The organism is Coprococcus sp. AF51-11b1, from assembly GCF_027682785.1.
Taxonomy (GTDB): domain Bacteria; phylum Bacillota; class Clostridia; order Lachnospirales; family Lachnospiraceae; genus Allocoprococcus; species Allocoprococcus comes.
The window spans coordinates 1-42,340 of record NZ_JAQCZB010000018.1; the positions used below are offsets into that span (position 1 = coordinate 1).

A 42,340-nucleotide genomic window follows, 5' to 3' on the forward strand; every position below is an offset into this window, starting at 1 on the left:
TTACCATTTCTTTTATCATTCGCATAATATAGTCTTTTTCGTCTGTGAAATACATTTTTTACCTCCATAACTCCCGATTTTAATGTCTCTATTATACCATAATGATACTATTATAAAAAAGGAAAAAGAGCTCCTTCGAGCTTTTTGGGGTCAGTTCTGCAAACTGGAATTTGACTTTGTAACTATGACTTTTCCTTCAGAATCCAGAAGAGGTGTAATACCAGCCCCGTATCCAGATTTCCAACAAAGATAATTAACACCAGTCTCCTTATCTACAAGAATTTGGCGAACCCCATCATCCTTAAGCGAACTTCCATCTCTAAATATAACTTCAAATCTTTCTTCTTTCTTTGCCATGTTTATTTCTCCTCGTTAAGTGTTAATTTTCGATTTGAACGAGTCCAGCAAGGGGCTAATGCCCCTTATGCTTTTCTCTTTTCTTTTGCTGTTTCATTTCAAACATTCGCAGTTCTTCCGCTTCTTTTTTCTCTCTGCTTCTGATCTTACATTCCTGTTTATTCTGTTCCTGTTGTAATTTCAATGCTCGCTGCGATTTTGTTCCAATACCGGTTTCCTGCATTTGCCTTCTCGCTTCACGCTGCATCCTTTTTGGATTTCTCTTTATATTCTTTACAACAGCATCAACAGCCGGACTGAATTTCAAACTGGCATAATGTTTTTGGATATATTCCTGCACCTCATAATCTTTTGGCTCTGCACCAAAGGTTACTTTTGCTACAGACAACTTACCGTCCTCGATACGCTCAAATACGCCTATCCAGAATGGTTCTTCAAAATACACCGTCAGTTTTCCATTTACTTTGTCCATAAGAATCCCTCCCAAAATAATTGTTGAACAAAGAATGGACAACCCGGAGGGGCAGGTTACTTACCCTATTTACATAGGACGGCTGGGCTACCTACCAGCTCTAGTACATTGCTGAATGTACATTGCGTTTTTATCTTTGTATTTATAATCAAGCCATATGGCGCGATTAACTTAGAATGTCAAACAACGATTTATCCAATTAAGACAACTGAAATTTTATTCTTTGTCGTTCAAAAGATTATTTACTCTTTCAACTGGAAATCTGTCTTCAATGTCAATTATTTCAAACAAATTTAGGGGTAATTCTTTCTCTCCAATCAGAGTAAGATATTCATTAACAGCTCTGCGGTCAATCATAATTTTCCCATGACCGGCCCAATGACGATTGCTCTCTCTCTTTTTCAAGCCAGAAATCCAATATTCATCGCCGTTTTCAATATCTACATAGTTAGAATAACCACCATTATATTTTTGAAAAGCATGGTCATTAAAGTAAATGGTTTTCTTGGTTTTTGAAGTTTTCACATATCCAATCCATGCTGGACCATCATCAGAATATCCTGTTTTTAGTTCAATATACATTAAATCTTTAATCATTTATATCACTCCTAAATCACGATTTATCATCCCACTTTATTTCTTCTATTCGACTGTCCATTTCTTGTTTCTCTGTCATTTTTCCTGTTCATCAACGATATCGTAGCCCATATCAAGCATATCTAAAACTTTCGAATCTCTGACAGTTCCATCCATTGGAACTGCCAGCCAGTGTTTCTGATTCATGTACTTTGCCGGAGCAAGGTGATACATTTCGATATAATTGCTTATCATATCTGACTCTGCCTGAACTTCCATGATTGACATTACAGATTCGTCTGATTGATAAAAAATAGCATAGGGAATGTTATTTCTCTGGTTTTTAAAGATTGTGATCTGCTTTCCATTTTGTGTGATTCTCTCCGGGGTGGCTGGATATTGCTTTTTGATGTATTCAAATATTTCTTGTTGATTCATGAGAGGATTCCTTCTTTTTCACTAGTTCTTCTCTTTATTTTGTCGCAATTTTCCCCAGATTACAAGTATAATTTTTTATCTCTCCAATTCCATCAATTTATCACCCCATATCCCATGATGGAGGCATAATCCATCGCATAGTTTCTCTGCCGTACCTGATCACTGGAGTTTCCTTCCACTGTGTAGACTCTTCCACCTTCACATTTCTCTACGATTCCTACATGGTCCGAGTTTCCATCATGATCCCAGTCAAAAAAAATGATCATTCCGGCTGTCGGGGTTGTTCCGCCACTCTGCCACTTATTCTTTCCCTGAAACCAGGACACTCCATCACGGCACAATGAGAACTTTGGAACATTCCCACTTGTTATCAGACCGCTTTGATCTGCACACCAGCTCACAAAACAGGCACACCATTCTACCCGGCTGTCAAATCCATACCAGCTCCAGAACTTCTGACCGCCACTGTTTCCAAGCTGCCCCATCGCAACCGATACGATCTGCTGATTTCCAAACAAACCAGCAAACAGGCTGCCACCGGAATAATACCGCATCACATGGGGAACGTATTCGGGATCTCCGTAACTGCTCCATCCATGTGAAGCTGCCTGCTCCTGTGAAAATTGTAAAGCATTAGCTTCTGTGTATCCGCCTCTTTGCAGCGCCCATCCTATGTATCCGTTTCCATAGTTATATCCCTGCCATGCAAGTTTTAACTTATCCATATCCTGTGGGCTGCTGCATCCTGCCTGACTGATACAATCTGCAAAGGTCTGCACTCCCACCTCTATCGAATAATCCGGATCGGTAATAGAACCGGGACTGTGTGAGAATCTTGTATTATACGGACTTTCCGAACACTGCATCGGGTCTGTTCCCCTGCCTCCAGATTCCTGCATCATGATGGCCTGAATCGCAGATACATATTCTGGGATACCATATTGGGATGCATACTGCTGTATCACCGAAGTATAAGCCAGCACCTCATCACTTAGAGATTCGGAACTTTCCGAACTACTGCTGAAGGCTGCTCCTGCAATGATTCCCACAATCAAAATGAATACCAGAAGAAATGCACCGCCTCCGGCAGCAATCCATTTCCCCATTTTTTCAAGAGCTACTACCCCTTTTTGAATCGCTGCTGTAATTCCCTGTACGGATAACTTTGAACCCTTTCCAGTTACCTGAAAGACTGCTTTTCCACTTTCTGCCGATGCCTGTGCTGATTTTCTTGCCATCTGGACTACTCTTGCTTTCTGCATCGCCTGAATGCTCTTTTCCACCTGCTGTTTCTGCATGGATGCCTGTGTCTTTATTTTCTCCTGAGACAGACCGGATACTTTTACCACTCTCGGTGCTGCTTTCACCTGCCGTTTACCATTCTCCTTGGCAAGTGCCGCCTGCTCCGGTTTCAGCTTGATTAATTTTTTTCCACTTTCTGCCCCCTGCTCCATTGCTTCTTCAGCGGCTTTCGCTTCTTCCTGTCTGCTTTTTCTTTCCTTTATCTTCCTGTAGGTCACTCCGGCAAGTTTTTTTCCACCTTGATATGTGGTTTTTCCTATAGTTCTTCCCGCCACACTCGCCGCCCTGTACTGTACGGATTCTATTTTTTCAGTTCCATATTGTGTTGGGGAGTCTGACTGCCCACTGCTTTTCTCATGTAGTTCCCTTGGCTTTTCTTTTGCTTCCAGAACCGCTGAGCGAACCAGTTCTTTCGGAAGCCGGGTAGCCGGATTTCGAATCTTCGGATTCTTATCCATTACCCGTTCCTTGATATCTCTCATCCGGTCACCCTCTTTCCGTATCTCTTATCTCATCGGGCAACATCCCGATGTTTCTTTTTTTCCTGCTGTTTCTGCAACTGCTCCAACTGTCTGATTGCTTCATTTACCAGTGGATGCTCGTTGTAATATGGCACAAGCTCCAAATCACCCCTGTCTTTTGATGACAACGGTAATGGATATTCCATGTCTGAATAAATTGATTCTGGATCATGGATAGAAAACTCAATAGCCGGACACATATTGGCAGATGTTCTACAATACTTCTGGTACTTTTTATATGCCTCTTCCAGCGTTCTGCATTTTGTATATTCTCCTAAATCATGGAACTCACCGCACTCTGCAGCATAAAAAGTTATCGTTACTTCTTCTTTTTTCTTCATTATGATTCTCCCGGTTTTGTTGTCATTAGTTTATAAAGGTCTGTATTCTTTGGGAACGTATTCTCAAATGGTACGATATTTCCAGAGCAACGGATCAGACCACTGCCAACCGATACATTTGTAATATAGGACAGTTGGTTTTCGGAAATATTCAAAAGAGCTGCCAATTCTTCCCTGTCTGTACTTGCCTGATTCAAAAGAATCAAAAACTCACTGTTTGCCAACATCAGTCTTGCAGTGTCCGATTTCAGAAGTTCCTCAACATTTTGGGTTAAACCTGTCACGAATCCATTGTATTTTCTGATTCTCTTGTACAGTCGGTAGAAGAAATTTGCACTGTATTCATAGCGGAATAACAGATAGAACTCATCGGCAAATATCCATGTCGTTTTTCCTTCTTTCCAGTTCTGAATTACCCTGTTGAAAATACTGTCTAAGGTAACCAGCATTCCCAGTGGCATAAGCTGTTCCCCCAGTTCCCGGATATCATAATCCATGATCCTGTTCTTCTTATTCACATTGGTCGGCTGTGCAAAGGTGTTCAGGCTTCCATTGATAAAAAGTTCAGATGATAATGCCAGTCCTCTTGCCTCTTCTTCCGGCTGCAACATCAACTGTCGGTACATATCTTTCAGTGTCGGAACTTCCCCTGTATAACCACTTCGGATATAATCCCGGTACACATCTGCAGCACAGCGGTCCAGAATCGACTTTTCTTTTGCCGACAGGTTTCCTGCTCCAACCAACTGTTCAAATACAGACAGAATAAACTCCGATTTTTCAATCAGTGGATTCTTTTCATTTCCGTAGGCTGCGTCCATATCCATTGCATTCAAGTGATTGTCTGATGTCGCAGATACTTTTACAACCTGTCCACCCAAGGCCTCTACTAATTTTGTGAATTCGGACTCCGGATCAAGAATCAGGATATCGTCATCGGTACTCAATGCCAGATGCACAATCTCTTCTTTTGCTGAAAAGCTCTTTCCTGATCCACTGACACCCAACCGGAAACTGTTTCCATTCATCAGTTTCTTCCGGTCGGCTACCAGAAGGTTCTTGCTGACTGCATTCTGCCCATAATAGATACCTCCCGGCTGCAGGATTTCCTGTGTATGGAACGGGATTAAAACAGCCGTTGATTCCGTTGTCAGTGTACGCAGGGCATTGATCTTTCGCAGTCCATAAGGAAGCACTGTATTGAGTCCGTCCACTTGCTGCCACTTTAATGTTGCCATCTGACACAGATGCTTTCTTGCGATTGACAGAATCAGTTCCGTATCGGAATCCAGTTGCTTTTTGCTGTCTGCCAGATGTACCATTGTCAAAATCCCGAACATCATACGCTGGTCTCTGGTTGTCAGATCATCGAGCATTTCCTTGGTTTCTTTTCTCTGAAGTTCCATATCGTATGGTACGATTGCCGAGAAGTTATTATTAGCGTTCTGCCTTCTCTGCCAGTTGGTCACGTTAGTTTCCACACCAAGCAGTCGGTTCTGGATTTCCCTTACCGCTTCATCCGTAGGGACTGGCAGGATATCAATCGACAACATCAGATTCCGGCTGAAGTCACACAGTTCTGAAATCATGTCATCTTTGACATAACTTGCATAATCCTGCATATACAGGACTCTTCCGTACCTGTCACCGATTTTAAAATGGTCACGTTCAAATTCCATAGAATCCGGACACATCCAGTCCTTGAAACTTGTTCCCTTCTTGGCAAATTGTTTCAGATCAAATGGGAATGCCTGTGGGACATCTCCCTTGAAGAAATCCCTGAAAATCTGGAGCCGGCTCTCTGCGTCCAGTCCTTCTGCTGTGGACGATAACTTTGCCAGATGTGTTACGATGTCTGTTCCGATACGTGCAAAATAGGTTCTTGCATCATCAATCGATCTTTTATGTACACTGACGGTCAGATACCGTTCCTGATAGATGCTGTTGTTTGTTCCTGTAATCTTAGACAGGAGCATTTCGTTGTATTCTTCCCGATAGTGGTCCAGTCCATCTTCCTTCATTGGAAGCAGAATAGACTTTTCGAATTCTTCTTTATTGATTCTCCGGTTATTGATGGTAATTTTGGCAGAAATGCCGGAATCCAGTGAATTTAAGAGTTCGGAATAATCCAGAAACATTTCTGTCTTATTGTCCTTACTCGCAATATAATAGTTGATATCTGTAAAACGATATGTTTTTGAGAATTTCGTTCCCTGTTGAAAAATTCCATCCGGCCAGATTCGCTGGATGGGAATTGCCTGTTGGACGGATTTCGGAACTTTGAAGCGTTCCTTATCCATCCGAAGTGCCTGACTTAAGGTTTTAATCAAAGGCATCACTCCTTCCCTTGCGTTTCTTTCTCTGTTTTGCTTCTGCTTTTTGCTCCCGCTCTTTTATGATTTCTGCTCCATCCTTTTGATTCTTTTCTCCCAGCGAGATGGTCTCCTGCATGCAGGAGTAGTAGATATCTTCCGACTGAAACACCAGTTTCTTCGGATACAGCAATTCGGATTTGATCACTGCCCATAAAAACTGTTCGGCTGTCATACCATGATATTTGAAAAAGCCACAGGCAGCAAATGGAGCAGCACCAAGCACACACAGCCATCCGGTTATTTCCTGTCCGGTAATATCACGCATTCCAAAGTAAATTCCGACTGCTGTAAGAATCGCAAGAACAGAACACACACATTGTCTCAGGTCCAGTCCCATAAACATGGATTCCTGATAGTCCCTGATTTCTTTGTTCATCTTTACTTCCATAAATTATCGTTCCTCTCCCCTGTTTTGTTTCTTCGTTTTCTGTGGTTTTTCTTTCGGTACTTCTATCCCGGCAAATCTACAATGTTCTGCAACGCCTTCCGGATCAAATTCCGCAAGTCTTGCTAGATCAAACGCTACCTTCTGATAGGTTGCATATCCTGATCTTCCTGTTTCATTCAACACTTTTCCAAGTTTATGTTCCTTGATAAAATGAAGCATATCCTTGGTAAAATCTCCTGTTATAAAAGCCTCATTTGGCTCTAAGAACTGATAGGGCAGATTAATGGTTACATCTCCAAAATCTTCCCATTCTCTCCCTTCCTTATGGCAGAGTCCTACATATAAATTTCCATTGTTCCGATAAGAGCTCACTCGTATCGCTACTGTCTCACATCCGAATTCCCAGTTATATCTTAATGTTTTCTTTGTATCCATATTTTTAACCTCCAAGTCCCATCATTTCTCTGACAATACGGTCAGATGCCTTAATTGCTCCAACCAACACCAGTAAATTAAATACCAGTTCTCCCACATAGTTCCACACGATTGTAACTGCACTCAGCTCTGTATCTCCGACAGCCGGAGGGCTTGCCGCATAAGCAGAAAAGATAATACACGCCAGTGCAATAATTGCCCCTTCCAGACATACGCCTATATATGAACGGATAAAATTCTTTCCGATGGACTGCGTGGGTTCTCCTGCAAACGAGGAAATCGGAATCGGGGCAATTGCCGTATACATATAGATTTTGAACATTCTGCCATACACTGTCAGAATCATCACAAATGACAATACAGTAATCAGCAGACTGCCAAGCAGTGTGACAATCCACAACGGAATGGATTCCAGCATTCCCACGCTCTCAATCTTATCTACAATCTCCGTTGGCAGTTCCGTCACGCTTCCTGCCATACTGGAGCCGCTCATTACGGCTGTCACGATTCCCTGCACGATGGAAAACAGTGCCTGCATAAGTTCCATTCCGTATGTGATTGCTCCCTGAGCAAGAGCAAACCGGATAAATGCTTTTAGCACATGTTCCGGCTTTTTCAGATCTGTAAAACTGCCACACGTTTTTATGATTCCGGCTGCAAAAAATAACACCAGTAATCCATAGGCAATGGCTGTCAGTGCATCATTGATATTTGTCATAATCCGCCAGATGCCGCCACCCTTAAAAGTTGCCGGATTTTCAGTCAGCAGCGTCCACAGTTCTGCCATCTTTTCACTCCATGTGGATAGTGCTGAGTTTAGATTCTGTACAATCCAGTTGTCACTCAAATATTCTCACCTCCCTGAACATATTTTTGAATACAGGAGTACCTTCCGGCACTCCTGCTGTTTCCTGATATATTTTTTCAAAGAGGCTTACGCCATAATCAAATCGAGGATTTCTTTGGCAAACGTAATAATTACTCCTCCGGCCAGTGTCAGAAATCCATTTGCCCTCTGGCTTGGATCATGGCTTTTTAAAGACAGACCAACCTGCACAACACCAAATCCAAGCAAAATCAAACCGATCGCACGAATCAGAGAAAAAATAAATGTAGACAAGTTATTGATAACGGACAACGGATCTCCGGCTGCGAATGCGGTCGTTGCTCCAACCGTTACGGTCAGTACCAGCGCCATGTAAAGGCTCATCCACTTTTTCTGTTTTCTCCCCATCGGCATCGGGGTTGTCATTTTTTCAGTTGTATTCTTTTTTGTTCTATTTTTTTCTCCTGTGAGAAGTTTCTTCAATACACATCACTCCAATCCATCAAAAAACTGCTATTCACCAAGGATGTCCTCGGTAGACAGCAGTTCGTAGTCGTCTAATCTGTTAATGTCAATCTTTAGGTCGTCGTGAGCCAGTGGTGTTTTCGCATAATCATAAGGCGATGCACCACCGTCCTCTGTGTATCTGAAATTCACATGCTTTTTTAAATCATATTTATCGTCCATGATTGGACGCTCCCCACGAATAAACAAAATCGCTTTGCGGTTATCTAAAAGCCGTATTTCATCCGGTGTTAAAAGTTCCCTTCCAGTCTGCTGATAATTCACCGAATAGCTACCGCTACGCCCTTTTGTCTGTCCGTAGGTATTGGTATCCAATGTCTCTTTTCCCAATAATTCCGAGACATACTTATGTCCTTCTTTTTCATTTCCACCCAAATATAAAAATTCATCGCAGTTACCGATCAGGCTCTCATACGAGTCTTTAAACAAGGCTTTCATCTGTGCAATGTTCTGGATGATGATACTGCAGGAAATCCCTCTGGAACGCATGGTTGCCAGAATCTTGTCAAAGTCATCCGGCAATGCTACGTTTGGCCATTCATCCATAATGCAGTGTACCGGAATCGGAAGCCTTCCTCCGTACTTCCGGTCTGCCACATAATACAGTGTCTGAAACAGATTGCTGTAAATCATGCCGACCAGATAATTCATACTGGTGTCCGCATCTGGAATACAGCAAAACAGTGCCACTTTTTTCTCCCCGATACTGTATAAGTCCAGTTCGTCTGTACAGGTCAGATTGGCGATCTGTTTCAGATTGAACGCTGCCAGACGGACACCAACAGAAATCAAAATAGATTTCGCAGTCTTGCCGGCCGCCTGCTTATAAATGGCATACTGCTTGACCGCAATACTCTCTGGGTCCCGCATTTCCAGTCTTTCAAACAAAATGTCCAATGGTGACTGGTAATCCTCATCATCTTCTTTGACCTGTGCACTGCCAAGCATTTCCATGATCATCGGGAAGTTCTGTTCTTCTGGTGGAGCTTCATGCAGCAAATACAGCATAAGTGCCTGTAAAAGTGCAGTCTCGGACTTCTCCCAAAACGGGTCTGAGCTCTGCGCTCCCTTCGGTGTTGTGTTGCGGATCAGGTTATTGATCAGCTTCAGTACATCCTTATCATCCCGGACATACGCAAACGGGTTATAACACCAGGAAGTCTCCGGATTGATCAAATCAAAAACCCGGACTTCATATCCATTCCGTTCCAGAACACCTCCTGTTTTGCGCAGAAGTTCCGCTTTCGGATCTGTGATCACCATCGAGCAGTTGCACTGCATGATGTTCGGAATCGCATAGGTCCGGCTCTTTCCTGCCCCGGAACCTCCGACTACCAGCACATTTAAATTTCGTTTATGCTTATATCCATCCAGTCCCATGCGGAAATGCTGTGTCAGAAGCAGATTATTCGTGTACTGCTTTTCGCAGTAACGTCTGCAGATTTCGGACACGTTGCCCCATTTTGCGGAACCATGTTCCACGCCTCTTCTATAATTTCTTTTTTGGGATTCATAAATACCAATGCCTAAGAAATAGGCTGCTGTGAATATCAGAATACATTTGAACGTATACGGTGTATACGTGATAAAAAACGGCTGTTCGAGTTTTTCGCTCAGCGTTTCTAAGATTTGAATAAAATTCTTATCCGGTGTAATGGCACAAGCGGTAATCGCTGCCGCCCACCAGACAAATGGCAGAAAGACAAGATACAGAACCCAGTCCTGCTTTTTTGTACTTATCTCTGCAAGTCAGATTCTCTTTTCTTGCGTGGCTTTTCTTCTGGATGTCCCTGTCCTTCTTTCTTATGAAAGGAATCCACCCCCGGTATCAGTGAGAGACTTCTGCCGTTGTCCCACTTAACACCGAGCTGGCCTGCATCATCCACATACTGCACAGTTCCTTCCAGTCCCTGCGGCATACCCGCTTCTCCGTCCATCGAATTCAGACAGATTCTTGTTCCTGCCGGATACTGTTCTCTAAGTCTTGCCACTTTTTCTCTTGAATAAATGACCAATCAACCACTCCTTTCTCTACCAGAACATGTGTCTGGTGGTATTCGGTTTTGCAACCTGAATAATGATTTTATCTATTCCATCACTATATCTTCCGGCTGCAAGATATTTACTTCTAAGCCTGTTCAGTGCCTTACGGATCTGCCTTTGTTCCCCGGCTGTAATCTGCAGCCGTTTCTGGGCGAGGTCGTATTCACTTACTTTTTTCAGAAGAGCTTTCGTTTCTTCCAAACATTCATCCTGCTCACTCTGTGCCTGCAGCTCATCATTCAGTGCCACCACGAACATATTTTTCATAATGTTATCCATCTTCAAATAGTATTTTGTCATCTGGCTGACCTCCTTTTTTTGTTACACCAACCATATCACAAGACCTCCGTAATAGCTACTCCAACCGTCCAACTTTTTCACTTTTATCGTTCCGGCTGGCTCTTTGCTTTTTTCTCTTTTCCGGATGCTTTTTCAGATGGTTTTTCATCCTTGGTTTCCGGTATTTTTACAGGGTCTCCGATTGCGAACTCATCGGTTATATACTCCTGTTCCTTTGCACCAAAATTGCGTTCGATATGGTTTCGTATACTGTAGGAAGCCTGACGGACATCATTTAAAAAGTCTCTCAGTTCCTGCGGATCTTTCTTTCCGCATTCATTCCTCTGTGCAATATACTCCAGATTGAATCCGGTAACATCCACACCATAACGTTTCGCAATCACATAGGCTGCACAATAAGCCTGTGCACTGACTTTCTGTCGGCTGTAGGTTCCGGTATGCTGGTCCAGTGCTGCACACGCCAGTTCTCTGTTCAGTGCATGGAATGTCGTTACTTCACTCATTCCGTTGCGGATATAAATGGTACGGTATCTCGGATTGTACTGGGCCTGCACTTTGTCTGGCAGATCATCCTCAATCTGCACACGTACCGACTGGTCTTTTAAGACAGTTCCTATCAGTTCTGTCAGACTTCGCTGAGGGCGTTCTTCCAATGGCTTTCCTGACATCTGACTGATGTCAAATCCTTTTCCGATCGTATACCCTCTCCGCATTTCACCGTCTTTTTCGTATTCAGTGGAAATCATATAAGTAATGCCATGCTCCCCTGCTTTTACTGAACGGTGTTCTTCTCTCCAGCGTTCATAAGACCTTACTACCTTAAAATCTGGATGCTGTCCGTAAATCAAAAGCAGATTCGGAGTTCTCTGTGTATTACACTCTGCCATAAAATCCAGAAAGCCTTTCAGTTTTTCTCCATCCTGAAAAACTCCCTGTGCCTGTGAATCTACTTCAGCCCATACCTCTTCTCTTTCCTGCTGCTTCTTGGCTGCATATTCTTCCTTGGTCAATTTCTGTTCAGGAATCTGCTGTTCTTCCGTTCCACCTGAAATCATATCTGTTAAATCCATATACATTACCTGCCTTTCATTTTCATATTCTTACGTTTCTTCCTGCTCTCTCTGGCATTTTTCCGTCTGTCCGGCCTCTTACGTTTCTCTTCCTGTTCCTTACGGATATCTCCGAGTTCTTTCCGCACAGATGGTTTTTCATTCTTTTCTTCCCAGCTAGTTTCCCGACCGGAAGAAATATTTTTGTTGCGCGAGAAAGGTTCGGACGGATTCTTTGCTTTCCCCTCCTGCGCATGTGTAAAATTTCCTTCCGGGAAAGCCTCATCCCCGATCTGGAACATTTCTTCCGCATCATCCAGTTCAAATTCTATCTTGCCTTCCGGCAGGACAACGGTCTCTGTCCGTACATTCTCCCCGGTTTCTTTTTCCATCTGGTTCTCTGCCTTTTCCGGTGCATTCTCTTTTTCCACTGCTTCTGTAACCATAGAGCCTGATTCTGCTTTTACAAAATCCAGATTCATCCGGTCTAATACCCGGTTCATCTTTGCTGCATCATCTGCAAATACCATGACCTCTGTCTGATCCGGATTCACCTTATCTTTGATGACAACATATAAGATACCTCTCGCTTTGGCTTCTTTCGCAAATTCTTTTAAGCGGTCACCCGGAACGGTAAAAAATTTCATCGGGCGCTGTTCCTTTAACATTCTGGTAAGCCTTGTTTTCCCTCTTGTCTTTTTCTGATCTTTCAGGGCGGCCACAATAAAGATTGCCACATGCTTTGCCACATTTCCGGTAATCTTCAAAGAGTATTCCATTCCTTCCAGACTGTACCGCACCACCTGATCTGCCGGTTCTGCTCCGTAATTCATACTTATCTCACCTCCTGACTCTCTTTTTCTTTGTGTTCCACACGTTTCTCATTCTGGTTTTGTTCTTCTGCCTTTCGAAGTCTTTCTTCGATTTCCAATGAATGCTTTTCAATCCGGATGGTCATACGGACTTCTTTTCGGAGATTTTTTAATTCCTCATTGATTTCGGACAGCCGTACTTTTCCACTGTCTTCACTGTCATTCCGATAGAGCTTTCTGCGTTCCTTCATCAGTTCTGAAATCTGCTTTTGTAACGGCTCACGGTATGTGGCAAGCTGTTCTCTGGTCGTAATGTCATGTTTCATTAAAAACTCAATCTGTTCGATCCTCTGATCCAGTTTCCGGATATCCTCTCTGACGGCATACGGACTTCTTCTCGGTCTTTTTGGCAGTACTCCCATCTGATATAAATAGGAATAATATAATGCCTGTATCCCGGTCAGTTTCCTCTTTGGATGAATCTGCACCGGCTTTTGATAGATGCGTTTTACTTTTGGCTGTAAGATCTGTCCACGGATCTCCTCTTCGGAATAATTTTTTCCAAGAGATCGTAGCCGGATGTACCGTTCCATTCCCGGAGCCTTTAAAGCGATATATTTCCGGTTCAGTTTCCATGTGTATCCACGCTTTTCCATTTCTTTTAAGAATTGTGACCAGGAGTAGCTTTCCTGTACAGACTCCCTGATATCCAGACGGATCGCACTTCTCCATGTCGGTTTCCCTTCCTGCTCTGCTTTCCACTGTACATAAGGGATTGATTTTTTCTGGTCGGATTCAATGATAGACAGACCATATTTTCTGCACAGCTCATCGGAAATCTTCCGGATCTCCGTATAATAACTCTTTGCGTTGCTGTGGTACTTACGCCCGTCTGCCATGCTCACAGAGTTCCAGACAATGTGGTTATGATAATGTCTGGTATTCAGATGCGTTGTGATAACAACTTCATACTGTCCCTTTAAGAGCCGGTCTGCCAGTTCCTGTCCGATGAGATGTGCCAGTTCCGGTGTCACCTCACCTTCTGCAAAACTCTGTACCAAATGGTATCCTTCCACACCGCCCGTCTTATGGAATCTCTTTTTTGTTGCCACCATATCTGCATACGCATTTTCATTGGTACATCCGATGGTATCTTCGAAGACCGCCTGTTCCGTCTTTGTCCGGTTCATGGCATAATCAATGGCAGCCTCCAAAGAGTCTGCTTTCTGTGTGGTTTTTTCTTTGTCTTTCACATATTCGATAGAACGGTCCAGGCGGTGGACGGGGATAACACTTGTATAAGCCATCTGTCATTACCACTCTTCCTTTACCAGATGCCATATCTCTTTGGTAAGCCGGAGCATTTCCTGCACACTCTGCTCACTTGCCATTCCCGAAGCGTTCGCAACATGGGCAAGCTGGTTCGCATTATTGCACAGACCCGCTATCTTCCTAAGCAGTTCCGGGTGATGCTCACAGGGTTTTGCGTGTACCTGTGCTCCTAAGATCAGCGAACGCATAAACTCTTCCCGGCTCAGTCCGCTTTTTTCCACCTGTTCCTCCAATTCCCTGAGCTCCCTTGCATTTAACCGCACCGGGATCACATGGTTTCGTTTTCGCATTGCATCACCGTCCCTTCTCTTTTCTCTTTCATCATATCGCCAAGCTCCTGATCCGACCGTTTCGCAGTCACCATGCAACAGGTCACCACGACTCCGAAACAACCTCCAAACATCAATGCGATCATAATCATGACTCCGTCTCTTAACATAGCTTATCCTTCCTTTCCATGTTCATTTTGTATTCGGGGGATTGGGGTTCTCCCCAAAGTGCGTTTGGATATCCAAACGCTATGCTTGCAAAACGAGTACCACCAGTTTCTGTAGCACCGGATTAACTCGATTCTGATTTATTTTGATTCTTTTATCTGTACCAGTCCATCAAGTGTCGTACAAATGATATGGAGTCTGTCTGCCATACTGATTTCGGTATTCATTGTTCCTGTCACTTCTTTCCCACATACAACTACCATCCGGCATCTCCGCAAAAGAATATGGGACATTCTTCCATATCCCTGCATATCTTCTGCATCGGACTCTTCCAAGAATGGTGAGAATACAAATCTCGGACAGATTGGTACATACCCAAGTTCATAGATTTTTCTGCAATATTTCTGCACTTTTACCCGGCTTTCTTCTGCTGAACAGCACACATAAGCCAGCGCCTGTTCCATACGCTCCATCTCCTTCCTGCATCCAGTTGGATGCCACTGCTTTTTCTCTATAAAAACAAGATGTCCTATTGGACATCCCGACTACTTTTCATCCTCTTTCTGCTCTGCTTCTAATGCAATTCTCACTCTGTCACTTCCCAGTTTGTAGTAGGCATCTGTTACCTCAATTCCCACTGCACGATAACCTGTCACAACCGCTGCAAGGACAGTCGTTCCTGCTCCGGCAAACGGGTCCAGGATCAGACCTCCCGGTTCGCAAATCTGAATGACATCTTTCATAAGCTGCAATGGTTTCTCTGTCACATGAATCCGGTTTTGCGGATTTCCATATCGGAAAACACCCGGCAGACAAGATACCGGACGGTTGATCGGCATCGGTCCGTTACTACCCCACACAATGTATTCAGCCTGCTGGCGGAAACGGCCTTTCTGTGGACGGGAGTTTCCCTTATCCCACACCGCTGTTCCTCTCCAGATCCATCCTGCCCACTGCAATGCATCGGTAATCGATGGATACTGACGCCAGTCAATGAACAGGCAGATCGGAGCACCTTTCTTACAGGCTTTCCGCACATCATAAAGCCACTCAGCCATCCAGTGTGTCCAAGATCTCTGGTCTTTATTATCTCCATCGAAATCCGGAAGTGCATTCGCAGCACTCATACTGCTGTATTTCTGGTTTGTAGTACGATTTCTTTCATTCTGCTTTGTTCCACCGGACGCATACGGTGGATCGGTAATGACTGCATCAAAGATTCCTGGCTGGAATGCTTTGACCAGTTTTAATGTATCTCCATGTAATATTCTCCAGTTTTCCCCTTCGGCATATTCCTCTGGGTATGTTCCCTCTTTCATAAGTTCTTCCAAACTCAGGTCATTTGTCATAGGCATCATCCTTTCTTTTCTCAGCGTTCCGGCTGATTTTTCTTCTTTGTCTTTTTATTTTTTTGGGACGGCGGACTCAACTCAGTTTCTACATATTCGCTGATAATCAAAAGTGCTTTGTAATAGTCCCCACTTTCCGATACCCTTTTACACATTTCTTTTGCTTCTGCTGTCTGTTTATTCTTTTTCAAAAGAGTTGAGGCATCGCCCATAATGGAAAAAATATTCCCATTATGTCCAAGGAGCTGTAACTTGGGACGTTGTTTCTCAGGCTTTGTCGGAATCTGCTCTGTTTTCTTTTCATACATTTTCGGCTGTTCCATATCCGGATGCCAAAAATGCACATTCAGCGTTCCTCCATCTACCTTTATATCCCTCTGCTCAAATCCTTCACCCCAACCGTCACTGTACTGTCCTGTAATGTATTCGGTGAATTCCTGTAGTTCTTCCTGACTTAAAAATTCATTTAATTCCAGTTTGGTACATCCGTACAGGATTCCGTCTTTGTTTTCTATCGTAACAACTGCACTTTGTATCTTTCCCTGAATGGACTCACTTCCGTCAAAATACTGCATGAGATCATCTTCCCCATAGCGTTTCAGTTCTTCTCGGATGACTTCTTCATAATCGGCAAGTTCTGTTCCATCTAACGGCATTCCATATTCATCACTCTCCGACCAATCTTCTTCCCATTCGGATTCTTCTGAATAAAGATTTCCAGTCAGCTCTGTCAACAGATGTATGTGTATCGTTCCTTTTTCTTCCATTCTCTATCACCTTCTTTCTAATGGTCTGTCCCTGCATTTATTTGCCTGCTTTTTTTCTTTCGCAAGGTCTGCATAATCTGCCCCTTCTTTTTCCGGCAGATTGCAAATAATCTGATACGTTCCCTCGTAATGCTTTTTCATCTGTTCTTTCGCCCATCTCCCTGCAAAGTCATTATCGGTACAGATTTCAATTTCTTTGATTTCCGGATGATTCTTCAGAAATTCTTCCAGTGCGTCCGGCGGCTTTTTAAAACGTTCACTCTGTATCTGTGCGTTTTCTTTCGGAGCAGCGATTCCCCCAAGGGAAAGACGATATTTATCCCTATTTCCCTCTTCCAGTGTCATGTGTGCCAATGCATCAATACACGCTTCATATACGGCAACTCGCTTTGTTTCTCTTTCAGGTGGAATGCAAAAGCTGTACTTTTTTTCACTCCCGGTCTGCTCCATCTTGAATCCCTTCCCGTTTTTTTCATAGATTCCTCGCAGGAATGCATATCTTGCTTTTCTGGATTCATCTTTCCCAACAAAAACAGCGTTATGGTACGGGACACTTTCATAAAGGATTTCATGTGAAATACAATATGTGATCACTTCATCGCTGATTCCTCTGTGGTTTAAATAAGCCCTGATTCGTCTGCAATTACAATACCTCTCCGGCAACTTAAATGGCAGTTTTTCCCTTTCCACAGCCTGTGTCGGAATAAAAGACGGACTCTCTTCGCACAACAGTTTTACGGCATCTGTAAATTTCATTCCATCTACTTCAATCAGGAACCGCAGTGCGGACACGCCACCGATATCTCTGGATTTCCAATGCCATTTGCTGGACAGTTCATTGATTTTAAAACTGTCATGATCCGTCAACTGCCATTCATTTCTGGTCCTTGTCTTTTGCAGTCGCTGTGCCTGATGCGTTCGCAAATACTCATACGCAGTCATATTTTTTGCTGCCTGAATCTCTTCTTCCGTTACCCAGGGCATTACAGAATTGCATCCTGAAGAGCCAGTACCTTATCCGTCCGCTCCCAAGGAAACTCCTTTCTTCCAAAATGACCAAAAACTGCCGTCTGACGGAAAATCGGACGATTCAGTCGAAGGGATTCCATGATCTGAACGGGTGTCACTCCAAACACCAGTGGGATTGCTGCCGCCAGACAATCATCCGCACACACTTTTCCTGTACCAAAGGTGTCTACCTCAATCATAACCGGCTCTGCTACTCCGATTGCATAAGCCAAAGACACCTGACACTTGCTTGCAAACTCAGCAGCTACTATATTTTTGGCGATATACCTTGCCATATAAGCTGCCGAACGGTCTACTTTCGAACAGTCTTTTCCCGAAAATGCACCGCCGCCATGCGGAACCATACTGCCATAAGTATCCACCATCAGCTTTCTTCCGGTCAGTCCGGTATCTGCATCAAATCCTCCGCACACAAATTTTCCTGACGGATTGATCAGAATCTTCGTATCCTCATCCGGCGGCAGTAATCTGAGTGCTGAGCGAAGCACTTTCTCTCTGATCTCGGCATCTAACTTCTTCAGGTTCTTTTCTGCACCATGCTGGCAGGAAACAACAACACTTTCCAGTCTCACTGGTTTTCCATCTTCATATTCTACGGTTACCTGTGCTTTTCCATCAGAAAAGATATCTTTGATATATCCGCTTCTTCTGCAAGCCGAAAGTTCACGTGTGATCCGGTGTGCCAGAACAGTCGGCATTGGCATAAGCTGCGGAGTATCATCACACGCATATCCGACCATAACACCCTGATCTCCAGCTCCCCTGCTTCTGTCTCTTATCTTTGCGCCGATATTATCCCGAAATTCTTTTGACACACTTACTGCTTTCGCAATATCTGGACTCTGCTGGTGTACAAACGTATCCATCTCTATCCCATCTGTACAATATCCACACTCTTCTAAAACTTTTCGGATCACATCAAACACTGGCGGCTCATATCCGCTGGTGATTTCTCCTGCTACAAACACATTTCCTCTTGTAGCAAGGACTTCACACGCCACTCTCGAAGATGAATCGTAACGCAGACATTCATCTAAGATTGCATCTGCTATCTGATCGCATACTTTGTCTGGGTGTCCTTCTGTTACTGATTCTGCTGTATAAAAACGTCTCATCATTCTTCTCCTTATATACAGACAGGGCAGAAGCTGCTTTATGCACATCTCCTGCCCTGTCAGATTGGTTTATCCTGTAATTCTTATTTTATTTTTCTTCTGTTTCTTCTTTGTTGTCTGTCATTTTTGACTTCTTTCTGCGGTATACAGTCACTCCTGTAGCTGTTCCGGCAGATGCCAGTACAAGCAGAACAAACGGCCATACTTTCTGGTTATCACCTGTTTTTGGTGCATTTGTTTTTTCTGTTGTTTTCTCCGGTGTTCTGGCATCTTTCATTTCTACTTTCTGCACTTCCATCGTATCTTTCAATGTAAATGTAACATCTTCGGCAATCTCATACCCATCCGGTGCTGTGATCTCACGCAGAGTAAGTTCTTCATTGACCGGGAGCTTTGCAACGGAATGTGGCTTTCCATCCGTAATCCACTCTTCCAGAACAGTTCCGTCTTTGTCGATCACCTGAAGCTTTGCCCCTTCCAGTTCTTTCCCTGTGCTAATGTCTGTTTTGGAAATTTCCACTTTGGAATATTCGTCTTTCATTTCAACCTTTGTCACACTTCCATCTTCTTTGACTTCAAAGGTCACATCGCTGGCAGACACATAGCCGTCTTCATAAGGAGCCAGTTCTTCATGCAAAGTATAAGTTCCTTCCGGCAGACCATAAATCACATGATCTTCTTTGGTACTGGTCCATTCTTCCACGACATTTCCGTCTTTGTCGATCACCTGCAGTTTTGCTCCTTCCAGCTCATTTCCGGTTGTTGCATCTGTTTTGGTAATACGTGTTTCTGTCGGCTGATTCTCAACTTCTTTGTTCAGTTCAATCTTTGCAAGATTCTGATTTTCATAGGTTGCGTCTACATTCCATACTTCCTCATTTGGAAGATATCCGGCTTTTCTGACTTCCTCTTTGACATAGTATTTTCCATGTGGAAGATTGCTGTCGAAAGTAAGTGTTCCCTTTGCATCCGTTGCTTTCTTTTCCAGCAGGGTATCTTTCTCTACAAGAACCTCTCCCTGATTAGAAAGAATATCTTCCGCAGCATACAGTCCAAAAATAACACCTTCCAGCTTTTCGCCTGTGACAGAATCTTTCTTTTCTACTGATACAGAAACTTTCTGTCTTTCATTTTTATAGGTAACGCCTTCATAAACGACTGCCTGTGTATCATCCTCTGCTGTCAGGGTAAATTCTTTCTGTTCTGTATTCAGGACAAAATTCTCTCCTGCTACAACCTCTTTCAGATAATACGTTCCCAGTGGCAGATTGTAGATAACTGCTGTTCCATTTTCATCTGTAGTCAGTTTGGCTACCAGGTCATCTTTCTCATAACGGACAACTGGATTTCCTTCTTCGTCCTTTGCTCCGTCCGGTGAATAAATGGTATCTTTGGCATATACTTCAAACTGGGCACCTTCTACTCCGGTTTCTTCATATTTAAAATCTTTATAGATACCTGTTTCTTCTTTCCCGGATACCGCATTTTTTACCTTTGACACAAGCGTCTTTACTTTTTCCAGAACAGAATCTCCGGTTACTTCGGTAAGCTGTTCTCCTTTTTTCGTCAGGAGCAGGCTTCCCACCTGTTCATCGTTTTTCTGTTCTACCTCTACAATCGCTGCTCCTGTATCTGGATCAATCTGATGTGCAGTGTTTGAGGATACTGTAATTACAATACCGCTCTGTGGATTTTCTTTATATGTTCCTTTTGTAGTCTGCTCTAATGGTGAAATAATCGTTGTTCCATCATACAGGGACTCTTCGCTTCCCTGTCTTACAAATCCTTCCGGTGCTTTCACTTCTTCGATTCGGTAGGTAGAGCACTTCAGTTCCTGCGGTGTGATCAGATATCCTTCCTCGTTTGTTTCGAATACACTGATCTTTTCTTTCTTCGGATACTGAACAACCTGTTCCACATATTTCTTATTTGTCACATCGTAAATCTTATAAGATGTCCCTGCCTTTAAAACCGTATTTCCAGTCTGTGCATCTTTCTTCACGATTTTTAACAGGAACTCAAACGGACGGTCATCAAACACTCGCCACTGCATAGGTTCTCTGTTGTCATCTTCCACATTTACCACAAATGGATCGATGGTCTTCAGATTCTCCGGTGTCGTGCTTTCTACTACGACATAACTTCCATAAGGCAGTTCCGGGCTGACTGCATATCCTTTTGTATCCGTGATCAGTTCCGGCACTGGTACAGCTGTTCCATTCTCATAGGTGACTGCCACCTGCTCGTTACTGAAATCATAATTTTTAAAATCACTTGCCGTGTAGCTTTCTCCATTGGCCGGTTTCAGCTTTCCATTTTTCACCTGTGACAGGCTGCTGATCAGATATACCTGAAATCCTGCGCCTGCGACCAGGTCTGTTTCTGTCTGCTCTCCATCTTCACTGATCTTGATCAACTGGAATGCCTGTTTTTTCACCTGTTCTTTTACCGTAAGGTCTCTTGTCACTTCTGCAACATCTTGTCCCTCATAGGTTACGGATACCTCATATCTTGTAGTATCCAGTGTATATCCTTCCGGCGGAGTGATCTCTTTTACATACATTTCTCCAAGATATAATTCTGAGAACTCCAGTGTTCCATCATCACCGATGACTCCCTGCGCGATCAGGCTGTCCTGTTTATACAGAACTCCTGTTGTTCCATCCGGATGCACGATGTCCTCTTTGGCATACAGACCATACACCGCACCACGAAGAACACTGTCCCCCTGTGCCTTAAATGCAAGTGTTTCTTTATCGATCTTTGCGATTTTTACCCTTCCGGTGACTCTCTCATCGGTTGCTGTTACAGTCAATGTCTTTCCGGCTGCAACATCTACTTTATATACTTCTGTATTCAGTTTGTACCCTGTCGGAGCAGTAACCTCTTTTACATACACAGTTTTAAGTGCGGCATCAAAATAATCACTGACTGCTTTTCCGTCTGTTCCGGTTGCAGTCATCGTCATCAGCAGATTTTCGCACTTCTTATCGGTGTAAATACCGTAAACTGCTCCAGATAGTGGGTTCTGTGTATTGATATCTTTCTTCGTCAACTCAATACGTGTCATGTTCAGCCACTGTACGCTGAAGCTTACCGGAGCTGCTGTTTCGCTTTCGAATACACCGATATCCTGTTTGGAATCTCCGGTCGTCAGTACCAGCGTTCTCCATGTCTTTCCGACAGAACCGTATAAGTTGCCGGAAGCATAACTGCCTGTCAGCAACAGATCTGTCGACAGATAAAAGGTATCGCCGCCATAAATCTGGATCTTTCCATTTGTCACACTTGTTCCTTTAGAAAGATTATGTGCAGTCACATTTTCCGGCATACTGAGTGTCACATAGTTTCTGTGATCTCCAGACAGTGTGATATTCGGTGTTTTCTGAAGATTTCCATCTCTTACTGCATTCAGTTTCGTACTGGAAAGGCTCAGTTCCCCTTTTGGCGGTTCTTCCTGTCCGAACAGGTAATTGATATATGCGATCACCCCTGCATTTACAAGGTCATTATAATTACATCCGGTAAATCCGGCTTCTCCTGCATAAGCGTAGCTGGCTGCAATGTGTGTATACACATACTTTTCATCTTCCGTTTTTCCAGCCAGATAACTTCCTGTCAGATCTCCTGCCCCGCCATAACCATAATAAAGAACTTTCTGCAAATTTTTATTGCTGTCCAGTACCTGTGCCACATAACTTCCACTCGGTGGGGATGCTTTCTGGGACTGGAGACAGTATGCGATCTTTCCATTGACTGTGAACAGGCAAGTAAGATAATTTCCAAGATAGCTTGGATAATAAATGGTTCGCCCCTTTGTCAATGTAACTGTGGAACCGCTGCTTGTGGCTCTTTCAGCCGCAGACAGTACCATGACATTCCCTTCTTCAATATCTTCTTTGAGTTCTTCGATTGCCTGTGCAGATGCCTCTTCCCCGGATGCCTCGATCTCTACATCAGTATAGTTCTGCACAGGCGAGTCCGAATCATCTTCAGATTTTGTATCTGATTTTTGCTTTTCTCCACCATTGTCCTGTGCATGTGCCTGACCTTCCGTATCCGTCAGGATCACCTTTCGGCTGATGGTATAGCTGTCACTCTGATCCTTTGGTACAACCATGTAAGAGGCAATGTAAGTTCCGGCTTTGTCCGGATGGTATTCCCCACCATTTTCATCTTGGATGCTGATAAGCGTAACATCCTCTTTTTCTGCATCATAATGGATTCCTTCCATACTGGTTTCCACTGCAAATGTTTCATCCGAAATCTCTTTCGTAATATCGTCTGCCGTAACTGCCTGTTCTTTCTGACTCGTAACCGCCTGTTCGGATGCCTGTACCTCCTGCCCCACATCCGTCTGCTCGGCAGCGAACGCATTGGCACTGCTTAAGGTACTGACGCCCATCAGGACAGCCAGTCCAAAGGCTGCGATTCTGGTTTTTAAATTCTTCACCTTCATGTGTGTTTCCTTTCTGATAATAAATACATTGTTCAGTAAAATACCGCAGAAGGCTCTCCCTCTGCGGTAACATTTATCTTGTATATTGCTTTTCTGCTTTTTTCATTTCCTGTCTGGTGCGTTTTACTGCATCCATCACTGCCTTTGTCGGCAAATCATTTTCCAGACATCCTTCCAGAATTCCATCCAGATAAAATTTCGATGGTCTTGCCGGAACATCCTTATGAGGGGAGTTCATCGTGTATACGAATACTTCCCTTAAAGCTCCAGCCTGATCCTTTACCTGAATGGTTTCTTTCCCATAAAAATTTGGAAATCCTTCATAAAAATCCAGATTCTTTTCACAAGCTTCTGTGATCCTCCATAAAACTCCATCCACACAGCTTCCTTTTTCCGGAAGCACAGTTGCAACGCCATTTCCCGGAGCTCTGCCACGAAATGCCAGCCGGTAATCTTCCAGCCGGACATTTCCAACCACTTCCGCATCCGGACAGCGGAATCTCATCTGCCCCAGGTTCATGTTACTGCCATATGCAAAATAATATCTCTCTTCTATTTTTCTCACCTCGATCTGACGTCATCCGTCCTTTGCTTTTTCTTCAGACACTCATACGTGCTTTTGTCATATCTCCATGCCAGATCACCTTCCAGATTTGCCAGCAGATGTTTCCGCACATTTTTATATTCTTCTCCGATTAATCCGAGCCGCAACAAAAACGTTCGGAATGTAAACGCCGGGTTTTCTGAGATCGGTGTCTTTTTCATCTGGGTGGATCTCTGATTGATCGCCTGTGCGGAAATCGCAAGTGCCAGTGTAATGTTTGCCCTCACTTTTCCTGCATGAAGGGTACTTTCAAAACAGCGCCACTCCAATGTCCCTTTGGAAAATACAGCATGGAGGTTTAACGCATAATACCGGGTACTGTCATAATGATTATGACTTCCATCCCTGCCTCCATACCAGACATTTCTTACCCGGTCCATCGTAATGGATTTGTTTGGCATTTTTCGGATTTTTTCCAATACCTCCGGACGCACCTTCTGACAATAGCTGTACTCTCTTCTTTCCTGTACTTTCAGTGCTTTGAACAGGATATCTTCCTTTGCGTACATAATGGTCAGCGCATTTTTCAGACTCTGCGGTGTATGGTTCGCCGCATCTACATGAACATGCTGACCACAGGACTCATTGACAAAACCTCCATGTCTCCGCAGACAGCGTACAACTTCCTGTAATTTTCCCATCTCATCATAGGATAATTTCGGTGATACCATCTCTGTTGAATATTCTCTATCTGCTGATACGATTCGACCACCTGATTTTCTTTGTGTATCAATGCTTCCGTCAGACATGAACTTCCACTTTTTTCCTTCCCGATCTCTCGCTGACCATATTCCGTAATACGCACCTTCATAAACGGCTTCTGTCCCGAACAGTTCTGCTACAACTTCGGCAGCCCGTTGTCTGGTGATCCCTGTCATCTCGATTTCCGTACCAAAGTACTGATCCTGAATTCCAATCATCACCGACACTATCCTTTCTCAGACAGTTCCAGTTCTTTTCGCTCCGCATCTGCCTTTCGCAGTAATGCTCCGATTGCTTCGATCACCGTAACAGTTACCCCGTTCCCAGCCTGTTTATATAGCTGCGCATCCGATGTGCAGTCTATGATCTTATCGATCTGCCAGTCATAATATCCCTGCAGACGCAGACATTCTCTTGGAACCAGCCTGCGTATTCTTCCGTGATACAAGATGCCATGACGATCTGTTGCAGTAATCGTGAACATTGGTTCTTCCGGTTCCTTCATGCGTCTGCCGTTCTGCCGGACATTCTCTTTTGCTGGTGTTAAGACTGCTCTTGCTCCATCCTCTGCTAATACACCAGAACATTCTCCTTTGTATTTGTGGACACCGCATTGTCTGGTATTCAGGCTTCTGCATTCTTCCGTTACCACCGGCGGAGGTGAAAGATCGACAAAGTGCAGCGTTCCCTGTTGAACACCTGTTGTCAGGGTATGTGCGATCTGGTGTCCGACTCTTCCTCTCCTGCTGTTGAGATTCGCATAACCCAGATCGATGCTGTCCCCTTCTCTTGCAAGTTTGTAGCCGAGCTTTGTATTCTCTTTGATTGGAACACCTACATCATATAATCCTGTCTTGCCGCCCATTCCACCTGCCTGTGATGTCAGGGTACAGCTTAGTCCTTTGGGACTGTAGACTCTTTTCCCCTGACTTCCTGCCCGGATTTGAATAAGAGCTGCTCCATTTGTTTCTGGTTCAGGTAATATTTTTCCGGCACATCTGAAATCAAGATATCCGACAATATACACCCGTTTCCTTGCTTGGGGGACTCCGAAATCCTTGCTGTTAAGCACTTTCCATTCGACATGGTACCCCAGTTGCGAAAGCGTACTGAGGATGGTGCAAAATGTCCGCCCCTTGTCATGCGAAAGCAGACCGGGAACATTTTCAAGGATAAAATACTGGGGTCTTTTAGCTTTAAGAAGCCGGGCAATCTCGAAAAAGAGGGTTCCTCTTGCATCTGCAAATCCTTCCCGCTTTCCGGCGATAGAGAATGCCTGGCAAGGAAATCCTGCACAGAGCAGATCAAAATCCGGCATTCGTTCTGGTTCAATTGTTCGTGCATCACTACAATACCACTCCCCTTCTGTGTCAAACAGCAATCGGTAGTTCTTATCCGCATAAGTATCCACCTCGCAGTGTCCGACACAGGTAAATCCCCCTGCACGTCTTAAGCCTTCTCGGAATCCGCCGATTCCACTAAAGAGATCAAAAAATTGAATGGTTGCGGTTATCAACCTCCTTTGCTGATAAAAACAGGCGGCATGATCTTTCTCATACCGCCTGTTGGTTTCTCTGTATCTGTTTGTTACCATTCTGTTGGTTCTTCTGCTTTGGTTTCTTCTTCCGGTTGAGTTTCCTCGTCCGGTTCACTTTCTTCTTTCAGTTCGGCTTCCTCGTCCGGTTCGCTTTCCTCGCTCGGTTCGTTTTCTCCTTCCGGTTCGGTTTCCTCGTCCGGTTGAGTCTCTTCTGTTCCAGATTCTCCGGTTACAGGTTCCGTTTCTTCCATGCTGTCTTTGTTCTGCCATTCGGCCTCTGCCTTTTCCAGTGCCTCTTCGATGATCTGAATTAAGAAGTCTTTCTGTTTCATGCCTTTTTTTGCGATGACTGTTTTTAATCTCTGGAATAATTCCTCTGATACCTGTACTGCGATTGTTCTTGCTGTTCCCATGCTCATTTCTCCTTTTCCTGCAAGTCTTTCAAAATGTTCTTCGATGACCTGCTGTATAAATTTCTGTGTGCTGCTTTCTGTCAGTTCAATCTCTTCTCTTACTTTTTCGTGTAAGTCCTTCGGGATCTTTCCGCATATGTTCTTCATCTCTGTCATAGCGTTTCTCCTTTCCGTTTCGCTACACACAACATACTCCAAAGATGCATGGAAAGCTATTCACAATACCTACCAAAGATATCGATGCTGTTTTGCTCCTGCCCCTAGCAGATCCAACAATGTATGTATCGCACAATCATAGTCCTCACCCCCTTTACATATTTTCCATCTGAGATAGGAAATCCATCATCTGATCCGGGATATCCTCAGCCAGTGGATTTGTTCCATTTTGTTCCGCACCGCCACAAATGTTTAATTCCCGAACACTTTCTTTGATCGTCTTTTGGATGACCTCTTCCATCCACTTCCGGTCCTCTTTTTCCAGAATCGCCTGAACAAGGTACTGGTTTTTCTGTCCTTCCGAAACGCTCTGGAATTTCTCCCATGCTTTCTGGTGTTCCGGATTTTTCAGGTTTGGACGGAACGAATATACCGGACGTGTCATTTCGCCCACATCTGCTCTACAATCCGTTCATACCCGGCAGCGTTCGCATGGACGTCCTCGATAAAAACAGGGCGGCAAATCGCGTCCTGTGCGGTCACGTGGCGTTTTAAAATCGCAGAACCTCCACCCATAAATACGCTCGGCACTGCCCTGAGATCAAACCCGGATTCCGTTACCGCAGACAAGATTCTTTCGATGTATTTCCGTCCGTTTTCCTGTATGACAACTCTTGCATCTTCTGCCATGCTGCAGGTTTCCCCACGAAGCACACGTTCGATCTGTGTTTCCGTTACAGACAGTCCGGTATTTCTCCGCACCTGTTCTGCCGTCTCGTCAATACACCGGATCACACCCAGTTCCAGACTCCTGCAGGTTGCCGCATTCGGAACACCATTATCCAGTCTCATCAGATCAACCGTCCAGCCACCAACATCCACCAGAAGAACAGATGGTTCATTCTTCAGGTACTCTGGATGCAGAGCTAGGGCAGAGTAACCCTGTGGGAACAGTTTCACATCTTCGATCTGTATTTCATACCATTCACTTTCATATAAAAAGCGCACTGGCTGTTCTTTCCGCAACAGATACTCCTTAAATCCCTGTTTCTCCCTTCCAAAGCTGGACAAAGGCAGTCCAACAGCCAGAATGACTTCCGTCTTTCGTTCCGCTTTCCGGTTCTTGATTTCTTCTGCAATCGCAGCCAACGTCAGCAGATAATAATTATCATTGGACGTTTTATTTTTTACCAGCGTCTGTCTCCCTGTACCGCAGACATAATACTTTCCCCGATACTGCAGAACATTCTGCATCGTATACGGCTCATAATCATACTTGATAATGCCACTGGGAAAAGACACATGTTTTGTCTTAATCGCATAATACCCATGATCAATTCCTACTATCATCACAATCACATCCTTCTTTCATTTTTTCGTCTGGCATAAAGCCAAGAACCCTTTTTCTGCTGCAACGGATCGTTGCAAAAGTGCCTGTTTTGAACACTTTTCTAAGTTTCCACACCCCAAAACCTGCGGAAACTCTGGAGTTCTCATACCGCTGTTGCTTGAGGAACACTCCCTGTTCTTTCCCAGCCGGTTAAAAAATATCCCTCTCCCGGCGGCTGTCCAGCCTTTCCGGGAGAGGGATATATCGCAATGTTCCTTTTTGAACAATGGCCTGTCTTTTTATTTTTATGAGATGTTCTTCCTGCTTTTGTAACATGGCAGAATACTCATCTTCCGTCAAAAATTTCCGGATATAAGCTCCTTTTTTCCCCAGCGTGTTATCTATTTTTAACAGCTCTATTTCTACCATGTAATGGGTATCCGGATGATATCTGGTTTCACATAAAATGCTTTCGCCTTTGATATAATCTGATTTCACCGCCTCCCTTGCCGCCGCTAAAAGTTCATGGATACTTACCTCCACCTGCATCACCTCCTTCAAAAATAGCGAAAGAAAAGCAGACCCCTTAATCGAAGTCTGCCTCTGTTGGATATGGTAATCCTCTCTTCTTATATTTTAAATCAATCATTTTTCGGAGCTTCTCTCTTTTCTCTTTCGTTGGCGCATGCTTTTGAAATTCAACCAGCCATCTTTCTAATCTTCCATCATCATCGATCCACGTATCGTTTTCATATTCCCATTCATCTAATAACTTGATCAGCGCATCCAATGGTTCTTCCACATCATCGCCAAACTCTTTCCATAGATTTATTCCATAACTTTCCAAGCCAAAGAATTCTGTTAAAAATGAAAATCTCTCCATATCCCCCAATGTCATCTTTTTTCTGCCCATCAATAACTCCTGATCCCTGCTGCCACAGTAACTCAAGAAAATCTTTTTTTCTTTCTCACTTTCGGTCATAGATTGTCCCCTTTCAGAAATAATTCTTTATTACGAAACATTATAAATTTTTAACTCATTAGAATCAATATATATGTTTCCAAATAACGAAACTTTTATTTTTTAAGGAGAACGTATTATGCAGAAAATCAGACCAGATATGGATATCGGTAAAAATATTCAATCTCTTAGATACAAAAATAATCTAACGCAAGACCAGGTCATTGCAAAATTGAATCTCATGGATATTGTCATATCCAAAAGCACTTATGCCAAACTGGAAACAAACCGCATGAACATCAAAGTGTCTGAGTTAGTCGCTCTGGCAAAGATCTTTCATACAGATATCAATGCATTCTTTGATGGTCTGCTGTAACTCGACATTCACCTACTCCCTGTGTATATAATAATCTCTTAAAAAAGAACTAGTCTATATCGTTCTTATCGAATATAAACCAGTTCTTTTTTCTTATCAAATATACCTTTATAGGCTTGTATACTTTATCCATTTATTCCTTTAAAAAGCTGGTATGAAAGACTCCTCATTCTCTCATACCAGCTATCTATTTCTTATCTAACTGAATACACATTCTTTTCTATTCTTTGTGTATCCTGTACTTATATATGACAAAAATCAGACAACAGACACGCTATACACTCTTATGCTACATAATCCAGTTTACTGCATCCTGGTTCAAATGTCACATTGAAAATTCCAACCTGAGAAGTAGAGATCGGTGCAAGAAAACTTCTGCCGGAAAAATACTGTGCAAAACCATCGTTTGGTGCACCGATTGGAAATACCATCTCTTTTGCATGCGCCCGCATCGCTTCCTCTTCGTATGGCAAATCTCCTTCGCCTGTTTCCCACACTTCCTTTGCAAGATTGAAAACAGCCCATGCTTTTGGCCAACCTGCATAGAATGCGGCATGTGTGATCACTGCAGCAATCTCTTTTTGTGTCACACCATGATTTTTTGCATTTTGAAGATGATATCTTAAAGAAGAATCCGTAATTCCGGAAGCCATCAGAGCAACCACTGTAATAATGCTTCTTGTTTTTACGTCGATGTCCTGATTATTCCAGTTTTCGCCGAAAAGTACATCATCGTTAAAATGTGCAAATTCCGGTGCGAATTCACCAAGTGTATTTCTCCCTGCTGTCTGTACTATTTTTCCCATATTCTGTATACCTCCATAACGCTGTTATTTATAAAGAGTTTACCCATTCAGTGATTTCCTGTTTCGTTCCACAATTTAACAGTCTGCCTTCTGTAATAACTGCGTCTGATGCAGATGACTGCAATTCTTTCACAGTGTTCCCAAATCCACTTCCTCCGGATGTTGCAAAAAGCACAATCTTTTTACCACTGAAATCGTAAGCTTCTAAAAATGTATTGATGATTGTCGGAGCCACATACCACCAGATTGGGAATCCCAGAAGGATCTCGTCATAAGAACTCATATCCATCTCTTTTTTCATAATCGCCGGTCTATATTTTTTATCACTCATTTCCACACTGCTTCTGGATTTTTTATTCATCCAGTCAAGATCAAGCTTTGTATATGGAACTTTCGGCTCAATCTCAAACAAATCCGCTTTTGCTTCCTCTGCGATCATCTGTGCTACTTTTTTTGTTGTTCCGCTTGCACTGAAAAATGCTACTAATTTTTTACTCATAATAAAAAGCCCCTTTCTATACGTATTTTTCACAAAAAAATAGATATATAAGATTTACATTCATCTTACACATCTATTTTAAGCTCTATCGCTTCATTATGTCTAATGCTTATATTGAATTTTGTTTTATGCCTGAAAAGCATTAATCTCCTCGATCATTTTACGGACTGCCAAAGAATATGGGATATTCCGTCGCCAGGCAATCACCGTACTGGTTGTGATTTCAGGAGAAATTCTTCGCTGTACAAGAATATCCTCTCGCCAATACTTTGCAGCACCCTCAATTGAAATTGGATACCCCAGTCCATTTGCCGCCATAACTCCGGCATTCGTTCCAAGATTACTCGTAAAAGCAATCTGTAATTTTGAAAAGTCTTTCCCAAACCAGTTGGCAAGTTCACTTTGAACGTTCATTCTTTCCGGCAGGATCAAGGGCTTTCCAATAAGATCTTCTTTTTTTATAAACTCTTTTTCTGCCAGTGGATCATCCGGCCGCATTCCGACACACCAGTGATCGCAATCTGTGATCCGGATATAATCCAGCCCTTCGGTGTCCACCGGCTCCATGAATAATGCAATATCTACAAGTCCTTTGTTCATCATCTCATACACTGCATCTGCTGTTGCAGTATGCAATACAATCTGAACCAGCGGGTATTTTTCTTTATATGTTTTACATATCTCCGCCAATGTCTCAACCGCTGCAAATTCACCGCATCCAATGGTTATCGTGCCCTCTACAACCTCTTCTTTTCCTTTCAGTTCCTCAAGCGTTCTTTCCTCAAGATTAAGGATCTCCAGGGCACGCCTTTTTAATAAAATTCCTTCATCAGTAAGCGATATTTTCTTCCCGTTTCGAATAAATAATGTTATTCCCAGGTCCTCTTCAAATGCCGCCATTTGTCTGGATAGCGTTGGCTGGGTAATATGCAATTGTTCTGCTGCTTTTGTAAAGCTCTGTTCTTTTGCTACTGTTAAAAAATAGCGTAATAATCTTAATTCCATATCTTTATATTCCTACAAATTTTTCTTGTAACCATTCTATCATATTGCGTCCCAGACATCATCTATATCTTTACCTTTAATAATAAATCGCACACAAATCAATTATATCAAGAAGTAAATTATACTACTTCTTTGCTGTATCGTTCATTTCATGATTCATCGGTGCGTTCTGTGAATACAACGTTGCTTCCGAAAGCTTTGATGGTGCTGAATGATATAACATCAAGTCTTCTACATGAATTTTCATTCTATTTCTGATATATCAAATTCAACCGCTTTCATTAAAATCTTACTCTGTGGCATCTTTTATTTCTATTATATTTAACATTCTACCGCCACCTTGATCACGCCGTTCCTCTTATTTTCAAAAAGTTCATAGGCTTCTTCGATTCTGCTAAGTGGATAGGTGTGTGTGATCAGTGGTTCCGTATTGATCTTACCTTCCGCGATCAGTCTCAGCGTTTCTTCACAATCACAACCGTCTACTCCTCCTGTTTTAAAAGTCAGATTCTTTCCATACATATCCGGCAGAGGTAACGTCTGGGCTTTATCGTAAAGTGCCACCACCGTCACGATTGCATTTGGCCTTGCGCATTCCCATGCAAGACGGAAAGTAGATTCTGCTCCTGCAACTTCAAGAACAACATCCGCTCCACCATGCTCGCTGTTTGCCTGAACAAAATCAAAACATTCTTCCGGCGAAACTGTAAGAACTTCCGGATAATGTTCCCTGATAAAGTGCATACGCTTTTCGTCTTTTTCACACATGATGATCCGCTTCGGATTTTTCAGCATAACAGACAGTAAGGTACAGATACCTGTAGGACCGGCTCCAATGATCAGCACCGTGTCATCCTCAGTGATCTCGGAAATATGTGCTGCCCAGTAACCGGTGGCAAGTACATCTCCTACAAATAACGCCTGTCTGTCCGTAACTTTATCCGGAATCTTATTCAGCCCCTGATCTGCAAATGGTACGCGGACATATTCTGCCTGACCGCCATCGATACGGCATCCAAGAGCCCAGCCGCCATTTTCATCGGTACAGTTATTCACATAACCTTTCTTGCAGAAAAAACATTCTCCACAAAAAGTTTCTACATTTACCGTCACCCGGTCTCCTGGCTTCACATTCTTCACAGCAGTTCCGACTTCTTCCACAATTCCAACCATCTCATGACCGACTGTAATCCCCGGCACTGCCCGTGGAACGCTTCCATGCTTAATGTGCAGGTCACTGGAACAAATGCTGGCAAGTGTCACCTTTACAATGGCATCTCTTTCATGCATCAGCACAGGCTTTGGCTTTTCCATTAATTCAAATTTTCCTTTTGAAACATAAGTATAAGTCTGCATTCTTTTCCCCATCACTTTCTATAATAATTTATCCAGAATTTCCGCTGCTGATCTATTACCGAATACGCCATTGCCAAATAACAACCAAGATAAGAAGGTGCACCGGATAAAACGCATAACAGAAATACTTGAACCACTTGCTATGGTACCCCTGCTCTCCATGATATAACCAGATTGGAATCAGTGCCAGCAGTGCAAAGCTCTGCTGTGCAATCTCAAAATGATGTCCCAGAATCGTTACCGGATAATACAGATTCCCCAGCATAACTACATTCAAATAATACAGTCCGACAAGCTGTGCCGCAAAAGAAATCCATGTTTTCTTGCGAAAAAAATAAAAAAGCATTACCGTCAGTATTCCTGCAGCATTGTAATCTACCATGGTTATGGTTCCAAGCAGAAAATCCATCAAAAGCACGAGGCAAACCACAAAAAACGATATCCATTTCTTTTGTTTCTTCTTTGCCTTTTCAATGATCTGTATCGATAACACCCCTAATAAAAAGGTCCATAGTACATTTTGATGAAACGGGTAAAATACAGAACTTCCCATAATCAGGTTAAATGGTATTTCTGAAATTATGGCAAATAGAAAAAGACGCAGCATGTATTTTTTCACATTCGAAGTATAATAGCATCCTTCTGCGATCATAAATGCGAAAATCGGAAAAGCAAGTCTTCCTACGCATGTCAGCCATTCCTGTGCTGGAAATAGTGTCGCCCACAAATGATCACATAACATAAACAGCATTGCCAGAATATGTAGTGTAAACGAATCAATTCCTCTTTTTTTCTCCATAGGTTCTTCTCCATCTATCCAGGCATAGATATCTGCCTTTTATTCTTTTCATTATATTATGGAGCATTATCCAACGTCAATCAACTCTTGCGTCCTAATCTATCACTAATTCAGCCAGAACTCAAATACTCAACGCATTCTACTCATAAGGGGTGTTCATTTCTTATAATTTATATTATGCTTAGATTAAACAGAAGGGAGTGAATTATATGGATTTAATCAAAATCGGAAAATATATTGCAGAAAAAAGAAAAGCTCTTGGACTGACGCAGAAGCAATTGGCAGAAAAACTGAATATGAGTGACAAATCGGTTTCTAAATGGGAACGAGGCATATGCCTGCCGGACGTGTCAATTTATATGGAATTGTGTAGCATACTTAGAATCAGCATTAATGAATTTCTTGCAGGTGAAGATATCGGTGCTGAAAATGTAATTGAAAAATCAGACAGCAATCTTATTCAGATTACAAAAGAGAGTAAAAAGAAACAAAAAAATTTAAAAACAATTCTTGCTGTAGTAACTGTTTTTGCAGTAACTGTCTCTGCGATCCTTGGCACTTTATTCTTTCACAAACTGATACAGCCAAAAAATTATATTACCGCAGTTGATCAGACAAGTACTGAGATGAAAACAGCAGAATTATTATCCGGAACAAACGGCGCATATCTTTTTCATTATTTTACAAAAGATGAATTTAAAACACTCACCATTTATGTATCTGAATATCAGTCTGGGACACTGATCAGTAAAAGTAAAGTGGCTGATTTGGACTATGACGGAATCGATTCCCCTTCCAGAGGCGTCATTGCTGTTGTGCCGGATTTTGAATCTTTTAAGGTAAAATTAATTGTAGCAGATGATTATGCAAAATATTCTACGGATTTTCCTATTTTAGAAAATATAGAAAACAGAGAATATTATGGCAGAAGTGCAAGCCAGATAAAAGGGGAGATTCCGATTCAGATTCATTCAGCTTCGACAATAGAAGGCAAGACTGCTATCCCTTCAGACTCTGAACAGGGATTAATGGCTCTAATCTATGGAAAAGACGGGCTGTCAGGGATTCCTATCACGGAAATGGAAAAAGGAATCGTTGGTGTGGAAAATGATTATGTATATTATCTTTCCTTCCAATTTGGGGGTAATCAAAGTTTTTGAGGGGATGTCTTTTTGAGGGTTTAGATTGACGATTCCTTAAGGGTCTATATCATTTACAACAAATATTATAAGGCTTTCTATATTTTTACAGTTTCATAGCACTGCGGATGCAGTTCTCAATAAATTCTTCTCCCAAATCTGTATTCAGGCTGAGATCAAAGTTTCCGGCTGCACCACACATACGTCGGGTGTAATAGCAATAGTTATCTGCACGCAGTTTTTCATTTTTCTGAACCGTAGCTTTGGCTTCTCCCTCAGAGATATTCTGTCTCTGTGCCACTCTTCTAATTCTGCTCACAAGAGGTGCTGAAAAAAATACTTTCAAACAGTTTCCGGAATTTCTGAGAACGTAATCTGCACAACGGCCTACTATCACGCAATTGCCTTTTTTCGCAAGATTGCGTACAACCTGGCATTCTGCCTCGAAAATTTTATCCTTCGGCGCTTCATCCCGTCTGTCTGTATTCAGATACATCTGATTGACCAGATCATAAAGAAGACTGTTTGTCATGATCTCCTTGTTTTTCTTAACGAATTCCGGTGTGTATCCGGTGGTCCCTGCTGTCTGTTCTTTTGCTTCGTTCTTGTTTTCTGCAGATACGCTTTCCGGGAAAATCATATCTTTCAGGAATGCAAGTTTCTTACCGATGAGTCTGGCGATAAAGCCTACCAGAAGGGCAGCAATAACAGTACCTTCTCTTATACCAGCCAGTCTGTCCGTTGCGATTTTCCCCTGATATAAAAGCAGGCAATGAAATTGCCGCCCGGTTTCAAAACACGCCATATTTCATGAAATGCTTTTTGCTTGTCCGGAAATGCATGAAAACCATTCATACTGACAACAGTATCTAAAAGCTTAAAACTATCGTTCTCTGATCTTTCTGACATTACGATTCATGAGGTGTCTTCCAATATGTCTATAAACAAATGCTTTAAAGGCTGAAATTTCTTGATGATGTTCCTTCAATAGTTCATCTGGACAATCATAAACACCAAAATCCTGATTGATTCCCTCGCTCTGAATATAAGTATTGTTCCTATCAAACTCAATAATGAGATTTCTGAAATCTTTGACTGCTACTCCATAACCGCAAAATGCACCTGTACATTCCGAATTTTGTTCCTGCAACTTCTTTATGTAGGTTTTATCCAAAATGAAAGCTTCCAGTTCGTACCACTGATTTTCGAAATTAATTTCTACCCAGCTATGGAAAATACTTTTTGGAGCATTACGGTAAACAAACCCGGTCATAGCCCCTTTCTGCAATCTTTTATCAATCGTAAAACCATGTACTCTGCATGGAATATTGCAGGCACGTAAAAGTGCCATAAATAAAGTTCCTTTTGTATTACATTGTCCATAACCATCTGCAAGTACTTTTGAAGCTGAAATTCCATCATCAATATTATATCCAAATAAAACATCATCTCTTACATAGTTGTAGATTGCCTTAATCCTTTCAAATTCACCCATTTCCTTCCATTTCATATTTTGAATAAGTTTTTGAATTGCCGGATTAGAAAAATCAACCATTCGTGTTTCCCTAAGATACTTATCTTTCATTTCCTATCGCCTTTCCCATAGGTTTTCTCACAACACAATGCATTCGCATACCTTTACGAATTTCAAATTTTTCTATTTTTAATCCTGCTTTTTTGCAACATTTTATGACCACATCTCTTGTTGGCACTTGGACATCTCCATGTCCGCATATATTTGCCAACAGCATTTCCAATGTATTCATTAGCCATACCAATACTTTATTGTCACTGGTCACATCTCTCAGTATCAATCTTCCATTTGGGCGAAGACATCTTTTCACACTGTCAAAAAATGCCTGTGGATTCGGATAATGATGGAAGCTCATAGAACAAATAATTGCATCAAATGAATCCTTTTCAAAAGGAAAGTTCTCACAGTCTCCTACAACAAATGTTGCATTTGAAATATTTTTCTTTTTTGCCTGTTCAATCATGGCAGGAGTCAGATCCAGTCCTGTATAATGTCGATCTGGATATTTTTCTGCTAATAAAGAAATCATCGGAGCAGGTCCGCAGCCTGCATCCAATAAATCTCTAAATGGCTCCTTCTCTAATTCTTCCAGAATATCCGGATAATCCTTCTTGCACATTTCGTAAATACCAGCATGGCTACTTTCATATCTTCCTGCTGCTTTTGTAAACTCTTTAATTGACATTTTTTTATATTCTTCATTTTTCATACTTTTTCTCCAATCACAGTACCTTTTTCGTCTTGCATCCGCATTTCTTCATTCTTTTCATATAAGCATAAAACTGCTTACGCAATTCCCTCATTTCATCTGGTGCCTTCATAGCATGTTGATACATAAATTTATCTCCAAAACTACTTCCAAATGTAACTGCCAGCATAATCGTCAGAAATGACAATGGCAAAAAGCGAAAAATATTCATTTTCCATGGTGACAGTTTACCCTTTTGTTTTCGCAAAAAGTTAAAATTTCTTTTCAGCCTTTCCGCTGTTTTCCTCATAATTTTCCATTCTTTTTCCACTTTCTCCGGATCGTCTGATTCATAATACGCATCCGCAATCGGTACCACCATAGCAAGATGACAAAGCTGCCATAGATGCATATCCGTTACTTTCTGGTATGGTATATGAGCATGCCTCAATATCTCTGAAAACTGCTTAGTTCTTTCGGATTTATTTCCTGATATTTCTGCAAATGTTGTCGGCTGAATCAACCTTGGAGTGAGTGCTGCATCAAGGATACCATCATCATTTATACTTCCGCCTGCTCCTGGAAAAGCCGGTAATATTCTCCCTTTTCCAACAATGTTTTCCCATTTATTGTAACTGCCCAGTGAATTTATCATTGTAACAATCGTATTACTTTTATTATTTTTCAATTCAATCAGTGCTTCATACAGCTGGTTTTCCCGGACAGTAAGCAAGACAAAATCATAAATATCATCGTTTGGTAGTTCTCCAAGAATCCTAATTTCTGCCTTTATTACTTCCTGATTTTTCTTATATAGCAATCCATTATTTCTTAAAGCCTCAAATCTTTTTCCTCTGGCATAAATACTTGTATCATAACCGGCTTCTGCAAATAAAGCTGCATACAAGGAGCCGATCACACCCGCACCATAAATCAATATTCTCATAAGAATCATTCCTCTCCTCTTACCCCAGTGTCACATCCAAGATCATCATCAAACTAAATCCAAGTGCAAAGAAAAGCGTACCGATATTTGAGTGCTGTCCCTGAGACATTTCCGGAATTAGTTCTTCAACCACGACATATAACATAGCTCCTGCTGCAAAGCTGAGTAAATATGGTAATGCCGGGATTACCAGCTGTGCAGCAAGAATCGTCAGTACTGCTCCAATCGGTTCAACCACTCCTGAAAGTACACCTCCCAGAAATGCCTTTCTCTTACTTTCCCCCTCTGCCCTAAGCGGCATGGATATAATCGCTCCTTCTGGAAAATTCTGGATAGCAATTCCAAGTGATAAAGCAAGTGCACTTGTTGCTGTAATCTGTGCATTTTCAGCAAGAAATCCAGCATACATTACACCAACTGCCATACCTTCAGGGATGTTATGTAATGTAACTGCCAACACCATCATCGTAGTACGGCCAAGTTTGCTTTTCGGTCCCTCTGCCTGATCACTTCCAACATGAAGATGCGGAATCAAATGATCAAGTGCGCGTAAAAACAATATACCAATCCAGAACCCAGCAACTGCAGGAACAAACGATAAAGTTCCCATATTCTCAGATTGTTTAATTGCCGGAATCAGAAGACTCCAGATTGAAGCCGCAACCATTATACCTGCTGCAAACCCTGCAAGTGCACGTTGCAGTAACTTGCTAAGTGTTTTTCTCATAAAAAACACGCATGCTGCACCTAGCGTTGTTCCAACAAACGGAATCAGTATACCTTCAAAAATATTTATTCGCATTATATTTTTCTTCCATATATGCTCGAAAAAATTCATTGGCAAAAATAATTATCTTCAGCGGTATAGTATTAGTTCTATAGCTTATTGATTATATTGCCTAATACCTAATATATGTTATTCTATAATCTTTCATACTTTCATTGTGTTAGTTTCAACTAACCATCTAGTATAAAGAAAACCGTGCAAAAAGCAAACTGTAATTTTACACGGTTCTCTTATGCTTAAGTATATCACTTACGTAATCATATAACAATATATTTCTTTCAACAATTTACAAAACTGGGCGGTGGAATTTACTCTTTCACACAATAATGTTATGGTTGTATCTCCTTCTGACAGCAGTACTGTAAAAATATCATATCTTCCAAAGGTGTAAATTCTACGTTTTTGCATTCGACTCTACGATTGCTGCATCAATCTTCTGAAAACGTTCTGTCAAATCTCTTTCCTCCTTCGTGTCATCTGATACAATACGGTTACCATTACAGAATTATTTTCCCAAGCTGCCAGAATGCCACCGCACTCGCCGCTGCCACATTCAGCGAATCAACGCCATGTGTCATCGGAATTTTAACCGTATAATCACATAGCGCTATTGTCTCGTTTTCCAGTCCTTCACCTTCATTTCCAAGAATAACTGCCAACTTTTCTTCCTTCATCAGTTCCGAATCATCGATGCTGACCGAATCATCAGTCAACGCAAGTGCTGCCGTCTTATAGCCAAGCTTTTTCAATTCTGCAATCACCTGTTTTGGCCAGATTACTTCCCGCTTGCACCGCATTTCATTGCTATCCCGGATAAATGTCCACGGAATCTGAAATACGGTTCCCATACTCACCCTGGAAGCCCGTCTGTAAAGCGGATCACTGCATCCCGGACTCAGAAGTACCGCCTCCATATTAAGAGCCGCTGCAGACCGGAAAATTGCTCCTACATTTGTCGGATTCTGCACATTTTCAAGAATCGCGATTCTGTTTATCCCATCACACAGATCCTGAAATTTTCGAAGCGGTTTCCGTCTCATTGCGCAAAGCATTCCTCTGGTCAGTTTGAAGCCTGTCAATTTAGTCAGCACCTCAAAATCCGCTGTAAAAATCGATACTTTCGTGTCATCAAATCTGTTCATAATCTGGATTGTTTCTTCATTCTCTTCCATCTGCTTCTTTTCAACAAGAACAGACAATGGCTCATAACCTGCATCCAACGCTCTGCCGATCACCTTCGGACTTTCCGCAATGAACATTCCATCTTCTGGGTGATCTTTATTCAGAAGCCGTGCTTCTGTGCACCTGGCATAAATATCCAATTCCGGCGCATTAAAGTCTTTGATTTCTATTACGTTCAGCATTTCTTTTCCCCTGTTTTCATCCGCATATTTAATCTGATCACCTTTTACAGACCTTCGCGATACACCTTATTGATCGTTGCCTGCGCATGTTCCAATTCTTTTTTCTGGATAATTGCGTTCCGATCGCTTAGAATTGCCAGCATCTCATCCACCACATCTTCCGGTCGCGGATCTGATATGCGGTACAGATAGCCGAGCATTCTTGTTGCTGTATAATCTGTGTTCATCTGTTTATAAGCAATTTCCCTGCAAAGGCTGTCCGGATAGCCTTTCTGTTGCAGTGCTTTGTATAATTCATCCTGTTTTGATTGTGCCATAAATTATTCTCCAATATAATGCTTTTTATTATTCTTCTCTTAAAAATATTGATTCCAACAATCTGCATCCCGCTGCCGTCTTAAAAATACGGGATTTCGCATTTTCAATCGACACTTTTGAAAAATTACTCTCACTTGCATTTACAAGAAAATCTGCCTCTATTAAAATCTGATAATCAATCCCATCTATATTGGTGTATGTATGATGATGTGTGACCAGCCAGATAATACGCTCCACTTTCTGTTCTGATACAGGCATTCCTTCAAAAAACTCCTTTACCAGCGGTTCACTTTCAAGTTCCTGATTTTTACCATTTGTGTTTCCATATTTTTCACGGCAAAGTGGACAGGATATATCATGCACCACAGCTGCAAGTTCAAGAATTCCCTGTGTGTTTTCATCCACACTTTCCTGCTCCCCTATCGTCTTTGCATACGCCCATACTTTCAGGAAATGTTCGATATCTCTCAAATTCCCCTGATAAAAATCAATCATTTTTTCAATGGCAACTGCTGTTATTTTAGATTTTTCGTCTTTCATTGCATTCTTCCTCCTGACTTCTTCTGATTTATCTTTTATAACTATAGCACACTTTTCATTCGCAAATCTATTTTTTGTATTCTAGTCTTGCACCTGCTAGAGCGCGCCCATGGAACACACAAATGGAGCTCTAACTTTTTACAGTTAATTCTCTATTTGCTTCGCTTGTCCTGCTGCTGAAGATAAAACATTGCCTTTTGAGTTTCAATCTCCGCTTTCAGTTCTTCTTTTGTCGGCAAATATAATTTGTACTTGGAAGCAAATTTTTCAATGTACTTAGAGTATATGAAATTTGAGCTTTATCTTGTAGTTACGAATATCTGCATAAATAGAAAAAAGCCCTTTGAAAAAAGAATTTTCTCCTCTCTCAAAAGGCAAGTTAAAAAATTAATATCTATGTGTTATAATGTTCCACTATATTTCGAACGAAAAAATATCAAAATTTCAGATATTTTTTACCTTACCAGACAGAATCCTCACACAATCATTACGTTTTCCTCGGGAGAGAGCATTGCGACTACAATCCCGATAAAAGAACTTATGCTCTACTTGCCGGAAGAAGATTTTCTAAATATCTCAAAGGACGTTGTTCTTCGAAAAAATCAAATTGTTCATATATCTGACAAAGGACTTTATACAATGACTGATGGTGCTGTCTTTCAAGGAAGAAAACGTAATCTGAGTCAGCACAAACAAATCCGTAAGTCACTTGGTTTAAATGTGCAGAACTATTCGGAGGTTTCAGAAGACAGCTCACTTCAATTATTTGATAGCTGTAGCTTTCTCAATGATATGCCACTTGCTTTTTGTATTATTGAACTTGTATTTGATGCGGAGGGACATGGTGTAGACTTTGTATTCCGTTACTGTAATGATGAAATGGCTGTTGTTGAGGGCGTTCCCGTTTCAGAAATGTTGAATCATTCCTTTTATGAAGTCTTTGAAAATGGGGATAAAAAATGGCTTGTTACTTATGCGGATGTGGCGTTAAACGGCAATAAACATATCCTGCAGGATTATAGTCCGGAAATCGACAAGACTCTGACCATCTACTGTTTTCAACCTGCCAGCGGATATTGTGCATGTGTATTGATTCCGTCTTAGTGTTCTGCTATTTGGCGTATGCGATTACAAAATTATTTTTCTGTAAACAAAAAAGTGCGGAAGTCCTTGATTTTGGTGTGCTACCCGTCAAGTAGACAAATTAAATAACGAAAATTTTTTCTTCCCCG

Annotated in this window: 50 protein-coding genes and 1 pseudogene; 3 read left to right on the plus strand and 48 right to left on the minus strand. The window is 42.1% G+C overall.

The features are described from left to right. Positions 1-150: 150 nt before the first annotated feature. The 33 genes from PGY05_RS15225 to PGY05_RS15385 form a co-directional block, all read right to left on the minus strand. Positions 151-357: a DUF6440 family protein gene (locus PGY05_RS15225; RefSeq protein WP_270248134.1), complete on the minus strand. Its 207-nt coding sequence runs from the start codon at positions 355-357 to the stop codon at positions 151-153. Positions 358-412: 55 nt separating this feature from the next. After that, positions 413-829 carry a YjdF family protein gene (locus tag PGY05_RS15230; RefSeq protein WP_270213565.1) on the minus strand — a complete coding sequence of 139 codons (417 nt, stop codon included), beginning with the start codon at positions 827-829 and terminating at the stop codon, positions 413-415. Positions 830-1,045: 216 nt separating this feature from the next. Then, positions 1,046-1,426 carry a hypothetical protein gene (locus PGY05_RS15235; RefSeq protein ID WP_004614497.1) on the minus strand — a complete coding sequence of 127 codons (381 nt, stop codon included), beginning with the start codon at positions 1,424-1,426 and terminating at the stop codon, positions 1,046-1,048. A 75-nt stretch (positions 1,427-1,501) separates the two neighbouring features. Continuing rightward, complete coding sequence (locus tag PGY05_RS15240) at positions 1,502-1,843, minus strand: MmcQ/YjbR family DNA-binding protein (RefSeq protein ID WP_004614498.1); 342 nt, start codon at positions 1,841-1,843, stop codon at positions 1,502-1,504. A gap of 92 nt (positions 1,844-1,935) precedes the next feature. Next, positions 1,936-3,627: a lysozyme family protein gene (locus PGY05_RS15245; protein ID WP_270248136.1), complete on the minus strand. Its 1,692-nt coding sequence runs from the start codon at positions 3,625-3,627 to the stop codon at positions 1,936-1,938. Between the two features lie 29 nt (positions 3,628-3,656). Then, entirely contained in the window at positions 3,657-4,007 is a 351-nt protein-coding gene (locus PGY05_RS15250; RefSeq protein ID WP_151165045.1) for a hypothetical protein, read from the minus strand. Further along, on the minus strand, positions 4,007-6,337 hold the full coding sequence (locus PGY05_RS15255) for a VirB4-like conjugal transfer ATPase, CD1110 family (RefSeq protein ID WP_229027113.1): 2,331 nt from the start codon (positions 6,335-6,337) through the stop codon (positions 4,007-4,009). Before PGY05_RS15255 ends, PGY05_RS15250 begins: the two co-directional genes overlap by 1 nt. After that, on the minus strand, positions 6,330-6,770 hold the full coding sequence (locus PGY05_RS15260) for a PrgI family protein (RefSeq protein ID WP_015513337.1): 441 nt from the start codon (positions 6,768-6,770) through the stop codon (positions 6,330-6,332). The genes PGY05_RS15255 and PGY05_RS15260 overlap by 8 nt, the downstream gene beginning before the upstream one ends. 3 nt (positions 6,771-6,773) lie before the next feature. Further along, positions 6,774-7,205 (minus strand): DUF4313 domain-containing protein, encoded by a 432-nt coding sequence (locus PGY05_RS15265; RefSeq protein WP_117657601.1) that lies wholly within the window; start codon positions 7,203-7,205, stop codon positions 6,774-6,776. A gap of 4 nt (positions 7,206-7,209) precedes the next feature. Beyond that, positions 7,210-8,052 (minus strand): hypothetical protein, encoded by an 843-nt coding sequence (locus PGY05_RS15270; RefSeq protein WP_181973738.1) that lies wholly within the window; start codon positions 8,050-8,052, stop codon positions 7,210-7,212. Between the two features lie 87 nt (positions 8,053-8,139). Further along, on the minus strand, positions 8,140-8,457 hold the full coding sequence (locus tag PGY05_RS15275; RefSeq protein WP_006426976.1) for a hypothetical protein: 318 nt from the start codon (positions 8,455-8,457) through the stop codon (positions 8,140-8,142). An 87-nt stretch (positions 8,458-8,544) separates the two neighbouring features. Beyond that, positions 8,545-10,269, minus strand: coding sequence for a VirD4-like conjugal transfer protein, CD1115 family (locus tag PGY05_RS15280; protein ID WP_154301185.1), 1,725 nt, complete (start codon positions 10,267-10,269; stop codon positions 8,545-8,547). A 23-nt stretch (positions 10,270-10,292) separates the two neighbouring features. After that, on the minus strand, positions 10,293-10,547 hold the full coding sequence (locus PGY05_RS15285) for a DUF4314 domain-containing protein (RefSeq protein WP_080543130.1): 255 nt from the start codon (positions 10,545-10,547) through the stop codon (positions 10,293-10,295). A gap of 40 nt (positions 10,548-10,587) precedes the next feature. After that, complete coding sequence (locus PGY05_RS15290) at positions 10,588-10,899, minus strand: hypothetical protein (protein WP_004614509.1); 312 nt, start codon at positions 10,897-10,899, stop codon at positions 10,588-10,590. Between the two features lie 83 nt (positions 10,900-10,982). Then, positions 10,983-11,969, minus strand: a complete 987-nt coding sequence (locus PGY05_RS15295) for an ArdC family protein (protein WP_055172977.1) — start codon at positions 11,967-11,969, stop codon at positions 10,983-10,985. 5 nt (positions 11,970-11,974) lie between these two features. After that, positions 11,975-12,781: a PcfB family protein gene (locus PGY05_RS15300; RefSeq protein WP_117657598.1), complete on the minus strand. Its 807-nt coding sequence runs from the start codon at positions 12,779-12,781 to the stop codon at positions 11,975-11,977. A 2-nt stretch (positions 12,782-12,783) separates the two neighbouring features. Further along, on the minus strand, positions 12,784-14,067 hold the full coding sequence (locus PGY05_RS15305) for a relaxase/mobilization nuclease domain-containing protein (RefSeq protein ID WP_117657597.1): 1,284 nt from the start codon (positions 14,065-14,067) through the stop codon (positions 12,784-12,786). 6 nt (positions 14,068-14,073) lie between these two features. Beyond that, on the minus strand, positions 14,074-14,382 hold the full coding sequence (locus tag PGY05_RS15310) for a plasmid mobilization protein (RefSeq protein WP_006426981.1): 309 nt from the start codon (positions 14,380-14,382) through the stop codon (positions 14,074-14,076). Further along, positions 14,361-14,531 (minus strand): DUF3789 domain-containing protein, encoded by a 171-nt coding sequence (locus PGY05_RS15315; RefSeq protein WP_171054422.1) that lies wholly within the window; start codon positions 14,529-14,531, stop codon positions 14,361-14,363. The genes PGY05_RS15310 and PGY05_RS15315 overlap by 22 nt, the downstream gene beginning before the upstream one ends. Positions 14,532-14,669: 138 nt before the next feature. Next, a complete protein-coding gene (locus PGY05_RS15320; RefSeq protein ID WP_015513330.1) occupies positions 14,670-14,993 on the minus strand; it encodes a DUF7768 domain-containing protein in 324 nt (107 codons plus the stop codon). An 81-nt stretch (positions 14,994-15,074) separates the two neighbouring features. Further along, positions 15,075-15,878 (minus strand): DNA-methyltransferase, encoded by an 804-nt coding sequence (locus tag PGY05_RS15325; RefSeq protein WP_330412442.1) that lies wholly within the window; start codon positions 15,876-15,878, stop codon positions 15,075-15,077. Positions 15,879-15,898: 20 nt separating this feature from the next. Beyond that, positions 15,899-16,645 (minus strand): hypothetical protein, encoded by a 747-nt coding sequence (locus PGY05_RS15330; protein WP_117657595.1) that lies wholly within the window; start codon positions 16,643-16,645, stop codon positions 15,899-15,901. A gap of 6 nt (positions 16,646-16,651) precedes the next feature. Further along, on the minus strand, positions 16,652-17,629 hold the full coding sequence (locus PGY05_RS15335; protein ID WP_004614519.1) for a DUF3991 and TOPRIM domain-containing protein: 978 nt from the start codon (positions 17,627-17,629) through the stop codon (positions 16,652-16,654). After that, positions 17,629-18,789, minus strand: coding sequence for a methionine adenosyltransferase (gene metK / locus PGY05_RS15340; RefSeq protein ID WP_181973737.1), 1,161 nt, complete (start codon positions 18,787-18,789; stop codon positions 17,629-17,631). Before metK ends, PGY05_RS15335 begins: the two co-directional genes overlap by 1 nt. 88 nt (positions 18,790-18,877) lie before the next feature. Beyond that, positions 18,878-23,248: a SpaA isopeptide-forming pilin-related protein gene (locus PGY05_RS15345; protein WP_117657593.1), complete on the minus strand. Its 4,371-nt coding sequence runs from the start codon at positions 23,246-23,248 to the stop codon at positions 18,878-18,880. A gap of 73 nt (positions 23,249-23,321) precedes the next feature. Further along, positions 23,322-23,813 (minus strand): gamma-glutamylcyclotransferase family protein, encoded by a 492-nt coding sequence (locus PGY05_RS15350; RefSeq protein ID WP_329753537.1) that lies wholly within the window; start codon positions 23,811-23,813, stop codon positions 23,322-23,324. Continuing rightward, positions 23,810-24,772, minus strand: coding sequence for an amidoligase family protein (locus PGY05_RS15355; RefSeq protein ID WP_055155833.1), 963 nt, complete (start codon positions 24,770-24,772; stop codon positions 23,810-23,812). Before PGY05_RS15355 ends, PGY05_RS15350 begins: the two co-directional genes overlap by 4 nt. Before the next feature lie 8 nt (positions 24,773-24,780). Further along, positions 24,781-26,070 carry a DNA (cytosine-5-)-methyltransferase gene (gene dcm, locus PGY05_RS15360; RefSeq protein ID WP_024852695.1) on the minus strand — a complete coding sequence of 430 codons (1,290 nt, stop codon included), beginning with the start codon at positions 26,068-26,070 and terminating at the stop codon, positions 24,781-24,783. A 71-nt stretch (positions 26,071-26,141) separates the two neighbouring features. Further along, positions 26,142-26,660 carry a hypothetical protein gene (locus PGY05_RS15365; RefSeq protein ID WP_117657592.1) on the minus strand — a complete coding sequence of 173 codons (519 nt, stop codon included), beginning with the start codon at positions 26,658-26,660 and terminating at the stop codon, positions 26,142-26,144. A gap of 154 nt (positions 26,661-26,814) precedes the next feature. Then, a complete protein-coding gene (locus PGY05_RS15370; protein WP_117657591.1) occupies positions 26,815-27,105 on the minus strand; it encodes a plasmid segregation centromere-binding protein ParR in 291 nt (96 codons plus the stop codon). After that, positions 27,102-28,010, minus strand: a complete 909-nt coding sequence (locus PGY05_RS15375) for a ParM/StbA family protein (RefSeq protein WP_181973736.1) — start codon at positions 28,008-28,010, stop codon at positions 27,102-27,104. The genes PGY05_RS15370 and PGY05_RS15375 overlap by 4 nt, the downstream gene beginning before the upstream one ends. A 190-nt stretch (positions 28,011-28,200) precedes the next feature. Beyond that, positions 28,201-28,539 carry a DUF5720 family protein gene (locus PGY05_RS15380; protein WP_181973735.1) on the minus strand — a complete coding sequence of 113 codons (339 nt, stop codon included), beginning with the start codon at positions 28,537-28,539 and terminating at the stop codon, positions 28,201-28,203. 37 nt (positions 28,540-28,576) lie between these two features. After that, positions 28,577-28,903, minus strand: coding sequence for a hypothetical protein (locus PGY05_RS15385; RefSeq protein ID WP_226969491.1), 327 nt, complete (start codon positions 28,901-28,903; stop codon positions 28,577-28,579). 187 nt (positions 28,904-29,090) lie between these two features. Here PGY05_RS15385 and PGY05_RS15390 point away from each other — a divergent pair, with 187 nt between their 5' ends. Further along, positions 29,091-29,327 (plus strand): helix-turn-helix domain-containing protein, encoded by a 237-nt coding sequence (locus tag PGY05_RS15390; protein WP_117657590.1) that lies wholly within the window; start codon positions 29,091-29,093, stop codon positions 29,325-29,327. 308 nt (positions 29,328-29,635) lie between these two features. On the opposite strand, the pseudogene PGY05_RS15395 reads toward PGY05_RS15390, so the two are convergent. From PGY05_RS15395 to PGY05_RS15420, 6 genes and pseudogenes are all read right to left on the minus strand, one after another. Next, a pseudogene (locus PGY05_RS15395) lies at positions 29,636-30,133 on the minus strand (carboxymuconolactone decarboxylase family protein); the annotation flags it as partial. Between the two features lie 28 nt (positions 30,134-30,161). Further along, entirely contained in the window at positions 30,162-30,632 is a 471-nt protein-coding gene (locus tag PGY05_RS15400; RefSeq protein ID WP_025577056.1) for a flavodoxin, read from the minus strand. 126 nt (positions 30,633-30,758) lie between these two features. Continuing rightward, on the minus strand, positions 30,759-31,637 hold the full coding sequence (locus PGY05_RS15405; RefSeq protein WP_270476257.1) for a LysR family transcriptional regulator: 879 nt from the start codon (positions 31,635-31,637) through the stop codon (positions 30,759-30,761). A 124-nt stretch (positions 31,638-31,761) separates the two neighbouring features. After that, the gene (locus PGY05_RS15410) at positions 31,762-31,884 is read right to left on the minus strand and encodes a hypothetical protein (RefSeq protein WP_270476259.1); all 123 of its coding nucleotides are present in this window, start codon (positions 31,882-31,884) and stop codon (positions 31,762-31,764) included. 74 nt (positions 31,885-31,958) lie between these two features. Further along, a complete protein-coding gene (locus PGY05_RS15415) occupies positions 31,959-32,993 on the minus strand; it encodes an alcohol dehydrogenase (protein WP_270476269.1) in 1,035 nt (344 codons plus the stop codon). A gap of 55 nt (positions 32,994-33,048) precedes the next feature. Then, on the minus strand, positions 33,049-33,792 hold the full coding sequence (locus tag PGY05_RS15420; protein WP_270476261.1) for a TraX family protein: 744 nt from the start codon (positions 33,790-33,792) through the stop codon (positions 33,049-33,051). 209 nt (positions 33,793-34,001) lie between these two features. Between PGY05_RS15420 and PGY05_RS15425 the strand changes: the two genes are divergently transcribed. Next, a complete protein-coding gene (locus PGY05_RS15425) occupies positions 34,002-34,952 on the plus strand; it encodes a helix-turn-helix domain-containing protein (RefSeq protein WP_270476262.1) in 951 nt (316 codons plus the stop codon). A gap of 85 nt (positions 34,953-35,037) precedes the next feature. Here the strand turns inward: PGY05_RS15425 and PGY05_RS15430 are convergent, their stop codons facing one another. The 9 genes from PGY05_RS15430 to PGY05_RS15470 form a co-directional block, all read right to left on the minus strand. After that, complete coding sequence (locus tag PGY05_RS15430) at positions 35,038-35,736, minus strand: cytidylate kinase-like family protein (protein ID WP_330673033.1); 699 nt, start codon at positions 35,734-35,736, stop codon at positions 35,038-35,040. After that, positions 35,652-35,840, minus strand: a complete 189-nt coding sequence (locus PGY05_RS16735) for a class I SAM-dependent methyltransferase (protein ID WP_334304107.1) — start codon at positions 35,838-35,840, stop codon at positions 35,652-35,654. The genes PGY05_RS15430 and PGY05_RS16735 overlap by 85 nt, the downstream gene beginning before the upstream one ends. Further along, a complete protein-coding gene (locus PGY05_RS15440; protein WP_117834805.1) occupies positions 35,815-36,516 on the minus strand; it encodes a transglutaminase-like domain-containing protein in 702 nt (233 codons plus the stop codon). Before PGY05_RS15440 ends, PGY05_RS16735 begins: the two co-directional genes overlap by 26 nt. Then, a complete protein-coding gene (locus PGY05_RS15445) occupies positions 36,506-37,174 on the minus strand; it encodes a class I SAM-dependent methyltransferase (RefSeq protein ID WP_270476263.1) in 669 nt (222 codons plus the stop codon). The genes PGY05_RS15440 and PGY05_RS15445 overlap by 11 nt, the downstream gene beginning before the upstream one ends. Before the next feature lie 13 nt (positions 37,175-37,187). Continuing rightward, entirely contained in the window at positions 37,188-38,099 is a 912-nt protein-coding gene (locus tag PGY05_RS15450; protein WP_270476264.1) for a ketopantoate reductase family protein, read from the minus strand. 19 nt (positions 38,100-38,118) lie between these two features. Further along, positions 38,119-38,901, minus strand: coding sequence for a ZIP family metal transporter (locus PGY05_RS15455; RefSeq protein WP_270476265.1), 783 nt, complete (start codon positions 38,899-38,901; stop codon positions 38,119-38,121). A 482-nt stretch (positions 38,902-39,383) separates the two neighbouring features. Next, complete coding sequence (locus tag PGY05_RS15460; protein WP_270476266.1) at positions 39,384-40,250, minus strand: TrmH family RNA methyltransferase; 867 nt, start codon at positions 40,248-40,250, stop codon at positions 39,384-39,386. Between the two features lie 44 nt (positions 40,251-40,294). Next, positions 40,295-40,567, minus strand: coding sequence for a hypothetical protein (locus PGY05_RS15465; protein ID WP_008369091.1), 273 nt, complete (start codon positions 40,565-40,567; stop codon positions 40,295-40,297). A gap of 28 nt (positions 40,568-40,595) precedes the next feature. Next, positions 40,596-41,108: an HD domain-containing protein gene (locus tag PGY05_RS15470; RefSeq protein ID WP_055248911.1), complete on the minus strand. Its 513-nt coding sequence runs from the start codon at positions 41,106-41,108 to the stop codon at positions 40,596-40,598. Positions 41,109-41,393: 285 nt separating this feature from the next. Here PGY05_RS15470 and PGY05_RS15475 point away from each other — a divergent pair, with 285 nt between their 5' ends. Next, positions 41,394-42,212 carry a LytTR family transcriptional regulator DNA-binding domain-containing protein gene (locus PGY05_RS15475; RefSeq protein ID WP_270476267.1) on the plus strand — a complete coding sequence of 273 codons (819 nt, stop codon included), beginning with the start codon at positions 41,394-41,396 and terminating at the stop codon, positions 42,210-42,212. Positions 42,213-42,340: the final 128 nt, after the last annotated feature.

Coding starts and splice junctions, on each gene's coding strand:
- PGY05_RS15310 (WP_006426981.1), bottom strand. CDS start 14,382: ATGCGAAAACGAAACCATGTGATCCCGGTGCGGTTAAATGCAAGGGAG.
- PGY05_RS15275 (WP_006426976.1), bottom strand. CDS start 8,457: ATGACAACCCCGATGCCGATGGGGAGAAAACAGAAAAAGTGGATGAGC.
- PGY05_RS15225 (WP_270248134.1), bottom strand. CDS start 357: ATGGCAAAGAAAGAAGAAAGATTTGAAGTTATATTTAGAGATGGAAGT.
- PGY05_RS15470 (WP_055248911.1), bottom strand. CDS start 41,108: ATGAAAGACGAAAAATCTAAAATAACAGCAGTTGCCATTGAAAAAATG.
- PGY05_RS15380 (WP_181973735.1), bottom strand. CDS start 28,539: ATGCAGGTGGAGGTAAGTATCCATGAACTTTTAGCGGCGGCAAGGGAG.
- PGY05_RS15445 (WP_270476263.1), bottom strand. CDS start 37,174: ATGAAAAATGAAGAATATAAAAAAATGTCAATTAAAGAGTTTACAAAA.
- PGY05_RS15405 (WP_270476257.1), bottom strand. CDS start 31,637: ATGGAATTAAGATTATTACGCTATTTTTTAACAGTAGCAAAAGAACAG.
- PGY05_RS15355 (WP_055155833.1), bottom strand. CDS start 24,772: ATGATTGGAATTCAGGATCAGTACTTTGGTACGGAAATCGAGATGACA.
- PGY05_RS15410 (WP_270476259.1), bottom strand. CDS start 31,884: ATGAAAATTCATGTAGAAGACTTGATGTTATATCATTCAGCACCATCA.
- PGY05_RS15420 (WP_270476261.1), bottom strand. CDS start 33,792: ATGGAGAAAAAAAGAGGAATTGATTCGTTTACACTACATATTCTGGCA.
- PGY05_RS15450 (WP_270476264.1), bottom strand. CDS start 38,099: ATGAGAATATTGATTTATGGTGCGGGTGTGATCGGCTCCTTGTATGCA.
- PGY05_RS15335 (WP_004614519.1), bottom strand. CDS start 17,629: ATGCCCTGGGTAACGGAAGAAGAGATTCAGGCAGCAAAAAATATGACT.
- PGY05_RS15295 (WP_055172977.1), bottom strand. CDS start 11,969: ATGGATTTAACAGATATGATTTCAGGTGGAACGGAAGAACAGCAGATT.
- PGY05_RS15375 (WP_181973736.1), bottom strand. CDS start 28,010: ATGATAGTAGGAATTGATCATGGGTATTATGCGATTAAGACAAAACAT.
- PGY05_RS15465 (WP_008369091.1), bottom strand. CDS start 40,567: ATGGCACAATCAAAACAGGATGAATTATACAAAGCACTGCAACAGAAA.
- PGY05_RS15455 (WP_270476265.1), bottom strand. CDS start 38,901: ATGCGAATAAATATTTTTGAAGGTATACTGATTCCGTTTGTTGGAACA.
- PGY05_RS15305 (WP_117657597.1), bottom strand. CDS start 14,067: ATGGCTTATACAAGTGTTATCCCCGTCCACCGCCTGGACCGTTCTATC.
- PGY05_RS15230 (WP_270213565.1), bottom strand. CDS start 829: ATGGACAAAGTAAATGGAAAACTGACGGTGTATTTTGAAGAACCATTC.
- PGY05_RS15415 (WP_270476269.1), bottom strand. CDS start 32,993: ATGCAGACTTATACTTATGTTTCAAAAGGAAAATTTGAATTAATGGAA.
- PGY05_RS15250 (WP_151165045.1), bottom strand. CDS start 4,007: ATGAAGAAAAAAGAAGAAGTAACGATAACTTTTTATGCTGCAGAGTGC.
- PGY05_RS15300 (WP_117657598.1), bottom strand. CDS start 12,781: ATGAATTACGGAGCAGAACCGGCAGATCAGGTGGTGCGGTACAGTCTG.
- PGY05_RS15330 (WP_117657595.1), bottom strand. CDS start 16,645: ATGGAAGAAAAAGGAACGATACACATACATCTGTTGACAGAGCTGACT.
- PGY05_RS15440 (WP_117834805.1), bottom strand. CDS start 36,516: ATGAAAGATAAGTATCTTAGGGAAACACGAATGGTTGATTTTTCTAAT.
- PGY05_RS15320 (WP_015513330.1), bottom strand. CDS start 14,993: ATGGAACAGGCGCTGGCTTATGTGTGCTGTTCAGCAGAAGAAAGCCGG.
- PGY05_RS15365 (WP_117657592.1), bottom strand. CDS start 26,660: ATGACAGAGATGAAGAACATATGCGGAAAGATCCCGAAGGACTTACAC.
- PGY05_RS15385 (WP_226969491.1), bottom strand. CDS start 28,903: ATGGGCAGAAAAAAGATGACATTGGGGGATATGGAGAGATTTTCATTT.
- PGY05_RS15240 (WP_004614498.1), bottom strand. CDS start 1,843: ATGAATCAACAAGAAATATTTGAATACATCAAAAAGCAATATCCAGCC.
- PGY05_RS15460 (WP_270476266.1), bottom strand. CDS start 40,250: ATGCTGAACGTAATAGAAATCAAAGACTTTAATGCGCCGGAATTGGAT.
- PGY05_RS15235 (WP_004614497.1), bottom strand. CDS start 1,426: ATGATTAAAGATTTAATGTATATTGAACTAAAAACAGGATATTCTGAT.
- PGY05_RS15290 (WP_004614509.1), bottom strand. CDS start 10,899: ATGACAAAATACTATTTGAAGATGGATAACATTATGAAAAATATGTTC.
- PGY05_RS15370 (WP_117657591.1), bottom strand. CDS start 27,105: ATGACACGTCCGGTATATTCGTTCCGTCCAAACCTGAAAAATCCGGAA.
- PGY05_RS15390 (WP_117657590.1), top strand. CDS start 29,091: ATGCAGAAAATCAGACCAGATATGGATATCGGTAAAAATATTCAATCT.
- PGY05_RS15315 (WP_171054422.1), bottom strand. CDS start 14,531: ATGTTAAGAGACGGAGTCATGATTATGATCGCATTGATGTTTGGAGGT.
- metK (WP_181973737.1), bottom strand. CDS start 18,789: ATGAGACGTTTTTATACAGCAGAATCAGTAACAGAAGGACACCCAGAC.
- PGY05_RS15345 (WP_117657593.1), bottom strand. CDS start 23,248: ATGAAGGTGAAGAATTTAAAAACCAGAATCGCAGCCTTTGGACTGGCT.
- PGY05_RS15245 (WP_270248136.1), bottom strand. CDS start 3,627: ATGAGAGATATCAAGGAACGGGTAATGGATAAGAATCCGAAGATTCGA.
- PGY05_RS15430 (WP_330673033.1), bottom strand. CDS start 35,736: ATGGCGTGTTTTGAAACCGGGCGGCAATTTCATTGCCTGCTTTTATAT.
- PGY05_RS15260 (WP_015513337.1), bottom strand. CDS start 6,770: ATGGAAGTAAAGATGAACAAAGAAATCAGGGACTATCAGGAATCCATG.
- PGY05_RS16735 (WP_334304107.1), bottom strand. CDS start 35,840: ATGTCAGAAAGATCAGAGAACGATAGTTTTAAGCTTTTAGATACTGTT.
- PGY05_RS15425 (WP_270476262.1), top strand. CDS start 34,002: ATGGATTTAATCAAAATCGGAAAATATATTGCAGAAAAAAGAAAAGCT.
- PGY05_RS15475 (WP_270476267.1), top strand. CDS start 41,394: ATGAAATTTGAGCTTTATCTTGTAGTTACGAATATCTGCATAAATAGA.
- PGY05_RS15400 (WP_025577056.1), bottom strand. CDS start 30,632: ATGAGTAAAAAATTAGTAGCATTTTTCAGTGCAAGCGGAACAACAAAA.
- PGY05_RS15325 (WP_330412442.1), bottom strand. CDS start 15,878: ATGACAAATGACCTGAGTTTGGAAGAACTTATGAAAGAGGGAACATAC.
- PGY05_RS15265 (WP_117657601.1), bottom strand. CDS start 7,205: ATGGATACAAAGAAAACATTAAGATATAACTGGGAATTCGGATGTGAG.